This is a genomic window from Burkholderia sp. BE12 (assembly GCF_002959955.1).
Lineage (GTDB): Bacteria > Pseudomonadota > Gammaproteobacteria > Burkholderiales > Burkholderiaceae > Burkholderia.
In genome coordinates this window covers 56,934-114,604 of record NZ_PREY01000022.1, presented here as the reverse complement: position 1 = coordinate 114,604, position 57,671 = coordinate 56,934, and the positions used below count along the sequence as shown (strand labels likewise).

At 66.1% G+C, this 57,671-nt stretch carries 47 protein-coding genes and 2 pseudogenes (2 of these 49 cut by a window edge); 28 read left to right on the top strand and 21 right to left on the bottom strand.

Annotated features, from left to right (window positions below; all coding sequences use genetic code 11):
• Positions 1-659 carry the 5' portion of an acrylyl-CoA reductase (NADPH) gene (gene acuI, locus C4B30_RS23720; protein WP_105133093.1) on the bottom strand. The gene continues 325 nt to the left of window position 1, outside the view, so the window shows 659 of its 984 coding nt (coding positions 1-659); it begins with the start codon at positions 657-659; the stop codon falls past the left edge of the window.
• A gap of 45 nt (positions 660-704) precedes the next feature.
• Positions 705-1,343 (bottom strand): acrylate utilization transcriptional regulator AcuR, encoded by a 639-nt coding sequence (acuR, locus tag C4B30_RS23715; RefSeq protein WP_027781583.1) that lies wholly within the window; start codon positions 1,341-1,343, stop codon positions 705-707.
• Between the two features lie 547 nt (positions 1,344-1,890).
• On the opposite strand from acuR, the gene C4B30_RS23705 reads away from it, so the two are divergent.
• Complete coding sequence (locus C4B30_RS23705) at positions 1,891-3,348, top strand: sugar porter family MFS transporter (protein WP_230469047.1); 1,458 nt, start codon at positions 1,891-1,893, stop codon at positions 3,346-3,348.
• Entirely contained in the window at positions 3,345-4,421 is a 1,077-nt protein-coding gene (locus C4B30_RS23700) for a LacI family DNA-binding transcriptional regulator (RefSeq protein WP_027781581.1), read from the top strand. Before C4B30_RS23705 ends, C4B30_RS23700 begins: the two co-directional genes overlap by 4 nt.
• A gap of 120 nt (positions 4,422-4,541) precedes the next feature.
• Here C4B30_RS23700 and iolB read toward each other — a convergent pair whose 3' ends face one another.
• The 4 genes from iolB to iolD form a co-directional block, all read right to left on the bottom strand.
• Positions 4,542-5,339 carry a 5-deoxy-glucuronate isomerase gene (iolB, locus tag C4B30_RS23695; RefSeq protein ID WP_027781580.1) on the bottom strand — a complete coding sequence of 266 codons (798 nt, stop codon included), beginning with the start codon at positions 5,337-5,339 and terminating at the stop codon, positions 4,542-4,544.
• Positions 5,336-7,276, bottom strand: a complete 1,941-nt coding sequence (locus tag C4B30_RS23690; protein ID WP_034185245.1) for a bifunctional 5-dehydro-2-deoxygluconokinase/5-dehydro-2-deoxyphosphogluconate aldolase — start codon at positions 7,274-7,276, stop codon at positions 5,336-5,338. Before C4B30_RS23690 ends, iolB begins: the two co-directional genes overlap by 4 nt.
• Before the next feature lie 64 nt (positions 7,277-7,340).
• Positions 7,341-8,204 (bottom strand): sugar phosphate isomerase/epimerase family protein, encoded by an 864-nt coding sequence (locus C4B30_RS23685; RefSeq protein WP_027781578.1) that lies wholly within the window; start codon positions 8,202-8,204, stop codon positions 7,341-7,343.
• Between the two features lie 70 nt (positions 8,205-8,274).
• On the bottom strand, positions 8,275-10,224 hold the full coding sequence (gene iolD, locus C4B30_RS23680; RefSeq protein WP_027781577.1) for a 3D-(3,5/4)-trihydroxycyclohexane-1,2-dione acylhydrolase (decyclizing): 1,950 nt from the start codon (positions 10,222-10,224) through the stop codon (positions 8,275-8,277).
• 568 nt (positions 10,225-10,792) lie between these two features.
• On the opposite strand from iolD, the gene C4B30_RS23675 reads away from it, so the two are divergent.
• From C4B30_RS23675 to C4B30_RS23630, 10 genes are all read left to right on the top strand, one after another.
• Positions 10,793-11,812 (top strand): Gfo/Idh/MocA family protein, encoded by a 1,020-nt coding sequence (locus C4B30_RS23675; RefSeq protein ID WP_027781576.1) that lies wholly within the window; start codon positions 10,793-10,795, stop codon positions 11,810-11,812.
• 43 nt (positions 11,813-11,855) lie between these two features.
• Positions 11,856-12,836 (top strand): sugar phosphate isomerase/epimerase family protein, encoded by a 981-nt coding sequence (locus tag C4B30_RS23670; RefSeq protein WP_230469046.1) that lies wholly within the window; start codon positions 11,856-11,858, stop codon positions 12,834-12,836.
• Positions 12,837-13,010: 174 nt separating this feature from the next.
• Entirely contained in the window at positions 13,011-14,537 is a 1,527-nt protein-coding gene (locus C4B30_RS23665) for a sugar ABC transporter ATP-binding protein (RefSeq protein WP_027781574.1), read from the top strand.
• Positions 14,537-15,556, top strand: coding sequence for an ABC transporter permease (locus tag C4B30_RS23660; RefSeq protein ID WP_027781573.1), 1,020 nt, complete (start codon positions 14,537-14,539; stop codon positions 15,554-15,556). Before C4B30_RS23665 ends, C4B30_RS23660 begins: the two co-directional genes overlap by 1 nt.
• 111 nt (positions 15,557-15,667) lie before the next feature.
• Complete coding sequence (locus C4B30_RS23655; protein WP_027781572.1) at positions 15,668-16,588, top strand: sugar ABC transporter substrate-binding protein; 921 nt, start codon at positions 15,668-15,670, stop codon at positions 16,586-16,588.
• Positions 16,589-16,679: 91 nt separating this feature from the next.
• Positions 16,680-17,876, top strand: coding sequence for a porin (locus tag C4B30_RS23650; RefSeq protein WP_230469045.1), 1,197 nt, complete (start codon positions 16,680-16,682; stop codon positions 17,874-17,876).
• Positions 17,877-18,010: 134 nt separating this feature from the next.
• Complete coding sequence (locus C4B30_RS23645; protein WP_027781570.1) at positions 18,011-19,210, top strand: Gfo/Idh/MocA family protein; 1,200 nt, start codon at positions 18,011-18,013, stop codon at positions 19,208-19,210.
• Positions 19,211-19,253: 43 nt separating this feature from the next.
• A complete protein-coding gene (locus C4B30_RS23640; RefSeq protein ID WP_051421305.1) occupies positions 19,254-20,129 on the top strand; it encodes a MurR/RpiR family transcriptional regulator in 876 nt (291 codons plus the stop codon).
• Between the two features lie 169 nt (positions 20,130-20,298).
• A complete protein-coding gene (locus tag C4B30_RS23635) occupies positions 20,299-21,489 on the top strand; it encodes a M20 aminoacylase family protein (RefSeq protein ID WP_027781569.1) in 1,191 nt (396 codons plus the stop codon).
• Between the two features lie 53 nt (positions 21,490-21,542).
• Entirely contained in the window at positions 21,543-22,874 is a 1,332-nt protein-coding gene (locus C4B30_RS23630) for an MFS transporter (RefSeq protein WP_105133090.1), read from the top strand.
• A 45-nt stretch (positions 22,875-22,919) separates the two neighbouring features.
• On the opposite strand, the gene C4B30_RS23625 is transcribed toward C4B30_RS23630, so the two are convergent.
• The gene (locus C4B30_RS23625) at positions 22,920-23,840 is read right to left on the bottom strand and encodes a LysR family transcriptional regulator (RefSeq protein WP_105133089.1); all 921 of its coding nucleotides are present in this window, start codon (positions 23,838-23,840) and stop codon (positions 22,920-22,922) included.
• Between the two features lie 136 nt (positions 23,841-23,976).
• Here C4B30_RS23625 and C4B30_RS23620 point away from each other — a divergent pair, with 136 nt between their 5' ends.
• Positions 23,977-24,750: a transporter substrate-binding domain-containing protein gene (locus tag C4B30_RS23620; protein WP_105133088.1), complete on the top strand. Its 774-nt coding sequence runs from the start codon at positions 23,977-23,979 to the stop codon at positions 24,748-24,750.
• Positions 24,751-24,805: 55 nt separating this feature from the next.
• Positions 24,806-25,921, top strand: a complete 1,116-nt coding sequence (locus tag C4B30_RS23615) for a succinylglutamate desuccinylase/aspartoacylase family protein (RefSeq protein ID WP_027781565.1) — start codon at positions 24,806-24,808, stop codon at positions 25,919-25,921.
• Between the two features lie 242 nt (positions 25,922-26,163).
• On the opposite strand, the gene C4B30_RS23610 is transcribed toward C4B30_RS23615, so the two are convergent.
• Positions 26,164-26,952 carry an IclR family transcriptional regulator gene (locus tag C4B30_RS23610; protein ID WP_027781564.1) on the bottom strand — a complete coding sequence of 263 codons (789 nt, stop codon included), beginning with the start codon at positions 26,950-26,952 and terminating at the stop codon, positions 26,164-26,166.
• 225 nt (positions 26,953-27,177) lie between these two features.
• On the opposite strand from C4B30_RS23610, the gene pcaF reads away from it, so the two are divergent.
• A complete protein-coding gene (gene pcaF / locus C4B30_RS23605; protein WP_027781563.1) occupies positions 27,178-28,380 on the top strand; it encodes a 3-oxoadipyl-CoA thiolase in 1,203 nt (400 codons plus the stop codon).
• A gap of 116 nt (positions 28,381-28,496) precedes the next feature.
• On the opposite strand, the gene C4B30_RS23600 is transcribed toward pcaF, so the two are convergent.
• Positions 28,497-29,057 (bottom strand): GNAT family N-acetyltransferase, encoded by a 561-nt coding sequence (locus C4B30_RS23600; protein WP_034185244.1) that lies wholly within the window; start codon positions 29,055-29,057, stop codon positions 28,497-28,499.
• Positions 29,054-29,272 (bottom strand): hypothetical protein, encoded by a 219-nt coding sequence (locus C4B30_RS36325; protein ID WP_027781561.1) that lies wholly within the window; start codon positions 29,270-29,272, stop codon positions 29,054-29,056. The genes C4B30_RS23600 and C4B30_RS36325 overlap by 4 nt, the downstream gene beginning before the upstream one ends.
• A 312-nt stretch (positions 29,273-29,584) precedes the next feature.
• Between C4B30_RS36325 and C4B30_RS23590 the strand changes: the two genes are divergently transcribed.
• The gene (locus C4B30_RS23590; RefSeq protein ID WP_027781560.1) at positions 29,585-31,129 is read left to right on the top strand and encodes a methyl-accepting chemotaxis protein; all 1,545 of its coding nucleotides are present in this window, start codon (positions 29,585-29,587) and stop codon (positions 31,127-31,129) included.
• A 115-nt stretch (positions 31,130-31,244) separates the two neighbouring features.
• Here C4B30_RS23590 and gabD read toward each other — a convergent pair whose 3' ends face one another.
• Together gabD and C4B30_RS23580 are read right to left on the bottom strand one after the other, a co-directional pair.
• Complete coding sequence (gene gabD, locus C4B30_RS23585; protein ID WP_027781559.1) at positions 31,245-32,714, bottom strand: NADP-dependent succinate-semialdehyde dehydrogenase; 1,470 nt, start codon at positions 32,712-32,714, stop codon at positions 31,245-31,247.
• A gap of 90 nt (positions 32,715-32,804) precedes the next feature.
• The gene (locus tag C4B30_RS23580; protein WP_027781558.1) at positions 32,805-34,088 is read right to left on the bottom strand and encodes a 4-aminobutyrate--2-oxoglutarate transaminase; all 1,284 of its coding nucleotides are present in this window, start codon (positions 34,086-34,088) and stop codon (positions 32,805-32,807) included.
• 126 nt (positions 34,089-34,214) lie between these two features.
• Between C4B30_RS23580 and pdxR the strand changes: the two genes are divergently transcribed.
• The gene (pdxR, locus tag C4B30_RS23575; RefSeq protein ID WP_027781557.1) at positions 34,215-35,723 is read left to right on the top strand and encodes a MocR-like pyridoxine biosynthesis transcription factor PdxR; all 1,509 of its coding nucleotides are present in this window, start codon (positions 34,215-34,217) and stop codon (positions 35,721-35,723) included.
• Between the two features lie 73 nt (positions 35,724-35,796).
• Here the strand turns inward: pdxR and C4B30_RS23570 are convergent.
• The 3 genes and pseudogenes from C4B30_RS23570 to C4B30_RS23560 all read right to left on the bottom strand — a co-directional run bounded on the left by C4B30_RS23570 (position 35,797) and on the right by C4B30_RS23560 (position 38,916).
• Positions 35,797-37,217, bottom strand: a pseudogene (locus C4B30_RS23570) (YfcC family protein).
• Between the two features lie 29 nt (positions 37,218-37,246).
• Positions 37,247-38,020, bottom strand: a complete 774-nt coding sequence (locus tag C4B30_RS23565; RefSeq protein WP_027781555.1) for an IclR family transcriptional regulator — start codon at positions 38,018-38,020, stop codon at positions 37,247-37,249.
• Positions 38,017-38,916, bottom strand: coding sequence for an N-formylglutamate amidohydrolase (locus C4B30_RS23560; RefSeq protein WP_105133087.1), 900 nt, complete (start codon positions 38,914-38,916; stop codon positions 38,017-38,019). Before C4B30_RS23560 ends, C4B30_RS23565 begins: the two co-directional genes overlap by 4 nt.
• Positions 38,917-39,265: 349 nt before the next feature.
• On the opposite strand from C4B30_RS23560, the gene C4B30_RS23555 reads away from it, so the two are divergent.
• The gene (locus C4B30_RS23555) at positions 39,266-40,369 is read left to right on the top strand and encodes a porin (RefSeq protein ID WP_199779083.1); all 1,104 of its coding nucleotides are present in this window, start codon (positions 39,266-39,268) and stop codon (positions 40,367-40,369) included.
• A 36-nt stretch (positions 40,370-40,405) separates the two neighbouring features.
• Here the strand turns inward: C4B30_RS23555 and C4B30_RS23550 are convergent, their stop codons facing one another.
• A complete protein-coding gene (locus C4B30_RS23550; protein ID WP_105133086.1) occupies positions 40,406-41,242 on the bottom strand; it encodes a DMT family transporter in 837 nt (278 codons plus the stop codon).
• A 128-nt stretch (positions 41,243-41,370) separates the two neighbouring features.
• On the opposite strand from C4B30_RS23550, the gene selD reads away from it, so the two are divergent.
• The 3 genes and pseudogenes from selD to C4B30_RS23535 all read left to right on the top strand — a co-directional run bounded on the left by selD (position 41,371) and on the right by C4B30_RS23535 (position 43,907).
• The gene (gene selD, locus C4B30_RS23545) at positions 41,371-42,435 is read left to right on the top strand and encodes a selenide, water dikinase SelD (RefSeq protein WP_105133097.1); all 1,065 of its coding nucleotides are present in this window, start codon (positions 41,371-41,373) and stop codon (positions 42,433-42,435) included.
• A 72-nt stretch (positions 42,436-42,507) separates the two neighbouring features.
• Positions 42,508-42,570, top strand: a pseudogene (locus C4B30_RS23540) (LysE family translocator); the annotation flags it as partial.
• Between the two features lie 257 nt (positions 42,571-42,827).
• A complete protein-coding gene (locus C4B30_RS23535) occupies positions 42,828-43,907 on the top strand; it encodes a purine-nucleoside phosphorylase (RefSeq protein WP_105133085.1) in 1,080 nt (359 codons plus the stop codon).
• A 216-nt stretch (positions 43,908-44,123) separates the two neighbouring features.
• Here the strand turns inward: C4B30_RS23535 and C4B30_RS23530 are convergent, their stop codons facing one another.
• Together C4B30_RS23530 and C4B30_RS23525 are read right to left on the bottom strand one after the other, a co-directional pair.
• Complete coding sequence (locus tag C4B30_RS23530; RefSeq protein WP_027781548.1) at positions 44,124-44,417, bottom strand: DUF4148 domain-containing protein; 294 nt, start codon at positions 44,415-44,417, stop codon at positions 44,124-44,126.
• Between the two features lie 294 nt (positions 44,418-44,711).
• Complete coding sequence (locus C4B30_RS23525; RefSeq protein ID WP_105133084.1) at positions 44,712-45,398, bottom strand: response regulator transcription factor; 687 nt, start codon at positions 45,396-45,398, stop codon at positions 44,712-44,714.
• 347 nt (positions 45,399-45,745) lie between these two features.
• Between C4B30_RS23525 and C4B30_RS23520 the strand changes: the two genes are divergently transcribed.
• Positions 45,746-46,039: an H-NS histone family protein gene (locus C4B30_RS23520; RefSeq protein WP_442778467.1), complete on the top strand. Its 294-nt coding sequence runs from the start codon at positions 45,746-45,748 to the stop codon at positions 46,037-46,039.
• Positions 46,040-46,148: 109 nt separating this feature from the next.
• A complete protein-coding gene (locus tag C4B30_RS23515) occupies positions 46,149-46,973 on the top strand; it encodes a hypothetical protein (RefSeq protein ID WP_158683522.1) in 825 nt (274 codons plus the stop codon).
• A gap of 24 nt (positions 46,974-46,997) precedes the next feature.
• On the opposite strand, the gene ceoR is transcribed toward C4B30_RS23515, so the two are convergent.
• A complete protein-coding gene (ceoR, locus tag C4B30_RS23510; RefSeq protein ID WP_027781545.1) occupies positions 46,998-48,002 on the bottom strand; it encodes a putative multidrug efflux transcriptional regulator CeoR in 1,005 nt (334 codons plus the stop codon).
• 172 nt (positions 48,003-48,174) lie between these two features.
• Here ceoR and C4B30_RS23505 point away from each other — a divergent pair, with 172 nt between their 5' ends.
• Genes C4B30_RS23505 through C4B30_RS35400 form a run of 5 tightly spaced genes read left to right on the top strand, consistent with a single transcriptional unit; the run spans position 48,175 to position 55,679 of the window.
• On the top strand, positions 48,175-49,035 hold the full coding sequence (locus C4B30_RS23505; protein WP_027781544.1) for an alpha/beta hydrolase: 861 nt from the start codon (positions 48,175-48,177) through the stop codon (positions 49,033-49,035).
• A 31-nt stretch (positions 49,036-49,066) separates the two neighbouring features.
• Entirely contained in the window at positions 49,067-50,284 is a 1,218-nt protein-coding gene (gene ceoA, locus C4B30_RS23500) for a multidrug efflux RND transporter periplasmic adaptor subunit CeoA (RefSeq protein ID WP_105133082.1), read from the top strand.
• Between the two features lie 46 nt (positions 50,285-50,330).
• Positions 50,331-53,516, top strand: coding sequence for a multidrug efflux RND transporter permease subunit CeoB (gene ceoB / locus C4B30_RS23495; protein WP_105133081.1), 3,186 nt, complete (start codon positions 50,331-50,333; stop codon positions 53,514-53,516).
• Between the two features lie 10 nt (positions 53,517-53,526).
• Positions 53,527-55,062, top strand: a complete 1,536-nt coding sequence (gene opcM, locus C4B30_RS23490; RefSeq protein WP_105133095.1) for a multidrug efflux transporter outer membrane subunit OpcM — start codon at positions 53,527-53,529, stop codon at positions 55,060-55,062.
• Positions 55,059-55,679, top strand: coding sequence for a hypothetical protein (locus C4B30_RS35400; RefSeq protein ID WP_158683520.1), 621 nt, complete (start codon positions 55,059-55,061; stop codon positions 55,677-55,679). Before opcM ends, C4B30_RS35400 begins: the two co-directional genes overlap by 4 nt.
• Before the next feature lie 245 nt (positions 55,680-55,924).
• Here C4B30_RS35400 and C4B30_RS23480 read toward each other — a convergent pair whose 3' ends face one another.
• Both C4B30_RS23480 and C4B30_RS23475 read right to left on the bottom strand, forming a co-directional pair.
• Entirely contained in the window at positions 55,925-57,418 is a 1,494-nt protein-coding gene (locus C4B30_RS23480) for a M81 family metallopeptidase (protein WP_105133079.1), read from the bottom strand.
• 73 nt (positions 57,419-57,491) lie between these two features.
• Positions 57,492-57,671: the end of an MFS transporter gene (locus tag C4B30_RS23475; protein ID WP_027781539.1), read on the bottom strand. It continues 1,125 nt past the right edge of the window; 180 of the gene's 1,305 nt are visible here — the last part of the coding sequence; the start codon falls outside the window, past its right edge; the stop codon is at positions 57,492-57,494.

Sequence of the window (57,671 nt, the reverse complement as noted above, 5' to 3'; positions counted from 1 at the left end):
ACGTCGACCGCGCCGGCCCATCGTTCCTTGCCGAGCGGCTTGCCGGGTGTGCTGAATGACGCGCGATCCAGAATGTCGGCCGCGCCGAGTTGCCGCAGGTAGTCGGCATCGGCCGGACGGCCCGTCACGGCGACGACCCGGTATCCGAGTTGCGCTAGGATCGCGGTGGCGACGCTGCCGACACCGCCTGCCGCGCCGGTCACGACGATCTCGCCGTCGTCCGGGCGCACGCCGTGCCGTTCCAGCGCCATCACGCACAGCATCGCGGTGTAGCCGGCCGTGCCGATCGCCATCGCCTGTTGCGGCGAAAACGCGGCGGGCAGCGGCACCAGCCAGTCGCCGTCGACCCGCGCCTTCTGCGCGAGGCCGCCCCAATGCGTTTCGCCGACGCCCCAGCCGTTCAGCACGACCTGGTCGCCGGGACGGTAATCCGCGTGCGTGCTCGCTTCGACTTCGCCGACCAGGTCGATGCCCGGCACCATCGGGAACCTGCGCACCACCGGGCTCTTGCCGGTGATCGCGAGCCCGTCCTTGTAGTTCAGCGTCGAATAGCCCACGCGGATCGTCACGTTGCCGGCGGGCAACTGCGCGTCGTCCAGCGTGTGCAGCCGCGCGTGCTGGCCGGTTTCGTCCTTGTCGATCACGATGCCCTGGAACATCCGTCCTCCTTTCTAGACCGATCGTCTAGTTAATGGCAAAAAAATTCAGCGGCGGGGTAATCCATTGAAGAAAAACCGAGCGAACAACGCCAGCGGCACGTCGCTGCGCTCCAGCTTCGCGCGCAGCACGGCGCCTTCCCAGCCGATCCAGAAAAACGCGGCCAGCTCGGCCGGTTCCGCCGAAGCGGCCAGTTCGCCGGCTTGCTGCGCGGCGGCCAGGCAATCGGCGAGGCGACGTTGCCAATCTTCGAACGTCGCGCGCAGCCGTGCGCGGAAGCTTTCGGGCAGCGCGCCCATTTCCTGTCCGAGATTGCCGATCAGGCAGCCGCGGCTGAACGCGTAGCGGGCCATGCCGTCCCGCGCGTCGTCGACGAACGCCTGCACGCGCTGCAGCGGCGCGTGCGCCGTATTGCCGAAATGGCGGTCCAGCTTGCGCGCGAAGAAATCGGCGTAGCGGTCGATCAGTTCGAGGCCGAACGCTTCCTTGCTGTCGAAGTAGTGATAGAAGGAGCCCTTCGGCACGCCGGCGCGCCCGAGGATCTCGTCGAGCCCGGTGGCCGAGAAGCCCTTTTCGGTGAGGATCTCGAGGCCGGTGCGCAACAGCATGTCACGCGTGGCGACGAGGTCCTCGTGCTGTTTCGGTGGCCTGCCGCGGCGGCGGGGCTGATCGGTTCGAACGTCCATGGGCGAATAATAGACCGTTCGTCTCAAAAATCAATGGGCGGAGCGTCATTTATGAAACCGCGTTCGGCGTGCAGCCACTAAAGGCGACGCAGGTGCGTACGGTGCGCCGATTGAAGGGGTGGCGGTGCCCTCCCCATTTCCGACCGGGTGCCATGAGCCATCACCATGCGATGTATTGCCAACGATCTTGCGATCCATACCCAGTCGAGCGGCGATGGCCGAAACACTCTGCTGATGCAGTTCCAGAGTCGTCATCACTTCCTCCAACTCGAATGGCCGCGACCCGAAGCTGGAACGCAGCGGTAGAACTGGGCAGGCAGTTCACGTCACGGCATCATTGACCAAAAATGGTCAACGGTCGCGTTGCACGTCCATGCCGCTTTGTCTACGGTTAAGTCTCCCTTGGCGTCCGGCACGATGACCGCCGTCGGCCCGGCGAATGACCGGTTCGACGTGGAGGCTCACGGGCTTGTGCTGCATTGGCGCTGCCCGAGCCGCGGCACAGGCAGCGATTGCAGCCGGGACGATGCGATGAAACATACAAATCATGGAGACACTGATGCAGGAAGTTTGTGAGACGCTCACGTCCGCCGAACCCGCTTCGTCCTCGGCGGCCCAGCCCGCTCAGGCGCGCCGGTCGATGCGGTTCATCGCGATGATCGCGACGCTCGGTGGCCTGCTGTTCGGTTATGACACCGGGGTCATTAATGGGGCGCTGGCATACATGACCCAGGATCTCGGGCTGACACCGCTCACCGAGGGGCTCGTCACCAGTTCGCTGCTGCTCGGCGCCGTGCTCGGCTCCGTGGCCTCGGGCCTGGTAGCGGACCGCTATGGGCGGCGGATGAGCATCATGCTCCTGGCGGTCCTGTTCCTCGGTGGCGCGTTGTCCAGTACCTTCGCCTCGACCGTCGACTTGCTCATTGCCTCGCGATTCGTGCTGGGCATCGCGGTCGGCGGGGCGTCGATCTGCGTGCCGACCTACCTGGCCGAATTGGCGCCCGCGCATCGCCGAGGACAGATCATCACGCAAAACGAGTTGATGATCGTGTCCGGGCAAATGATCGCGTTCATCGTCAATGCGGTGATCGGTAGCTTGTGGGGCAGCGAGCATGGCGTCTGGCGCTGGATGCTCGCCGTCGCGACGCTGCCGGCGGTCGGATTGTGGTTCGGCATGCTGGTGATGCCGGAAAGCCCGCGTTGGCTGGCGTCGAAGGGCAAGCTGCACGCGGCCTGGAAGGTGTTGCAACAGGTGCGCGACACGCAGGCCGCGCGGCACGAATTCGATTCGATTCGCCACGCGGAGCAGCGCGACACCCATCCGGTCCGTCGTAACGGACCGGGCTTGTCGGCGCCTTGGGTCCGGCATGTCTTTTGGGTTGGGATCGGGATTGCCATCGTCATGCAGGCGACCGGCGTCAATTCGATCATGTTCTACGGTACGCAGATCCTGACGAGTTCGGGCTTCGGACGGGAGACGGCGCTGATCGGCAACGTCGCGAACGGCGTGATTTCGGTCGCGGCGACCCTGGTCGGCATCCAGGTGCTCGGCAGGCTCGGGCGCCGGCCGATGTTCCTCATCGGGCTGAGCGGCACGACGCTGTCCTTGCTGACGATCGGTCTCTTTTCCCTGTTCTTGCCCGTTTCCTTTCTGCGCGCTGGCCTGATTCTGGCCGCCATGGCCTGCTTTCTGGGCTTCATGCAGGCGCTGATCGCGCCGGTGTGCTGGGTGCTGCTGGCCGAACTGTTTCCGCTGCATATCCGCGGCTTCGCGGTGGGTGTCGCCGGTTGCGTGCTGTGGATGGTCAATTTCGTGCTCGGCCTGAGCTTCCCGTCGCTGGTCGCCTACGCCGGCATTTCGAGCACCTTCTTCGTATTCTTTGCCATCGGCTTGATGTCGATTGCGTTCATCTGGCGCAACCTGCCCGAAACGCGGGGGCGCAGCCTCGAGGAGATCGAAGCGCATTTCCGCGGCTTGTACGGCGACACGGAGCAGGCACGATGAGCGAGGACTCGGTTGTGACACCAGCCGGCACGAGGCGCAAGCGCGACGCCCGGTTCGTCGAGATCGCGGCCGAGGCCGGCGTCAGCGAGGCCACGGTCAATCGGGTCCTCAACGAGCGGGGCAGCGTATCGGAATCGGCGCGCGAGCGGGTGATCGCGGCGGCACGCCGGCTAGGCGTGCGCCGCGTGCTACCGGATTGCCGGCACGGGCTGATTCATATCGACGTGCTCCTCTCTCACGGCGACACGCCGTTTTTTCGCCGCCTGAACGCGGCATTGCAGCGTTCGGCCCAGATACTCGATAAACGCATCGTTCTGCATCGGTTGATTCTTCCCGAATCGGATCGGGCGGTGGTCGATGCTATCGGCAATTGCCGCTACCGCAGGGCCGGCATGATCATCACGACGCGCGACACCGCGCCCGTGCGCGCGGCGTTGAGCGATGCGATCGCCGAGGGCGAAAAGGTGGTGACGCTGATGACCGACATCAGCGAGATTGCGCGTACCCACTTCGCGGGGATCGACAACGTTGGCGCCGGCCGCACCGCAGGCTACTTCATCGGGCGGCTCGCCAAGCGGGCCGGGCGCGTGCTCAAGCTTTGCGGAAGCCGCAGTTTCGGCGCGCATCGCGACCGGATCGCCGGTTTTCGCGCGGCGCTCGAGGGGGCCGAAACCGAGCTCGAGTATCAGGGCGTCGAAATCGAGACGCTCGACAATGCCGATGCGTGTTATCGCGCCGTATTGCCGGCGCTGAAGCAGGGGGACCTGGTCGGCATCTACAACAGCGGTTACGGTTCGGCGGGCATCGCCGCAGCGCTCAGGGAATTCGATGTGGCCGGCAAGGTGGTGTGGGTCGGTCACGAGATGCTGGACGAGCATCGTGTCTATATCGACGAAGGCACGATGGATATCGTGATCGACCAGAATCCCGACGCACAGGTGATTTCCGCGTTGCAGCACATGCTGTACGGTTGCGGGGTGCTCGAGGCCACGCCGCCGGGCGGCCCTGTCGAGTTCGGTGTGTTCTGCGCCGCGAATGTGCGGCGCAGCCCTTATCTTTCCCCACACGACTGAGCGGCCGCGACACGTGCGCACAGGGCGGCCCATGGCCGAACCGCATTGCCGACAGTCGTCTGCCGTTGTCCGCCACGCATGCCAGCCGGCCCGCAAGGGCCGGCGTCACATCCCGGGCGACTACTTCGTCAGCATCCATTCATGCGCCGGATCGTTGCGGAAGTGCCAGACCCGCTTCGGTCCCGCCATCACGTTCAGGTAGTAGCTGCGATAGCCATGCGGTGCGACCACCGGGTGATAGCCTTTCGGCACCATCACGACGTCGTGATTCTCGACCGCATAGGCTTCGTCGATATCGCGCGAATCGGTGTAGACACGCTGGAATGCGAACCCCTGCTCCGGGTCGAGCCGATGGTAATAGGTCTCTTCCAGCACGCTTTCGGCCGGGATTGCATCGACGTCATGCTTGTGCGGCGGATAGCTGGACGCGTGGCCGGCTGGCGTCACCACCTCGACCACCAGCAGTCCTTCGGCCGGTTCCGTTTGTGGAAGGATGTCGCAGACGTAGCGAGTATTGGTGCCGCTGCCGCGTACCGAACGCGCGATCGACGCGGGCTCGATCAGGCGGGCGTCGTATCGGCCGGTGGCGGGCGCCGTGCAGAGCGCGATTTCGGCCGCGTCGGCAGCGTCGATCGACACGTTGCGACCCGGCGGCACATAGGCCGCATGGGGCGAGCGGTCCTCGAACACGCTGCGTCGTCCGCCGATGTCGCGCCAGACCCGATCACCGGTCGTGAGCGTCACGGTGCCGGTCAGCACCACGATGCAGAGTTCATCGCCGCCGGTGTCGACCTCGAACCGCTCGCCAGCCGCGAGCCGTTTGGCGGCGAAACCGACGTGGCGCCAACCGGCGCTGGCCGGCGTGACCGTGACGATATCGCGCCCGCTTGCACGCCCCTTGATCAGCAGATTGCTCATGCTGCCTCCTGTTGTGGCCGAGCCTGACGCCAGACGCGAATCAGTGTCTCGAACGACACGCGCACGCGGCGTATCACCTCGCGGTCGTCGATCTCGCCGGCGAACCAGGCGCGACTCGGCTCGTAAAAGATTGAGCGGCCGACCGTGAAACCGCGGCAGGTCCGGCTGGCGGCAGCGTCGATGAAGCCTTGCACGAGCGTTTCGAGCGGTGCGTTCAAGCCGAGAAGCACGACGCCACGGCAATATGGATCGTGCGCTTCGATCAGCGCGTCGATGCGGCGCCAGGTTTCAGCCGGCATCGATTCGAGTTTCCACCAGTCGGGCTCGATGCCGAGATCGTAGAGGCGTTCCAGCGCGCGGACCACGACGTCCTGCGATGCGGGGCGATCCTTGGGCGGGATCACTTCCAGCAGCAGTTCGTGACCGCTGACCGATACCGCCTGCTGGAGCGCCTGCAACTGCGCTTCCTGTTCGAGCCGATGTTCAGGGGCATCGTCGGGGTGGTACTGAACGAGGCACTTCACGATATGCTCGCGCGGCCAGGACAGCAGCGCCGACCCGATCGACCGTCCGTGTTCGAAGCGCAGCGGGTTCGAACCCGGCAGTTCGACAGGGCGACCGATCCACCAGTTGCGGCCGGTGGCGGCATTGAGCGCATCCTGACCGAAGCGGTCGTCGATCAGCACGGCCATCTTGCCCTGGCCGCCGATTTGGGCCTCGGTCTCGGCGACGGCTTCGACAAAGAGCTGCTTGAGCGTGCCGATCTTCCGTTCGTCGGCGCCGGCTTGACGCGCCAGGTCGGCGAGCTGGTCGCGGTGGTCGAACGCAAAGCCGAGCACCTCGTCCCATGGCTTGCGGTTCGGGCTGACGCGATGCAGGCGGTTCAGCGCAGGGTCACGGTCGGGCCGGCCCATGCGGGCCGAATTCGCGAGGAAATAGTCGAGTTCGGCCGTCGTCGGCATGGCCGGTGCACAAGCGTGGCGCGAGACCACCAGCGCGCCGCAAGCATTGGCGTACGCGCAGCAGCGGGTTTCATCGGCGCCGGTCAGCCAGCCCTTGAGGAAGCCGGAGATGAAGGCGTCGCCGGCGCCGAGCACGTTCAGCACCTCGACTTGCACGCCGCCATGCAAGCGGCCGTCGTCGATGCTCGCCGGAATCCCCCCGTCGAGTATCGTGCAGCCGAGCGGGCCGCGCTTGACCACCAGAGTGGCGGGCGTGGCCTCGCGAACGACGCGCAGTGCAGCCATCAGATCGTCATGGCCGCCGGCGATGCGGAATTCCTCTTCGGTGCCGACGATCAGGTCGAACATCGGCAGGATGCCGCCCAGGTGGCGGCTGACGCTGCCATCCGCGATGAAGCGCGTCTCGCCGTCCGCCTTCCCGGTGAGGCCCCACAGCACGGGCCGGTAATCGATGTCGAGCACGGTGCGGACATCGTGACGTCGCGCGTAATCGAGCGCCTTCATGCTGGCGCGATGGACACGCTCGGTCGAGAAATGCGTACCGGTGATCAGCAGGGCGCGGCTCGACGCGATGAACGATTCGTCGATGTCCTGCTCGTCGATTGCCATGTCGGCGCAATTCTCGCGATAGAACACCAGCGGAAACGTGTCGCGATCCTTGAGGCCGAGCAGGACCAGCGCGGTCAGGCGCTCCGGGTCGATGCGGATCTGGCTGACGTCGCAGCCCTCCTGCTTGAGCGCGTCGAGGAGAAACCGGCCCATATGGTCGTTGCCGACCCGCGAGAGCATCGCCGATTTCAGCCCGAGCCGGGCCGTGCCGAAGGCAATGTTGGCGGACGACCCGCCAAGGTAGCGGGCGAAGCTGGTGACGTCCTCGAGGCGGGCGCCGACCTGCTGGCCGTAGAGATCGACGGCGAGCCGTCCCAGGCAGATCAGGTCGAACTGGCGTTCGGACGCGAGCGTCGGTGTATGCACGATGAGTTCCTGTCGTCTTGAGTCTGAGCGAATAAGCGAATGAGCGGATGAGCGGTGCCGGACGTCAGGCGAGGCCGAGGCCGCGCTTGACGGTATCCAGCATCATCCGGCTCGATTCGTCGGCCCGGTCTTCCCAGGCGAACACGGCCACGGTCGCGATGCCGTCGAAGCCGATCTCGCGAATCTTCGAGAAGAACGTGTCCCAGTCGATTTCGCCCTGGCCGATGTCGAGGTGCTGGTGCACGGTGGCTGTCACGCCGGGGGGATTCACGATGTAGCGCAGGTTCGAGGACGCGCGATGGTTGTAGGTGTCGGCGATGATCAGGTGCGTGAGCTTCGGCCTCGCATATTCGAGCATCGCGGCGATGTCGCCGACGCCGTCGTCGTAGAAATAGGTGTGCGGCACCGCGTAGAGATAGTTGAGCCAGGGTTTGTCGAGGCCACGGACGATATCGACGGATTCGTTGTTGCGCTCGCAGAAGTCGTACGGATGCGCCTGGATGTCGAGGCTGATGCCTTCGCGCTCGAACACGGGCATCAGTTCCTCCATCGAGCGCATGAACTGGTTCTCGCTGGCGAGCGCATGGTTCGACTGGCCGCTGAATTCCGTGTTCATCAGAGGGCATTCCATTTCGACTGCCACCTGGATCGCGCGTTTCCAGTTGCGCACAGCCGCCTCGCGCAGCGACTCGTCGGGGCTTGCCCAGTGATACAGCGGCAGCAGCGACGACAACTGCACGCCGGTGTCGCGCAGCGCGGCTTTGAATTCCTGAATGCGCGCCTTGTCGACGCGTGGATATTTGTAGAACGGCAGGAAGTCTTCGCGCGGCGACAGTTCGATATAGCTGTAGCCGAGTTCGGCGACTTTCTCGACCATCTTCGGCAGCGGCAGATGGCGGTACATGTAGGGATCAAGTGCGATACGCATGTCGGTTCCTCGTGAAAAGGGCGGAATGACGCGGCAGGGAGCGCGCCCCGCATCGGGTGGTTCGGTCGAATCAGTAGCGCCGGGCGGTGGCGAGTGCGGTCTTCATCCGTTCGGCGGCGCGCTCGACGCGCTCGCTGGTTGAAACTTCCGGCACGCCCACGTGCCACCACGAGCCGTACTTGTGCACCATCGTCTTGGGGAGGACCTTGATGTCGATGAGGGTGGACACGCGCTGCGTGCGGGCATCGGCGAGCGCGGCCTCCAGTTCGTCGACGTTGCGCACCGTGTAGGTCTTGCAGCCGTAGGCCGCCGCATTGGCGGCGAAATCGACGGGCACGAATGCACCGTCGAGCCGGCCGGTGTCGGCATTGCGGCGCCGGAATTCGGTGCCGAAGCTGCCCATACCGTGTTCCATCTGCAGGTTGTTGATGCAGCCGAAGGTCATGTTGTCGAACAGCAGGACGTTGATCTTGCGGCCTTCCTGGATCGACGTGACGAGTTCCGAGTGCAGCATCATGTATGACCCGTCGCCGACGAACGCGAACACGTCCTTCTCGGGTTGCGCGAGCTTGACGCCGAGTGCGGCGTTGACTTCGTAGCCCATGCAGGAATAGCCGTATTCGACGTGATAGCTGTCCTCACCCTTGGCCCGCCAGATGCGCTGCAGGTCCCCGGGCAGGCTGCCGGCGGCGGCCACCACCACGTCGCGTTCGGTCAGCTTGCGGTCGAGCACGCCGAGCACACGCGACTGGGTCAGCGACGAGCCGGTCATGCGCGCGAATTCGTCGAGCACCGCGCGATCGAGGTGATCGTCGATTTCAGGTACGAAATGCTCGGCGCCGTAAGTCACGGCAAACAGGCGTTCTTCTTCCGCACGCAGGCGGCCGATTGCCTGTGCGATCTCGTCGCGATAGCCGTGCCGGCCGTCGCGCGGGTAGCCGGCGCCGTCCAGCGCGGCGGCGAGCGCGCTCAGGCCGGTCTTTGCGTCGGCCTGGATCGACAAGCCGTCGAGTTTGCCGGCGTCGAAGCCGTTGAGGTTGAGGTTGACGAACCGCACCTCGGGATCCTGGAACAACCATTTCGATGCGGTCGTGAAATCGGTGTAGCGCGTGCCGACGCCGATCACGAGGTTCGCGCGGCGCGCGATCTCGTTGGCTGCCAGCGAGCCCGTTTCGCCGATGCCGCCGAGGTTGAGCGGATGATCCCAGGGCAGCGCGCCCTTGCCGGCCTGCGTATGCGCGACCGGAATGTCGAAGCGCTCGGCGAAGCGGCGCAGCTCGGCGGCGGCGCCGGCGTAGCGCACGCCGCCGCCGCAGATCAGCAGCGGGCGGGTGGCCGGCGCGATCAGGGCAGTGGCACGCGCAATCGATTCCGGCGCGGCGGGGCGACGGTCGATGTAGTGCACGCGCTCGGCGAGGAAGCTTTCCGGATAGTCGTAAGCCTGGGCCTGCACATCCTGCGGCAGCGCAAGGACCACCGCGCCGGTGTCGGCCGGATCGGTCAGCACGCGCATCGCGTTGAGGCAGGCGCTCATCAGTTGCTCGGGACGCACGATGCGATCCCAGTACTTGCTGACCGCACGGAATGCGTCGTTGGTGCTGATCGACAGGTCGTGCGTCTGCTCGATCTGCTGCAGCACCGGGTCCGGCTGCCGCCCGGCATGCACGTCGCCCGGCAGCAGCAGCAACGGAATGCGGTTGGCGCTGGCGGTCGCGGCGGCCGTCACCATGTTGGCCGCGCCTGGGCCGACCGACGAGGTACACGCATAGATCTGCCTGCGGCGCCGTTGCTTGGCGAAGCCGATCGCCGCGTGCGCCATGCCCTGTTCGTTGCGGCCCTGATGCACGACGAGCCGGCCGGGATCCTGCTCGAGCGCTTGGCCGAGGCCCAGTACGTTGCCGTGTCCGAAGATCGTGAAGATGCCCTTGACGAACTTGATGCGCTCGCCGTCGATCTCGACATACTGATTGTCAAGAAAGCGTACGAGTGCCTGCGCCATCGTTAGCCTGATATGACCCATGAATGATCCGTGCAGTGGAAAGGGATGAATGCAGGGAGGCAACGCGAGGCGATATCGGCGCGCCGCGCCGACGCCATCGCTTCGCCTGCGAGCGCAAATGCGCGGCGGGCAGGGACGTGTCTCCAGCATTGTTTTCGCGGCGCAAGCGTAGAACCAACCGGCTCGGCTCGTCGCGTCGGCTACGTCGCGTTCGTCAATAAATTACGAGGTCCGGCGCTTGCTCATCAACAGAAAGATTGACCATTTATGGTCATTGGGCAGGGGCTGTTCGATGCTCATGTCATGACCATTTATGGTCACGAATGTTGTTGCAGCGGCATCGTGCGTCTCTAAACTTCGATACCGAACAATCGAATGAGGTCTCGAGACTCACGGTCCAAAACGGCCGTGAGAGAACCGATCGAGCCGCCGGAGACATGAATCGACCGCATCCGCTTGCTGCGCAAGCGCCGCCGGCCCTGGCCATCGCTCCCGTACTCGTCTCGTTCGTTTGAACCTCTGCCGGTCGGGCATGACATGCACGCATTTCGACAAGCAGGTCAACTGAAAATATTTAGGAATTCGATATATGAGCAAGAAGCTTCGTATCGCGGTAGTCGGGGCCGGTCTGATGGGAGCCGATCATGTCGACCGCATCGCACGTCGCATCGTCGGCGCCGAAGTCTCGGCCGTGGTGGATATCGACGCAGCCCGTGCCCGTGCCGTCGCTGACAAGGCGCCGGGGGCCGTGGCGGTGGCGGGGATCGAGCAGGTTCTGGCGGATCGCCTGGCCGATGCGGTCGTTATTGCCACCCCCGGCTTCCTGCACGAAGCCACGCTGCTGCAGGTGCTGTCCGAGGGGCTGCCGATCCTGTGCGAGAAGCCGTTGACGCCCGACGCGCAATCGTCCTGGCGCGTCGTCGAAGCCGAGGTGAAGCTCGGGCGCAAGCTGATCCAGGTCGGCTTCATGCGCCGCTTCGACGCCGAATACCGGCAACTGCGCGAGCTGATCGCTACGCGACGGCTCGGCGATACGCTGATGCTGCATTTTTCGCATCGCAACGCCGCCACGCCGGCAAGCTTTACGAGCCAGATGCTGGTGAACGATTCCGTGGTGCACGAGTTCGACGGCATCCGCTTCCTGACCGGCGATGAAATCGCGTCGGTGCAGGTCCGGCTGGGCCGCCCGACGCGACATGCGCATCCGGGGCAGCACGATCCGCAGCAGGTCCTGATCGAAACGGTGAGCGGCGTGCTCGCCGATGTCGAGATCTTCGTCAACGCGCGCTTCGGCTATCAGGTGGCCACGCAGGCGGTGTTCGAGGACGGCATCGTCAACATCGGCAACGACGGCGGCCCGTACGTGCGCAGCGCCGGGCAGTGGGGCGGGTCGGTCACCCCGACCTTCGTCGAGCGATTCAGCGCTGCGTTCGATCTCGAGGTGCAGACGTGGGTCGATGCCGCGCGCAACGGCACGATCGACGGGCCTTCCGCCTGGGACGGCTATGCCACGGCGGCGTGCTGCGAAGCGGGCGTAGCGGCCCAACGCAGCGGCGAGAAAGTTGCCGTGACGCTGAACGAGAAACCGGCGCTTTACCGCGACGCCTGACGTCGCACGGATATGTTTCACCGAGGCGCGCCGGTACGTTTCGGTGCGCCGGACCTCACCACCAAGACAGTCGGATAACCCCATGAAACTTTCGTTCTGCACGGACAGCCTCGGCCACCTGCCGTATGAAGCGATGCTCGACACGCTGTGTGAAATGGACGTCTTCGGTGTGGAAATGACCTCGGGCGGATGGTCGTCCGCGCCGCATCTCCGCACCGACGAACTGCTGGCCGACGCGAGCAAGCGTCGCGCGTTGCTTGCCGCGTTGGAGAGCCGCGGCATGGAAATCGCCGCGCTGAACGTGTCGGGCAATCCGCTCGATCCGGGCGCGCTCGGCGTGAAGCACAAGGCCGACATGGAAAAGGCGATCCGCCTTGCTGGCGAACTCGGCGTCCGCAAGATCGTCGCGATGAGCGGCCTGCCGCCGGCCAGCCCCGAGGATCGCGTGCCGAACTGGATCACCTATACGGTGAGCTGGCCGGCGACGCTCAAGGGGTGCCTCGACTATCAGTGGAACGACGTGGCGATTCCGTACTGGAAATCGCTGGTTGCCCAGGCGCGCGAATCGGGCGTTGAGAAGTTTGCGTTGGAAAACTTCAGCGCGATGCTGGTCTGGAATCCGGAAACGCTGTTCCGGCTGCGCGACGCGGTCGGTCCGATGGTCGGCCTTAACCTCGATCCGAGCCACCTGATGTGGATGGGCGCCGATCCGATCGCTGCGGCCCGCGCCCTCGGCGACGCAATCCATCATGTACACGGCAAGGACGCGCGCCTCGAACGCGGCATGGTGGACGTCAACGGCCTGCTCGAAACGAAGCGGGTCGAGGATGTCGGCCGGCGCGCGTGGAATTACGTGGCGGTCGGTTGCGGCAAGGACCTCCAGTGGTGGAAGGAGTTCTTCTCGGTGGTGCGCATGACCGGCTACAACGACTGGGTTTCGCTCGAGATGGAAGACATGACGATGTCGGTTGAGGCCGGTATCGCCACGTCGATCGATGCACTGAAGCAGACCATCAGCCGCTAGCCAGTCTCGGCCCGGCAAGGCCCTGCGCACGCGACAGACCAAGAAACACAACGGAGACAGGCATGCGGGGCGCCACCGGCGCGCCGCGGCGGAACCGTCCATGCGCAGCGTCGCGCGGACGTCTCGCCGTCATGCCATCGGGCCGGCCTCGGCCGGCCCAGGAGGAGCAGCCACATGGCTAGCGAAGAACCGCAATACGTGCTCGAGATGCAGGACGTATCGAAGGCATTCCCAGGCGTGCTCGCGCTCGACCGAGTCAGCCTCAGGGTGCGTGGGGGCACCACGCACGTGCTGGTCGGCGAGAACGGCGCCGGCAAATCGACGCTGATGAAGATCCTGTCCGGCGAGCATCGCGTCGATTCGGGCGAGATCCGCTTCAAAGGCGCGCCGTATCGTCCCGCCGGTACGAAGGCGGCGCTCGAGACCGGCGTGGCGATGATCCACCAGGAACTGAGCCCCGTTCTCGACATGTCGATCGCCGAGAACATCTTTCTCGGTCGCGAGCCGACCTATGGGGCGTTCGGTGCACTGTCGCGCGGGATGATCGATTTCCGGCGCATGGAGCGCGATACGCAAGCGTTGCTCGATCGCCTCGGGCTCGAGTACACGCCACGCCAGAAGATGCGCGAACTCAGCGTGGCAGGCATGCAGCTGATCGAAATCGCGAAGGCGATTTCGCGTCGGGCATCTGTCGTCATCATGGACGAACCGACCTCGGCGATCAGCGACACCGAGGTCGGCATGCTGTTCGAGCAGATTCGAGACCTGAAGTCGCGCGGTGTCGCGATCATCTACATCAGCCACAAGATGGACGAGATCTTCCGGATCGCGGACGACATCACGATCATTCGAGACGGCCGCTACGTGGAGTCGGGCCACGCCAGCGACTACGACGAGAGCCGCCTCATCGCGGCGATGGTCGGCCGGCCGATCTCGAGCATCTTCCCGAAGCTCGACGCGCCGATCGGCGAAACCGTGTTCGAGTTGCGCAACGCGACGCGCCATGGCGTGTTCTCGAACATCGGTTTCAGCGTGCGGCGCGGCGAGATCGTCGGGCTGGCCGGGTTAATTGGTGCGGGGCGGACGGAAGTGGTGCGCGCGATATTCGGGCTTGATGCGCTGGACGACGGCGAGATTGTTCTCGAGGGTATGCCGTTGCGGATCAAAGGCACAGGCAGCGATGTCGCGATCCGCAACGGGATCGCGATGGTATCCGAGGATCGCAAGGGCGAAGGGCTCGTGCTGTGCCGCTCGGTGATGGAAAACATCTCGCTCGCGAACCTGAAGGGTTTCTCTCGGTGCGGCTTTCTCGACGTGCGCCGCGAGCGCGCCGAGGCCACGCGGATGCGTGAGATGCTGAAGATCAAGACCGCGGACCTGCTGACCGTTACCGGCAATCTCAGTGGCGGCAACCAGCAGAAGATCGCTATCGCGAAATGGCTACTGCGCGACCTGAAGGTGCTGATCCTCGATGAACCGACGCGCGGCATCGACGTCGGCGCGAAATCCGAAATTCACCGTCTGATGTCGCAGTTCGCGCAGCAGGGGCTGGCCATCATCATGATCTCGTCCGAACTGCCGGAGATTCTCGGCATGAGCGACCGTGTGATCGTGATGCGCGAGGGCAGGGTGGCCGGCGAGCTGAGCCGGGGTGAGGCCTCGCAGGAACGAATCATGAAACTGGCAACCGGAGGTCAATGATGTTGGACAGCATGCAGGAAAATTCGATGCAGCCGCGCGCCGGCATCATGGCCTGGCTGAAGGGCGCGAGCCCGGCCGAGATTTACCGCAAATACGGCACGATGCTGATCTTCATCGGCATCGTGGTGCTCGCTTCGCTGGTCAGCGATGCGTTCCTGACCGTTCCGAACCTGACCAACGTGTTGCGGCAAGTGGTGGTCGTCAGCCTGCTCGCATGCGGTGTGACCTTCATCATCATTCTCGGGCAGATCGACGTGTCGCTGGGCGCGGTCGTGGCCCTGACAGGCACGATCGCGGCGAGCGTGATGTCGCTTACCGGCAGCATCGCACTGGCGATAGCGGCCGGGCTGGCGATGGGAGTGGTGGTCGGCTTCGTCAACGGCTTCATCGTCACGACGTTCGGCATTCCATCGTTCATTACCACACTCGCGATGACGACAGTGGCGCGCGGCGGCATCCTGCTCTATACCGGCGGCGCGCCCGTCAGCGACCTGGGCGATTTCACCGTTATCGGCCAAGACTCGGTCGGACCGGTGCCGATCTCGGTACTGATCCTGATCGCCGTGCTCGCGGTGTCGTGGGTGCTGCTGAATCGCACGCGCTTTGGCCGTTATGTCTATGCAACCGGCGGCAACACGCGCGCCGCGCTGGCCTCCGGTATCAATACGCGACGCGTCACGACGATGGCTTTCGTCTACAGCGGCGTGCTGACCGCGATCGCCGGCATCGTGCTGATGTCGAGGATCAACTCGGGCCAACCGGCTGGCGGCGTTGGCTACGAGTTCGATGCGATCACGGCTGTGGTGGTGGGCGGCACCAGCCTGATGGGCGGGACCGGCACGATCATGGGTTCGATGATCGGATCGCTGATCATCGGCGTGATCAACAACATCCTCAACCTTCTGAACGTCAGCTCCTACTGGCAGCAGATCGCCAAGGGGCTGATCATCGCGGCCGCCGTGATTCTGGACGTCAAGACCAAGAACGGTCGCGGCAAGCGCGTACGGCGTCCGGCCTGAGATCGGAACCGGACGAGCCGGATCTCCGGCAAGCAGTGAAGCAGCAAGCGAAGCATTTGCAGAAAAGTCGATGTTCAACCTGCAGCAGGTCAGACAACAACGGAGGAGCGTATGAAGGTTTGGAAACAAGTAGCGGTGGCGGTATTCGGGTTGGTGGTGCTGGCGGCATCGGCCAACGCAGCCGACAAGAAATTCGTGATCGGTTACACGAATCTTGCCGACACCGATGTGTTCACGATGAGCCGGAAGACGGCCTTTGCAGATGCGGTCAGGGCGGACCCGAACGTGAGCGTGGTCTACACCGATGCGAACGGCGACGTGAGCCGCCAGCTCGACCAGATCGACAACTTCATCGCGCAGAAGGTCAACGTGATCATGATCGTGCCGGTTGACTATCGCGGCATCGTTCCCGGGGTCGAGCGTGCCAACAAGGCCGGCATCCCGGTGATCGCGCTGGGCATCCAGTCCGCTGGCGGCAAGTACACGTTCGTCGGTTCGAAAAACTACGATGCTGGACGTCTGCAGGCCGAGTACTTTGATTCGGTCCTGCCGAAGAACGCGCAGATCCTCTACCTGCAGGGCACCCCCGGCCTTTACCACTCAAAGGAGCGCCTGGCCGGTTTCGTGCAGACGCTGGCCAAGCGCCCCGACGTCAAGATCCTGTCGAACCTTCCGGCCGACTATGATCGCGCACAGGGCATGAAAGTTACCGAAGACTGGGTGCAGCGGTATCCGAAGTTCGATGCAATCGTCGCCGCCAACGACCAGATGGCGCTTGGCGCGCTGGAAGCGCTGAAGACGGCAGGGCGGCTCAAGGGTGTGGCGATCTCCGGCGTCGACGGCACCACGGACGCGATGCGGGCGATCAAGGCGGGCGAGATGTCCCAGACCATCTTCCAGAACGCGAAGGGCCAGGCACAGGCCGCATACCTGGTTGTCGAAACGCTCAAGAGCGGCAAGCCGGCCCCCGCCGAAGTGATCGTACCGTTCGAATCCGTCACCCGTAACAACGTGGGGAATTACCTCAAGTAGGCAGGTCGGCCGGCGTATGACCAATATGCGTCGGCGTATGAATAAAGACGAGAAAAACATAAATAACTTAGGTATGCAAAGGAGATTGTCGATGGATGCGAAAATGCTCAGATTCATCGCTGGTACGGCGCTGTGCGGCGTCACGGCGTTCGCGCATGCGCAGAGCAGCGTCACGTTGTACGGGATCGTGGATAACGGCCTGCAATATGAAACAGGCCTGCCGGGTGGCAAGCGGCTGTCGGCCGAGTCCGGCGGCTGGGGCGAGTCGCGCTTCGGCATGCTCGGCAACGAGAACCTTGGGGGAGGCCTGCAGGCCACGTTCCGCCTGGAGGCGCGTCTGAACACGCTGAACGGCTCCGTGGCGAACGGTTCGTTCTTCGAGGGGCAGGCGACCGTCGGGTTGCGACACGACGCGTACGGCGCGATCCGCCTCGGCAATTTCGGTGCGAGCGAGTTACTGCAGGATACCGGCACACTCGACCCGCAGCAGACCAAGAAATATTCGTTCGGCACGCTGGTGCGCGGCCGCATGTTCCCGCAGGCGTCGAACGGCATCGAATATACGTCGCCCGATTTCGGCGGCTTCACGGTGAAAGGCCAGTACAACCTCGCCAATTCGACCAAATGGAATGCCGGTTCGCCGGGCACGGCGCCGAGCCAGTTGGGCACGGCCACCGGCCTGGGCAGCTCGCAGGGCCGCTCGGACGGCCTGAAATTGCAGTACAAGGCGTCCAGTCTCGAAGCGCAGCTGATCTACGACGAGATCCGTGACGGCAACGGCAAGTTCAGCAACGTCTATCTGGCATCGCGCTCGATCTTCGCCGGCGCGTCGTACGGAATCGGGCCGGTGACACTGTATGCCGGCTACGTTCACTTGAGCGCACCAGACGCATCGAATGCCGGATATTACGGAACGGGCACCCCGTCGGCGCAGCCCGCCGGCGTTTCCTTGCCGACCGCGGTCGATCAGGAATGGGTCGGCGCGCAATGGGCCGTGACGCCGGCAACCGCCATCATGGGCGCCGTCTATCACGCCAATGCCAATCACGGCAATGGCAATGGGACGCTGTACACGCTGTCCGGCATCTACTCGCTGTCGAAGCAGACGCGGCTTTATACCGAACTCGGGTATTTGCGAAACAGTTCGACGTCGAACCTTGGGCTGAACGGCGGGACCTACGGGGCCAATAACGTGAACGACTCGGTCAACGGCAGCGCATCGAACCTCAATCCCGGTTATGGGCGCAGCCAGTTCGGTGTGTTTGCGGGGATTGCCACGCAGTTCTGACGAACCGTCCGGTGCATGAACCTTCTTGCGTGCGCCGTGCGCGTCGGCCGAAACCGCACGCGGCGCGACGCACGCAAGAGATCCGGGCGATATCCTGCCGCCGCATGCCGGCGACCTTCCTGACGAGGAGCACCATGAAGCCGCTTAAAGTCGGTGTACTAGGCGTGGGCGACATCAGCGACGTCTATCTGCGCAATCTGGCGAAGTACCCGATTGTCGAGCTTGCCGCAGTGGCCGGGCGCGATCTGGAGAAAGCGCGCGCGAAGGCGGCGATGCACGGCGTACCGAAAGCGTATCCGGATGCTGCTTCGCTGGTTGACGATGTCGGGATCGATATCGTGTTGAACCTGACCACGCCCGACGTGCATGCGGAACTGACGCTGGCTGCGTTGCGCGCCGGCAAACACGTCTACAGCGAGAAGCCGCTCGCCATGACGTTTGCCGACGGAAAGGCACTGTATGAGGAAGCGCGACGGCGAGGCCTGGTGCTCGGCTGCGCACCCGATACGGTGTTGGGCGGGCGCCTGCAGACCTGCCGTCAACTGATCGACGAAGGCGTGATCGGAATCGTGCATAGCGCCACGGCGTTTGCGGTGAGCCGAGGCCCGGAGTGGTTCCACCCGAATCCCGCTTTCTTGTATCGACGCGGTGGCGGCCCCGTGCTCGATATCGGACCGTACTATCTGAGCGCGCTGGTGTCCTTGTTGGGGCCGGTACGGCAATGCTCCGCGGTCGCGGGCCGGGCGTCTTCGGAACGCGTCGTCGAAAGTGGGCCGCTTTTCGGCACGCGCATTCCGGTCGACGTACCGACACACGTTGCCGCCAACCTGGTATTCGTATCGGGCGCACTCGTCACCCTGATCGTAAGCTACGACGTATGGGATTCCGAGTTGCCGCGGATGGAACTCTACGGTACGGATGGCACCTTGTGCCTCAACGACATCGATCCGTGTGACGGGCCGAATCTGTTTGGTGGCGATCTGCTACTGCGCACGCGTGATGATTATCGATGGGGCGACCTTCCGCGCGGTGATGCCGCACTGCGTCCGTGGAGAAGAGTCCCGATCGAGCGACCGTTCACAGAGACCAGTCATCGCCAAAACAGCCGCGGCATCGGGCTCGTCGACATGGCCGCTTCGATTGCCGAGGGACGTCAACCTCGTGCCAGCGTCGACATGGCGCTGCATGTTCTCGAGGTCATGCACGGCATGATCGAATCGGCGGCCAACAACGTGATCTATCCGCTCGAGACCAGCATGGCGCGGCCGGAGCCGATGCCGCTGCAGTTCCACGATGGCATGAGCCTTGTACCGACGGAGCCGGCTCGCGCCTGACACGATGAGCGTCGATTACATATCCCGGGCCGGATCAGCGAGTATGCCGGACGAACCTTGCCGCAACGGCGCCGACCAACTGTTGTTGCGCATTCGCGCCGAGTACGACACGCTGAGCCCGCGGCTGAAGTCGATTGCGCACTTCGTCGATACCCACGCCGATCAGGTCGGCATCCTCGATATTCGCAGCATCGCCGACCAGTGTGGCGTGCACCCGTCGGCGGTCGTGCGCTTTGCCCAGCACTTCGGCTTGTCCGGCTATGCGGACCTGCGGCGGCGGTTACGTCAGCAGATCGTGCCACCGCTCCCGCTGCTGCGTGACACAAAGCCCGCGCACGCTGACGCAGTGGCCGATGGGTTGGACGGCCTGACAGAGGCGGTGCTGGCGTCCAGCCTGGCCGCGGTTGCGCGTCTGAGCGAATTGCTGGCATCCGAGGACTGGAGGCGCGCGTTGGTCATGCTGCGCGACGCCGCCACAATCTGGGTGATGGGAGTGCGTCAGGCATTTCCGCTTGCAGTTCATCTGGCGCAGGCCTTGCGCCAGACAGACAAGACGATTTGCCTGTTCACCGCGCTCGGCGGGATGGATCTCTGCCAGGCCGGCTCGGTAAGGCCGGGCGACGTTTTCGTGGCCGTCGAATTGCCGGCTTACGGCGACGAGACGGGCCGTGTCGCCAGACTCGCCAAGCGCAACGGCGCGCAACTCATCGTGATTACCGACAGCCGCGTGTCACCGCTGGCGCGCGACACCGACGCCTTGCTGCGCGTCGAGGACGGTGCCGTATTCGGGGTTCATTCGATTGCCGCTGCTTCGACGGTGGCGCAGCTTTTGATCGCGGTGCTCTGCTACCGCGAGCGGCGTGGCGACCACGACGGCCGCACCAGCCTTTGTCCGGCCGGACATGGCGAAGTTCGATAGGCTGACGGTCCGACGATTCAAGCGTAACCGCTGCCCGTATTAACCCTGATTAAAAAACCTTATCACGGTGAAAAATTCCGCATCTTATTGAGCGGATATCGGCTCGCTATAGTGGCTCGCTTTCCCGCACGCATCCCTGGCGTGCGCAGACAACGGCAGGAGCCCCTTGATGACCACCGCTACCCGATTCACCGAAATCGAGGATCTGATGCCCGCCGCCGGCGGGCTGCGCGAGATCCGTCACCACATCCATCACCATCCCGAACTCGCGTACGAAGAGCACGACACGGCCGCGCTCGTCGCGGACAAGCTCGAGCAATGGGGCTGGCAGGTGACGCGCGGCGTCGGCAAGACGGGCGTCGTCGGCACGCTGCGGGTGAGCGACGGCACCCGCAGCATCGGCATTCGCGCCGACATGGATGCGCTGCCGATCGTCGAGGCGACCGGCCTGCCGTATGCGAGCGGCACGCACGGCAAGATGCACGCGTGCGGCCACGACGGCCACACGACGATGCTGCTCGGCGCCGCGCAGCATCTCGCGAAGACCCGCAACTTCTCGGGCACCGTGCACCTGTATTTCCAGCCGGCGGAAGAGCACGGCGTCGACAGCGGCGCGAAGAAGATGATCGACGACGGCCTGTTCGAGCGCTTCCCGTGCGACGCCGTGTTCGGCATGCACAACCATCCGGGCGCGGCGCCGGGCGTCTTCCTCACGCGGCGCGGCCCGTTCATGTCGGCGGGCGACAAGGCGATCATCACGATCGAAGGCGTCGGCGGCCACGCGGCGCGGCCGCACCTGACGGTCGATCCGGTCGTTGTCGCGGCGAGCATCGTGATGGCGCTGCAGACGATCGTCGCGCGCAACGTCGACCCGTCGCAGCCGGCGGTGGTCACGGTCGGCTCGATGCACGCGGGCACCGCGAACAACGTGATTCCGAACGGCGCGCGCCTCGAACTCAGCGTGCGTTCGTTCAGCCCCGAAGTGCGCGCGCTGCTCAAGCGCCGCATCACCGAGCTGGCCGAAACGCAGGCCGCGAGCTATGGCGCGACCGCCAACGTCGAGTACATCGAAGGCTATCCGGTCGTCGTCAATACGGATACCGAAACGGATTTCGCCGCGCAGGTCGCGCGCGAACTCGTCGGCGATGCGCACGTGGTGGAGCAGACCGACCTGCTGATGGGCAGCGAGGATTTCGCGTTCATGCTGCAGCAGCGGCCCGGTTCGTTCGTGCGGCTCGGCAACGGCGAAGGCGAGGACGGCTGCATGGTGCACAACCCGAAATACGACTTCAACGACCGCAACCTGCCGATCGGCGCGGCGTTCTGGACGCGTCTCGTGGAGCGTTACCTGGGGCAGTGATCGCAGTGGCGCGCGGCCGGCGCTTCCGGCCGCATTGAGAGGAGACTGGAACGATGCAGAAAGACCATCTCGCGCTGCACCCCGCGTCGACGGGGGCCGCCGACACCAGCGCGCCCGGCGCGCCCGCGGTCACGCGGCGCGGCGCGATCGCCGCGGCCGTGATCGGCAACTGGCTGGAATTCTTCGATTTCACCGTATACGGCTTTTTCGCGGTGCTGATCGGCAAGCTGTTCTTCCCGTCGAGCGACCCGACCACGTCGCTGCTGCTGTCGGTCGCGACGTTCGCCGCCGGCTTCTTCACGCGGCCGCTCGGCAGCGTCGTGCTCGGCGTCTACGCGGACCGCAAGGGGCGCAAGGCCGCGCTGAACCTGACGATCATGCTGATGGCGCTCGGCACCGGCCTGATCGCGATCGCGCCGACCTATGCGCAGGTGGGCGTGGCCGCGCCGTTGCTCGTCGTGTTCGCGCGGTTGCTGCAGGGCTTCTCGCAAGGCGGCGAATTCGGCGCGGCGACGTCGACGCTGCTCGAACAGGGCGGCACGTCGCACCGCGCGTTCCGCGCGAGCTGGCAGCTCGCGACGCAGGGCGGCGCCGCGCTGATGGGCTCGGGGTTCGCGGCGCTGCTGTCGAACACGATGACGAAGGACGCGCTGGAAAGCTGGGGCTGGCGGCTGCCGTTTCTCGTCGGCGTGCTGATCGCGCCGGTCGGCATGTATCTGCGCCGGCGGCTCGCGGACGATGCGCCCGGCGACCGTCATCACGGCATCGAGCGCGGCGTGCTGCACGAGCTGTTCTCGAAGCACACGCGCACGGTGCTGCTGCTGATGCTCACGGTGATGGGCGGCACGGTGTCGACCTACATCCTGACCTTCTACATGCCGACCTACGCGATCCACTCGCTCGGCCTGCCGATGAAGCTGTCGATGTTCGTCGGCGTCGCGTCGGGCTGCGTGATGCTGATCACGTGCCCGCTGTTCGGCTGGCTGTCGGACCGGCTCGGCAGCCGGCGCCTGCCGATCTTCGTCGGCCGCGGCGTGCTGGTCGCGCTGCTGTTCCCGGCGTTCTGGCTGATGAACCATCATCCGACGCTGTCGGTGATCCTGCCGCTGACCGCGCTGATGCTGCTGTTCTATTCGCTCGGCTCCGCCTCGGAAATGGCGCTGATGTGCGAGTCGCTGCCGCGCCACGTGCGGGCGACGGGCATCTCGATCGCGTATGCGCTCGCGGTGACGATCTTCGGCGGCACCGCGCAGCTGATCGCGACCTGGCTCGTGAAGACGACCGGCAGCAAGCTCGCGCCGGCCGGCTACGTGGCCGCGTGCGTGGTGCTGTCGCTGATCGCGGTCGCGAAGCTGCGCGAGACGGCGCGGGAATCGCTGGACTGACGCGCAACGCGCAACACGCAACGTGGGCGGCGGCGCGCGTTGCGCTTACCGCCCGCGCACCACCCTCAGATACGACGCGAGCATCGTCGCGAGTTCCTGCGCGGCCGGCGTCAGCGGCACGGCCGCGCGTTGCAGCAGGCAGACGTCCTGCACTTCGGCCCGTTCGCGCACGGGCACCTTCGCGAGCGCGCCGGCGAACGGCCCGTGCCGCGTGATCGCTTCGGTTTCGAGCGCGAGGGAATCGGTCTGCGTGACGATCTGCAGCGTCTCGAACATCCCTTCGACGGTCGCGAGGATCTTCGGGGGCGGCTGGCCATGCGCGTGGAAGTACGCGAGCAGCCGGTTGACGACCGGGTCGGCGCTCAGGTTCGGCGAGCGCGTGGACACCCAGGCATGGTCGGCCAGCTCGGCGAGCGATCGCGCATGCATCGCCGGGTGTCCGTTGCGGCAGACGACCACCGGCGCCGACGTGCGCAGCGGCGTGACCGCGAGATCGGTCGTGTCGGTCTGCTTCGCGACCAGCGCGATCGCGAAATCGACCGCGCTTTCGCGCAGCCAGCCGATCATCATCCGCGACGTGCCGGTGCGCAGGTGCACGTCGACCTTGTCGAAGCGCGCGCGGAACGCGGTCAGCACGGGCGCGAACGCGTCGATCAGCGGCTCGGTCACGAGGCCGAGCGTGACGGTGCCTTCGCAGGCGCCGCTCAACTGACGGATTTCGCGCTCGACCTGCTCGCATTCGCCGAGGATCGAACCGGAACGCGCGAGCAGCCGCTGGCCGACGGCCGTCGGCACGATCCCGCGATTGGTGCGCGTGAACAGCGTCGCGCCGAGCGCTGCCTCGAGGCCCTGCAGTTGCTGCGTGACGCCGCTTTGCGCGAGATCGAGCGCGCGTGCGGCCGCGCGCAGGCTGCCGTGCTCGACGACAGCCTGGAAGATGCGGAGCTGGGACAGCGTGAACGTCATGGGAAGCTGCGACGCCGGTGATCGGAAATACCGATCATGATAAGTCAGCCGATGGTTCCGGCGGCAGCCCGCGGCCCCTACGATCGCAGGCAGTCCGGCTCATGCCGTTTGTCCCGCGTCCTGCCCATCGTCGATCATGAAACGTTTCCTCGTCCCGCTCGTTTCCCTGTGCATTGGCCTGGCGGCCCCATCCGCGTTCGCGCTCGATGCGCACGTGGTGCGGCTCGGCATCGACCCGACCTATCCGCCGATGGACGCGAAAGCGCCCGACGGCAGCCTGAAGGGCTTCGACGTCGATCTCGGCAACGAGATCTGCCGCCGCGCGCAATTGCGCTGCCAGTGGGTCGAGCTCGAATTCGCCGGGATGATCCCCGCGCTGCAGGCGCGCAAGATCGACGCGATCCTGTCGTCGATGGCGATCACCGCGAACCGCGAGAAGCAGATCCTGTTCTCGTCGAAGCTGTTCCGCTTCAAGTCGCGGCTCGTCGCGCGGCCCGGCAGCGGGCTCGACGGCACGGCGGCGTCGCTGGCCGGCAAGCGCGTCGGCGTGCAGTCGGGCACGCAGTTCGAATCGTGGGCGCTCGCGCACTGGGCGCCCGCCGGGGTCGGCGTGGTGCCGTACAAGAGCCAGGACGACGTGTTCGCCGATCTCGTGAACGGCCGCCTCGACGCGGCGCTGCTCGGCACCGTGGAAGCCGACTACGGGTTCCTGCGCCAGCCGCGCGGCAAGGGCTTCGCATTCGTCGGCGCGCCGCTCGACATGGGCGATCGCGGCGTCGGCATCGGCATGCGGCAGTCGGATACCGCGCTGAAGGCGTCGATCGACGGCGCGATCGCGGCGATGCTGAAGGACGGCACGTACGACCGGATCGCGAAGCAGTACTTCGATTTCAACCCGTACGGCGATTGAGCGCCGTGCCGACCCGTTCTTCCGATTTCCGGTTTTCATCCGTTCGAGACCATCGATGCAGATTCGCACCACGCCGCTCCTGTCGCCGTCGATCGGCACGCAGCGCACGCTGACGAGCTTTCATTTCGGGCCTGCCGACAGCGGCCGCAAGATCTACCTGCAGGCCGCGCTGCACGCGGACGAGACGCCCGCGATGCTCGCGGCGGTCGTGCTGAAGCAGCGCCTCGCGCAGCTCGACGCCGCAGGCCGGCTCGCGGCCGACATCGTGCTCGTGCCGGTGTCGAACCCGGTCGGCCTCAATCATCATCTGCTCGGGCAGTTCATCGGCCGTTTCGATCTCGCAAGCGGCCGCAACTTCAATCGCGGCTTCCTGCCGCTCGCGGAGATCGCCGCGCGTGCGCGCGACCGGCTGGGCGACGACGGTGTGCGCAATCGCGCGATCGTGCGCGAATGCGTCGGCGCGGCGCTCGACGACATCGCGCCGCGCACCGAATTCGATTCACTGCAGCTCGCGCTGCTGAAGCTGTCGCACGACGCCGATGTCGTGATCGACCTGCATTGTTCTCTCGAAGCGGTGATGCACGTGTACACGAGCGATACCGCATGGCCGGAGGTCGAGCCGCTCGCGCGCTATCTCGGTGCGGAGGTGTCGCTGCTCGCCGAGGATTCGGGCGGCCATGCGTTCGACGATGCACATCACCTGCTGTGGTCGCGGTTGCGCGCGCTTTTGCCGGACGGCACGCCGATGGCGGCCGGCACCGTGGCCGTGACGGTCGAGTGCCGCGGCCAGCGCGACGTGACGTACGACTATGCGCAACGCGATGCCGACGCGCTCGTCGACTATCTCGTGTGGTGCGGCGCGGTGCGCGGCGAACGTGCGCCGCTGCCGCCGCTGGCCGCGCCGGCCACGCCGCTTGCGGGCAGCGAGCAGTTTTACGCGCCGGTGAGCGGGATCCTCGTGCACCGTGCGGCGATCGGCGCGACGATCCGTGCGGGCGATCCGCTGTTCGACATCGTCGATCCGCTGACGGATGCGGTCACGACGATCTCGAGCGCGACCGATGGCGTGTTCTATATGCGGCGCGCGATCCGTTTCGTGACGGCCGGCGCGCCGCTCGGCCGCGTGACGGGCACGGTGCCGGTGCGAAAGGGGATGCTGCTGGGCGCGTGAGCGGCGCCGGGCGCGCATGGTGTACGAGATGCGCCGTGCAATTTCGTTCTCGTCAAATTGACCGGGCGTTGCCGCACCTCTAAATTGGGTAATGCGGAGCGCGCTCCGTGTTCCGTGAGAAGGACGTTGCAAATAGAGTCAGAGAGTTGAGCGGGCGGCGCATGCCGCCCGTCTTTTTATCCGTGCACTCCACGCGCTCCGCCCATCCCCCGTCTTGCCGGTCCGCCCGGCGAACCGATTGCTCAGCCGCGCCGCGCCACCAGTTCCGATACCGTCTGCGCGGCCTGCTGCAGCGGCCCGAGAAACTCCTTTACCATCTGCTTCGCGGTATGCCGCTGCGCGTTGCCGCTGATATTCATCGCGGCGATGATCTGCCCGCGCCGGTTGCGGATCGGCGCGGACAGCGACATCAGCCCCACTTCGAGTTCCTGGTCGACCACGGCCCAGCCCTGCTGGCGCGCCTGCGCGATCGCCGCCTTCAGCTCGCCGAGGTCGGTGATCGTGCGCGGCGTATGCGCCCGGATGCCGCTCTGCGCGAGCGTCTCGTCGAGCGCCGCGTCGTCGAGCGCGGACAGCAGCACGCGGCCCATCGACGTGCAGTACGCGGGCAGCCGGCTGCCGATCGACAGGTTGATCGTCATGATCTTGCGGGTCGGCACGCGCAGCACATAGACGATCTCGGTGCGGTCGAGCACCGCGGCCGAGCAGCTTTCGTGGATCTGCGCGGACAGTTGCTCCATCACCGGATCGGCGAGATTCCAGAACGGCATCGACGTCAGGTATGCGAAGCCGAGCTCGAGGATCTTCGGCGTGAGCCGGAACAGCCGGCCGTCGGCCTCGACGTAGCCGAGCGTCTGCAGCGTGAGCAGGATCCGGCGCGCGCCCGCGCGCGTGAGGCCGGTGGCCGACGCGACCTCGGTGAGCGTCTGCTCCGGGCGCGCCGCGTCGAATGCGCGGATCACCGCGAGGCCGCGCGCGAACGACTGCACATAGGAGTCGCCGGGTTTCGTCTGAATATCGTCGGTTGTCATGAGTGCCTGAAATATCGTGCAGCCGAGAAGATAGCGCATGGGACCCGACCCGCCAACCGCCGGGCGGACCGCGCTTGACAGGTCGTCCCTGCACTCCCTATGATGCGTTGAACGTTCGATACACGATCTTATGTTCGTATATAGAACATATAAGCGCATCCCGACGGGCAATGCAAGGGGCGCGCGCTGTTCACTTCCCAGCCTTTCACGGGAGCGGAGACACTGATGACCGAAGCTTTTCTGTGTGATGCGATCCGTACGCCGATCGGGCGTTACGGCGGTGCACTGTCCGGCGTGCGCGCCGATGATCTGGGCGCGGTGCCGCTCAAGGCGCTCGTCGAGCGCAACCGCGACGTCGACTGGACGGCGATCGACGACGTGATCTACGGCTGTGCGAACCAGGCCGGCGAGGACAACCGTAACGTCGCGCGCATGTCGCTGCTGCTCGCGGGCCTGCCGCAGGGCGTGCCGGGTTCGACGATCAACCGCCTGTGCGGCTCCGGAATGGATGCGGTCGGCGTGGCCGCGCGCGCGATCAAGTCGGGCGAAGCCGCGCTGATGGTGGCGGGCGGCGTCGAGAGCATGACGCGTGCGCCGTTCGTGATGGGCAAGGCCGCGAGCGCGTTCGCGCGCCAGGCCGACATCTACGATACGACGATCGGCTGGCGCTTCGTCAATCCGTTGATGAAGCAACTGCACGGTGTCGATTCGATGCCGGAGACGGCCGAGAACGTCGCGGTCGATTACAACGTCAGCCGAGCGGATCAGGACCTGTTCGCGCTGCGCAGCCAGCAGAAGGCCGCGCGGGCGCAGCAGGACGGCACGCTCGCCGAAGAAATCGTGTCGGTCACGATTGCGCAGAAGAAGGGCGATCCGGTGGTCGTGTCGCGCGACGAGCATCCGCGCGAGACGTCGCTCGAAGCGCTCGCGAAGCTGAAGGGCGTCGTGCGCCCGGACGGCTCGGTCACGGCCGGCAACGCGTCGGGCGTGAACGACGGCGCGGCCGCGCTGCTGTTGGCGAACGAGGAAACCGCGAAGCGCTTCGGCCTGACGCCGCGCGCCCGCGTGCTGGGGATCGCGACGGCCGGCGTCGCGCCGCGCGTGATGGGTATCGGCCCCGCGCCGGCCACGCAGAAGCTGCTCGCGCGGCTCGGGATGACGATCGACCAGTTCGACGTGATCGAGCTGAACGAAGCGTTCGCGTCGCAGGGCCTTGCGGTGCTGCGCATGCTCGGCGTCGCCGACGACGATCCGCGCGTGAACCCGAACGGCGGCGCGATCGCGCTCGGCCACCCGCTCGGCGCATCGGGTGCACGCCTCGTGACGACCGCGATGTACCAGTTGCATCGCACGAACGGCCGCTTCGCGCTGTGCACGATGTGCATCGGCGTCGGCCAGGGCATCGCGATCGCGATCGAACGCGTCTGAGCGCGCGATGCGGTGAAGCGGCCGGATACGTGCCGCTTTACCGCTGCGCTGATTCCGCCACGCAGGGCGGCACGAGGTATCTCGTGCCGCCCTGTGTCGTTAACCGGCCCGGGCCGTCAGCGCGTGGGCCCTTCGAGGTGAATGTCCTCGGGCTCGAGCGCATGAAGCTCGGGATCGGGCGCCGTGCTGACCGTGAAGCCGAGCCGCAGGTAGAAGTCGATCGTGCGCCGCGACGGCGTGGCCGACACGTACAGGCGCTCGGCGCCCATCGCGCGCGCCTGTGCGCGGGCCGCGCGATAGAGTTGTTCGCCGAGCCCGCAGCCGCGCCAGTCGTGGCTCACGTGCAGGAACTTCAGTTGCAGCATGTCGCGTTGCGGGCCGAGCGGCCGGCTATCGACGATCGCAGCCGCGACGAGCCGCGCGCCGTCGAACTTGCCGAGAAACCAGCCGCCGCGATCGTGGCAGTCGAGCAGGATCGGCGTGTAATGCTCGGCTTCGCCGTCGGGCCAGTCGGCCACGTCGTAGAACTCGGGCACGAGATGCAGCGCGCCGTCGCGCAGCACGTACAGGTGTTCGATGATTTCGCGCCGGTCGATGGTCCATACGAGGGGTACGTCGTCGCGGGCAAGCAGGCGGGCCGACAGCGCGTCGCGTTCGGCGGGGGTGCGGCGCGTCATGCGGCCACCCGGTGCGCGGCGATTGCCACCATCGGCGGCACGCGCGGCATGCCGTCGGGCAGCGCCATCGGGTGGCCGTCCAGTTCATGCTTTTCCGGGAACCGCGTGGCGCCGCCATTGGGGAAAAACGCGTGCTGATCGCCTTGATTGCGATCATGCGCGACCGTCGCCGTATTCCGGGACAGCCGATTCAGTTCATGCAATGCCTTTTTCATCGAATTCGAATTCCGGTGGAATGGAGCAGGATAGGCCAATCGTTTCGCCGCACGCAACGGATACGGACATCGTCGATGCCGCACGGCGTTTCATGACATGCGGATAAACGCGCGCGACGATTATCGCCGGATTATTTGATCGAAATCATGGTAATGGCCGGATTATCCGTTTTTATTCGCAATTGAATTAAGGTTTTCCGGTGAATTGCCGACAGCAAGGACGAGAATGTCGTAAAGCGATCCACCGTTTTTCGGCTACTGAGCGCGATTTCAGCGCGGCGCGGACGACAGATCCGCTTTTCGGAGCCTTGCATGCGCAACAACCAGCCCGTTACCCAACAGGAATTCGATTTTCCCGACGACGTCACGCTGATGTCGACGACCGATGCCGACAGCATCGTCACCTACGCGAACACGACGTTCGCACAGGTGAGCGGCTTCTCGAACGAGGAGCTCGTCAGCCAGCCGCACAACGTGGTGCGGCATCCGGACATGCCGAAGGAGGCGTTCGCCGACATGTGGGCGACCCTCAAGGGCGGCGAGCCGTGGGCCGCGCTCGTGAAGAACCGCCGCAAGAACGGCGACCACTACTGGGTGCGCGCGAACGCGATTCCGGTGATGCGCAACGGGCAGCCGAAGGGCTACATGTCGGTGCGCACGAAGGCGACGCGCGACGAGATCGCGGCCGCCGACGCGCTGTATCGCGATTTCCGTGAAGGCAAGGCCGGCAGCCGCGGGTTCCACAAGGGATTGATCGTCCGCACGGGCGCGATGCGCGTCGCGTCGCTGTTCCAGACGATGTCGGTGCGGGCCCGGGTGGCGTCGACGCTGTGCGTGCTGGCGCCGGCGGTCGTCGGCGCCGGCTGGGCGTGCGGGTTGACCGGCGGGGCGCTCGCGGCGTTTGCCGGGGCGGCGGTCGCCGTGACGGCCGGCGCCGGGCTGTGGCTCGACGCGCAGATCGTGCGGCCGCTCCGGCAGTTGCGCGACGAGGCGTTGCGCGTCGCGACCGGCGAAAGCCGGCGCGGCGTGCGGATGAACCGTGTCGACGAGATCGGCATGACGCTGCGCACGATCAACCAGCTCGGGCTGATGTTCCGCTGGCTCGTCGACGACGTCAGCGAACAGGTGCTGAACGTGCAGCGCGCGAGCAACGAGATCGCGCAGGGCAACAGCGACCTGAGCGCGCGCACCGAACAGGCCGCCTCGAGCGTGCAGCAAACGGCCGCATCGATGGCCGAGATGACGGCGACCGTATCGAGCAACGCGGAGACGGCGCTGCAGGCGAACCAGTTGTCCGTTTCCGCGAGCGAGGCGGCCGGGCGCGGCGGGCAGGCGGTGAACGAAGTCGTCGCGACGATGAACGACATCACCGACAGTTCGCGCAAGATCGCGGACATCATCGGCGTGATCGACGGCATTGCGTTCCAGACCAACATCCTCGCGCTGAATGCCGCGGTCGAGGCCGCGCGCGCAGGCGAGCAGGGGCGCGGCTTCGCGGTGGTGGCCGGCGAAGTGCGCGCGCTCGCGCAGCGCAGCGCGAACGCGGCGAAGGAAATCAAGACGCTGATCGGCGCGAGCGTCGAGCGTGTCGAATCGGGCGCGCGGATCGTCGACGGCGCGGGGAAGACGATGGAGGACATCGTCACGCAGGTGAAGCGCGTGTCGGATCTGATCGCCGAGATCAGCTCGTCGACGGCCGAGCAGAGCACGGGCGTGGAGCAGGTCGACCAGGCGGTCGTGCATCTGGACAACATCACGCAGCAGAACGCGGCGCTCGTCGAGCAGAGCACGGCGGCGTCGGAAAGTCTGAAGCAGCAGGCGACGCGGCTGGTGGATGCGGTGAACGTGTTTCGCTGATCGCGGGAAGAGAAGGTGACGCGGGCGCGACGGAGAGGGGGGCCGGCCCGCGTCGGGCCGCCCGGTTCCGGCCGGGCGGCCAAGGCCCGTCGCCGAAGCGGCAGGCCCTGAACCGTCAGACGGCGAGGCAGAGGTACTTGATCACGACGTAGTCGTCGATGCCGTAGTGCGAGCCCTCGCGGCCGAGGCCCGACTGCTTGACGCCGCCGAACGGCGCGACTTCGTTCGAGATCAGGCCCGTGTTCACGCCGACCATCCCGTATTCGAGCGCTTCGGCGACCTTCCACACGCGGCCGATGTCGCGGCTGTAGAAGTACGCGGCGAGGCCGAACTCGGTGTCGTTCGCGAGGCGGATCACCTCGTCGTCGCTGCCGAACTTGAACAGCGGTGCGAGCGGCCCGAACGTCTCTTCCTTCGCGACCTTCATCGCCGGCGTGACGCCGGTCAGCACGGTCGGCTCGAAGAAGCCGTGGCCGAGCGCGTGGCGCTTGCCGCCCGTCACGACGGTCGCGCCCTTCGCGAGCGCGTCCTCGATATGCGCCTCGACCTTCAGCACGGCCGCTTCGTTGATCAGCGGGCCTTGCGTCACGCCCGGCTCCGTGCCGCGGCCGACCTTCAACTGCCCGACGGCCGCCGCGAGCTTCTGCGCGAACTGGTCGTACACGGCTTCATGCACGTAGAAGCGGTTCGTGCACACGCACGTCTGGCCGCTGTTGCGGTACTTCGACGCGATCGCGCCCTGCACGGCCGCATCGAGATCGGCGTCGTCGAACACGATGAACGGCGCGTTGCCGCCGAGCTCCAGCGAGACTTTCTTGACCGTCGCCGCGCATTGCGCCATCAGCAGGCGGCCGACCGGCGTCGAGCCGGTGAACGACAGCTTGCGCACGATCGGGTTCGACGTCAGCTCGCCGCCGATCGCCTTCGGGTCGCCCGTGACGACGCTGAACACGCCGGCCGGCACGCCCGCGCGCTCGGCCAGCACGGCCATCGCGAGGGCGGAGAACGGCGTCGCCTCGGCCGGCTTCACGACGATCGGGCAGCCTGCCGCGAGCGCCGGGCCGACCTTGCGGGTGATCATCGCCGCCGGGAAGTTCCACGGCGTGATCGCCGCGCACACGCCGATCGCTTCCTTCGTCACGACGATGCGCTTGTCGCTCGCCGGCGTCGGGATCGTGTCGCCGTACACGCGCTTGCCTTCCTCCGCGAACCACTCGAGGAACGACGCCGCGTAGCCGATCTCGCCCTTCGCTTCGGCCAGCGACTTGCCCTGCTCGGTGGTGAGGATCAGCGCGAGGTCGTCGGCGTTTTCCATCATCAGGTCGTGCCACTTGCGCAGGACGACCGCGCGTTCCTTCGCGGTCTTCTTGCGCCACGCCGGCCATGCGGCATTCGCGGCGTCGATCGCGTGACGCGTTTCCGCCGCGCCCATCGCCGGCACGGTGCCGAGCAGGCCGCCCGTCGCCGGGTTGCGGACGTCGAACGTCTCGCCGTTCGTTGCGTGTTGCCATTCGCCGTTGACGTACGCCTGCTGGCGGAACAGCGACGGATCTTTCAGTGCCAGGGTTTCCTGAACCGTGCTCATATGAATCACCTGCTTCGAAAAGGACGGATGCAAACGGCCGCCGCCGTCTTCACGACGGCGGCGGCGCATTCAGTTGAGTTGGACGGGCACTCAGGCCGGCACGCCGACCGTTTCCTTCAGCACTTCCTCGAGGATCACGAGCGCTTCGTCGAACACGGCTTGCGGGATCGTCAGCGGGAACAGGAAGCGCACGACGTTCGAGTACACGCCGCACACGAGCAGCAGCAGGCCGCGTTCGAGCGCGCGCGTCTGCACACGCTTCGTGAATTCGGCATCCGGCTCGCCCGACCCCGGGTTCAGGAATTCGACCGCGATCATCGCGCCCGGGCCGCGCACGTCGGCGATCTGCGGCACGTCGGCCTGCAGCGCGTTCAGCTTCGCCTTCAGCACGTCGCCGAGCTGCGTCGCGCGCTCGCACAGTTTCTCTTCGTCGATGATCTCGAGCACCGCGTGCGCCGACGCGACGGCCAGCGGGTTGCCTGCGTAGGTGCCGCCGAGGCCGCCGGGTGCGGCCGCGTCCATCACGTCCGCACGGCCGACGACGCCCGACAGCGGCATGCCGCCCGCGAGGCTCTTCGCCATCGTGATCAGGTCGGCCAGCACGTCGTAGTGCTGCATCGCGAACAGCTTGCCGGTACGCGCGAAGCCCGTCTGCACTTCGTCGGCGATCAGCAGGATGCCGTGCTCGTTACAGATCTTGCGCAGCGCGCGCACGAATTCGGCCGGCGCCGGGTTGAAGCCGCCTTCGCCCTGGACCGGTTCGAAGATGATCGCGGCGACGCGCTTCGGATCGATGTCGGCCTTGAACAGCATTTCGATCGCCTTGATCGAGTCGGCGGTCGTCACGCCGTGCAGCGCGTTCGGGTACGGTGCGTGGAACACGTCGCCCGGGAACGGGCCGAAGTTCAGCTTGTACGGGGCGACCTTGCCGGTCAGCGCCATGCCCATCATCGTGCGGCCGTGGAAGCCGCCCGAGAACGCGATGACGCCCGGACGGCCGGTCGCCGCACGCGCGATCTTGATCGCGTTCTCGACGGCTTCCGCGCCGGTCGTGAAGAACGCGGTCTTCTTCGGGAAGTCGCCCGGCGCGCGTTCATTGATCTTTTCCGCCAGCTCGACGTACGACGCGTACGGGACGATCTGGTAAGCGGTGTGCGTGAAGCTGTTCAGTTGATCCGCGATCGCCTTGACGATCTTCGGGTGGCGGTGGCCCGTGTTCAGCACCGCGATGCCGGCGGCGAAATCGATGAAGCGGCGGCCTTCGACATCCCACAGCTCCGCGTTCTCGGCGCGGGCTGCGTAGAAATCGCACATCACGCCGACGCCGCGCGGGGTGGCGGCGTTCTTGCGGGCCTGCAGGTCGGCATTCTTCACGGTCATCTCCTTGATATTCGGTCCGGTCAGTAGAAAATCGGGCGCCTTGGCGGCCCATGGAGGCGACTATAATCACATTTGGCTCTGGCAATCAGAGCCATTTCAATAAATATTCAGGAGCCAATCATGCGCGCGAGCATGTTGTCGGACTGGCTGGCGCAGCGCCTCGTGCGCGGCGGCGAACAGCCGATCTACCGGCAGCTTCACCGGCTGCTGCAACAGGCGATCCTGTCGCGCGAACTGCCGGCCGGCACGCGCGTGCCGTCGTCGCGGCTGCTGGCCGCCGAGCTCGGGATCGCGCGCAACACGGTCACGCAGGTATACGAACAGCTTGCGCTCGAAGGCTATGTGCACTCGGCGACGGGCCGCGGCACGTTCGTCGCCGACAGTGCGCCGGACGAGATCGTCGGCGCGCCGCCCGACGCGGCGGCCGGGCCGGCCGTCGTGATGCCGTCCGTGCGGCGCCTGTCCGCGCGCGGCACGCGGCTCGTCGAGGGCGCCGGCGTGTCGAAGCGCCAGGGCGGCGCATTCATGCCGGGCGTGCCCGATGTGTCGCGATTTCCGGCGCGCGTGTGGACGCGGCTGCACAACAAGTACTGGCGGCGCCTGCGTCCGGATCTGCTGACCTATGCGCCGGGCGGCGGGCTCGCGCTGCTGCGCGAGGCGCTGGCCGACTATCTGCGCACGGCGCGCTCGGTGCGCTGCACGCCCGAGCAGATCGTGATCACGACCGGCATCCACCAGTCGATCGACCTCGCGGTGCGGTTGCTGACCGACCCGGGCGACGCGATCTGGACCGAGGATCCGTGCTACTGGGGCGTGCGCAGCGTGTTGAACGTGTCGGGGCTGACCACGCGGCCGATTCCGGTCGACGACGAAGGCATCGCGCCGTCGGCCGCCGATCTCGCCGAGCCGCCGAAACTGATGCTCGTCACGCCGTCGCATCAGTATCCGCTCGGGATGGTGATGAGCCTCGCGCGCCGCCGGATGTTGCTCGAATACGCGCGCCAGCACGGCTGCTGGATCATCGAGGACGACTACGACAGCGAATTCCGCTACGGCAGCCGGCCGCTTGCGTCGCTGCAGGGCCTCGACACGGCCGGGCAGGTGATCTACGTCGGGAGTTTCGGCAAGACGCTGTTCCCCGGGCTGCGGGTCGGCTATCTGGTCGCGCCGGAGCCGCTCGCGGAGAGTTTCGCGACCGCGAGCGCCGAGTTGTATCGCGAAGGCCAGCTGCTGCAGCAGGCCGTGCTCGCCGAATTCATCGCGGAAGGGCACTTCGTGTCGCATATCCGCAAGATGCGCACGCTGTACGGGCAACGCCGCGAGGTGCTGCTCGAGGCGGTCGCGCGCCGCTACGGCGATACGCTGCACGCGCTCGGCAGCGACGCGGGGCTGCATCTCGTCACGCAGTTGCCGGAGGGCGTCGACGATCGCGCGGTCGCGCAGGCCGCACTCGAACGCAACATCGTCGTGCGGCCGTTGTCCGGGTATTACGCCGACCGCTCGCGGGCTGCATCGGGGTTGCTGCTCGGCTATGCGTGCGTGCCGGAAGACGAGATCGCGACCGCGTTCGCGACGCTCGCGGAGGCGATCGACGAGCGGGCGTTCGGCGGGGCCGTGGCGCTGGCTTGAACGTCGCATCCGGCGACGGCAGCGCGTTGCGATGCGCGCCGTCGAGTTCGTGCGTCTCGCTGTACCGTGAATCTCAATACCCGATCCACACCGCGAACGTCAGTACGACACACGACAGCGCGAGCAGGATCGCGAACAGCGGCAGCACGAAGCGGATCCACGCGCCGAAATCGACGCGCGCGGTCGCGAGATACGCGAGCAGCATCCCGGACGTCGGCGTGACGAGGTTCGTCAGCCCGCCGCCAAGCACGAACGCGAGCACCGAGGTCTGGCCGCTCACGCCGGAGAGCTGCGCGATCGGCCCGATGATCGGCATGCTGACCGCGGCCTTGCCCGATACCGACGGAATGAACACGTCGAGCACCATCTGCACGCCCATCAGCCCGTTCGCGACCCATACCGGCGACTGCCCGTCCGCGAGCCGCGTGAAGAAATGGATCAGCGTGTCGAGCACGAGGCTGTTCTGCAGCAGCAGTTCGACGGAAGCTGCGAGCCCCATCAGCAGCGCGGCCAGCATCATGTTCTTCATCCCGTCGACGAATGCATCGGCCGCGCTGCGCGAATCGAGCCGGCCGCGGCGAATACGGCCAGCGTGGCCTTGTGCCGCAGCGACAGTTTCGCGGCCGTGCGCGCGGTGTCGCCGGACGCGGTTTGGCCGGCCCGGTAACCGGTGTTCCGCACGTAGCGCAGCAGGTACAGGATGCCGATTGTCAGGAATACGACGAAGACGGCCGCGCGCAGCGCGACGCCGCTGAACAGCGGCACGCCGACGAGCGGCTGCGCGACGGCCAGCGCGAGCGGGTTCGTGACCGACGCGATATAGCCGATCTTCGCGGCGATCGCGACGAGCGCGACCGCGAACAGGTCCGACAGGCCGAGGCGCCGCGCGATCACGACGACCATCGGAATGATCACGAGGTATTCGGAGATGAAGCCGAGCAGCGTGCTGCCGAGCCCGATCAGGATCATCAGCATCGGCGTCAGCAGGTACGCGTTGTTGCCGGTGAGCTGCAGCAGACGGTCGATGCCGGCGTCGACCACGCCCGTGCGGCGCATCACGCCGAACATTCCGCCGACGAACATCACCATCACGATCAGCGGCGCATTCTTCAGCAGGCCTTCCGGCACCGCGACGAACGCGGACACGAGGCTCGCCGGCAGCGCATGCGCGGCGGTGCTGTGGCTGACGGCCGGCGCGACGAGCGTCGCGAGCGCGGTCGTCTTCGGCACCACCTGATAGGTGCCCGGCACCACGAGCCGGCCGTTGCGCGCGAAGTGGCCGGAGTCGACGACCCACGTGAGCGCGATCGCGGCGGCCAGCACCCACAGCATCATCACGACGGGATGCAGCATCTTGCCGTGCGGATGCGGCGCATGAGCGGCGGACGCGACCGGAGCGCCGGCCGCCGGATCACCGGCCGCCGGAGCGCCGGCCGCGAGTGCGTGGGTGTCGGCGCCGTGCGCGCCGGCCGGGTTGGGGGAAGAGGCGGACATCGGATTCTCGTCGGTGAGGGAGCGGGCCGTCAGGCCGGTTGCAGCGCGGCGCGCGCCGGGACGTAGCCGAGTTCGGCGGAAATGGCGTGGCTGCACGCCTGCAGACGTTCGAGATAGTCGGGAATGTCGGCATGGCTGATGCGCACTTCCGGCCCCGTCACGCTGACCGATGCGACCGTCGCGCCCGTCAGGTCGCGCACCGGCACCGCGATCCCGACCGCGCCGGGCGTCACCTCGCCGCTGCTCACCGCGTAGCCCTTGCGCGCGACCGCGTCGAGTTCGCCCGCGAGTTTCGGCGGCGCGTCGGCCTGCCCGCTTCTGCGCAGCTGCGCGAGATATTCGTCGCGCACCGCGTCGGGCGCGAACGCGAGCAGCACCTTGCCCGATGCGCCGAAATTGATCGGCCGGCGGTTGCCGACCGCGCCGACGGTGCGCACCGCATGCGTCGTTTCGCAACGCGCGACGCACACCGATTCGAGCCCTTCGCGCACGCGCAGCACGACGGTTTCGTTGATCGCCTGATTGAGCGCCAGCATGTGCCGATGCGCGGCGCGCACCAGTGCGTTCTGCTGCGACGCGGCCACGCCGATCACGAACGCCTGCGGGCCGAGCGCGTAGGTGGACATGCGCGGGTCCTGCACGACGAAGCGGTGCAGCTCGAGCGTGCACAGCATCCGGTACGTGCGCGACTTGTTGATGCCGAGTTGCGATGCCAGCTCGGTCACGCCGAGGTTCGGATGCTCGGCCACGTAGGTCAGCAGCTTCAGCGCGCTGTCGACGGCGTCGACGATGTAGGTCGTCATGCGGGGTCTCCCGGCGAGGCAAGGTGCGCGCGAACGTAGCCGGCGAGCGCGTCGAGGTACGCGTCGACCGAGCGTTTCAGCGCGGCGAAGCCCGCGTGTTTCGCGAACGCTGCTTCGTCCATGTACAGCGCGCGGTTGAATTCGATCTGGATGCTGTGGCGCTGCCGCGCCGGATCGGCGAGCGCGGTCAGCAGGTCGCCGCCCTGGTATGGGTCGTTCACCTGCACGCGATAGCCGGCCTCGGCGAACCACCGTGCCGTCCACGCGGTGAAGGCCGGGTCGGCTGTCGTGCCGCGCCGGTCGCTGATCACGACGTCCGGCCGCAATGCGCCCGCGTCGACATTCATCGCGTTGCCGCGCGATTTCATCGAGTGGCAATCGATGTGCCACAGCGCGCGATGCGCGGCGTGCAGCGGCTCGCCGATGCACGCGAGCGCGCGGCGGTACGGCCGGTAGTACGCATCGATCCGGTGCCGCACTTCCGCGAGCGACAGCTTGCGGTCATACAGCGGTACGCCGGGCAGCGCGTCGCGCCGGATCAGCCCCATCCCGCGCTGCGTGTACGGCTGCGGCGCAAGCGGCTCGGGCCATGGTTCGGCGAGCAGTGCCGCGTCGATGTCGGCTTCAGCGCGGTTCGGATCGATGTATGTACGCGGAAACGTCGCGCCGAGCAGCGTCGCGCCGCACGCGGGGGCGCCGCCCCACAGTTCGTCGACGTACGCGTCCCACGTCGTGCGGATCGCGTCGTCCGGCGCGACCGTGGAGAAGTCGGGCGGATACGCGATGCCGCTGTGCGGCGAATCGACGACGATCGGCAGCGCCGGCGCCGTTGGCAGCGCGACGCGATACGCGGGCGATTCGCCGGCAGCAGCGGTGTTGCAATTAAACGTCAGCATGGGGATCGGGTTCTTTACCTAGTTTCTCGCGGCATTCGGGCAGCGTGTTTTATTTATTAAAACAGCGTATCAATATTTCACAACGGCAGAAAATTGCGGTCAAGGGCTTTTTTCGGCGCGGGAGTTACGGCTCCTGACTCGCCCGAAAAGCCCGTCCACATTGACGTTGTTTCATTGCTTGAAACGCAGGGCACACACGATCGTATCGACGCCTGTCGGCGTTTTTTGGTGCGGCTTGACGCTTCAAATCCCCAAATCCCACAATTAATAAGACGATGTTTTATTCAATAAAACACGTTGCGAGAGAAATAAATCACGCTCGATATTCAATGGACAAAAGGGGTCGGAGATGAAGCGGAAAGAGATGACGATGGCGCTGGCAGGCGTTGCAATGGCAGCGGGCGTCCCGCTCGTGCATGCGCAGTCGAGCGTGACGCTGTATGGCGTCGTCGATGCGGGGATCACGTACACGAACAACCAGAACGGGCATGCCGCGTGGCAGGCGACCGGCGGCAACGAACAGGGCACGCGCTGGGGGCTGCTCGGCAAGGAGGATCTCGGCGGCGGCACGCGCGCGGTGTTCCGGCTGGAGAACGGCTTCAATCTCGAGACCGGTGCCGCGAGCCAGGGCGGGCGGCTGTTCGGGCGTCGCGCATACGTGGGGCTGGAAAACGACCGCTGGGGCACGCTGACGATGGGGCGCCAGTACAACGCGGCGCAGGAAATCCTGGAGCCGCTGCAGATCGGCGCGACCACCGCGCTCACTCAGTACGCACTGCATCCGTTCGACACCGACGACCTGAACAACACGTTCCGCACCAACAACGCGGTGCAGTATCAGACGCCCACCTGGTACGGTCTGCGCGCGGTGGGCCTGTACGGTTTCTCGAATTCGACGTCGTTCGCGGAAAATCGCGTGTGGAGCATTGGCGCGAGCTACGAGAACGGGCCGCTGCAACTCGGCGCGGCATATGTGCGCGTCGATCATCCGGCGCTCGACACGAGCGGTGCGGCGGCATCCGACAACTACTACACGTTCATCAAGGGCGTGGCGCGCCAGCAAATCTGGGGCGCGGGCGGCGCGTACGCGTGGGGCGCCGCGACGTTCGGGCTGCTGTACACGAGCTCGCTGTTCAACCTGCAGACGGGCGGAGCGATGCGCTTCAACAACTACGAGGGCAGCGTGCGCTACCTGATGACGCCCGCGCTGCAGTTCGCGTTGGGCGAAACCTACACGCAGGTGCTCGCGTCGCAGGGGCCGAAGCCGAACTCGCACTATCTGCAGACGAGTATCGGTGTGCAGTACTTCCTGTCGAAGCGCACCGACGTTTATGTGAATGCGTTCTACCAGCGCGCGTCGTCGAACGCGGTGGCCGCGATCGAAGGGATCTCGAATCCGTCGAGCACGCGCACGCAGATCGTTGCCGTGACGGGCATTCGCCACAAGTTCTGACGCCGGCGCGCGACGCCGCGGGCGCGCCGGTTCTGCTCAAAGGCGAATCAGTGCCGCGCCCGCCACCACCAGCGCGCACGCGGCGAGCCGCTGCGGGCCCGGCCGCTCGCGCATCACGACCCAGCCGATCGCGACCGCGAAGATCGAGCTGGTCTCGCGCAGCGCCGACACGGTCGCGACCGGCAGATGCCGGTACGCGAGGATCACGATCCCGTACGCGGCGAGCGAGATCGTGCCGGCGATCGCGCCCTGCGTGAGCGCGGTGCGCGAGCCGAGCACCGCGCGCGGGCCGCCGCGCCACGCACAGACCAGCACGAGCTGCGGCACGCTCCACAGCAGGTACACCCACGCGATGTAGCCGAGCGCGCTGCCGGACACGCGCGAGCCGATCCCGTCGCAGATCGAATACGCGGCGATGAACACGCCCGTGAGCAGCGCATACGGCACGCCTTCGCCGGAGAACCGCAAGCCGCGCCGCAGCGCGAGCGACATGATGCCGAACGACACGAGCGCGATGCCCGCGAAGCCGAACGGCGTCGGTCGCTCGTGCAGCATCGCGAACGCGAGTACCGAAACGAGCAGTGGCGAGATTCCGCGCGCGATCGGATAGATCTGCCCGAATTCGCCGCTGCGGTACGCGCGCGCCAGCGTGAAGCAGTACGCGACCTCGAGTACGGCCGACGCGGCGACGTACGGCCATGCGGCGGGCGCCGGCGCGGGCAGCAGCACGGCGCCGGCGATGCCGAACGCGAGATACGGCAGCGCCATCGTGCCGAGTTGCACCAGCCGGTCCTCGCTGACGTGGAGGAACGCGTTCCAGATCGCGTGCAGGAGAGCGGAGCACAGCACGAGGGCGATGAAGAGGTGATCCATCGATCAATGAAGGTGCGAGCGAGAGCGGGAGCGGGCAAGGGCCGTCAATTATGTGGGTATCGGGCGCGTTCGCGCGGAATTGTCGATAATGGAGCGTTGTTATTCACCGTATTCACCGGATGCCGACGATGACCGAAGCCACCCTCACCCCGCCTGCCGTTCCGCGCCTCACGAGCCTCTCGCACGGGGGCGGCTGCGGCTGCAAGATCGCGCCGGGCGTGCTGTCCGAGCTGCTCAAGCGCGCGACGCCGCCCGCGCTGTTCCCGGACCTGCTGGTCGGCACCGAGACGTCCGACGACGCGGCCGTCTACCGGCTCAACGACGAGCAGGCGATCGTCGCGACCACCGATTTCTTCATGCCGATCGTCGACGATCCGTTCGACTTCGGCCGCATCGCGGCGACCAATGCGCTGTCCGACGTCTACGCGATGGGCGGCAAGCCGATCCTCGCGCTTGCGCTGGTTGGCATGCCGATCAACGTGCTGCCGCACGAGACGATCGCTGCCGTGCTGCGCGGCGGCGAATCGGTGTGCGCGGATGCCGGCATTCCGGTCGCGGGCGGCCATTCGATCGATTCGGTCGAGCCGATCTACGGGCTCGCGGCGATCGGCGTCGTGCATCCGTCGCGCGTGAAGCGCAACGCGGCCGCGCGCGCGGGCGACGTGCTCGTGCTCGGCAAGCCGCTCGGCGTCGGCGTGCTGTCGGCCGCGCTGAAGAAGAAGCAGCTCGACGCCGACGGTTACGCGCAAATGGTCGCGACGACCACCAAGCTGAACCGGCCGGGCGCCGAGCTCGCCGCGCTGCCGGGCGTGCATGCGCTGACCGACGTCACGGGTTTCGGGCTGCTCGGCCATACGCTCGAACTGGCGCGCGGCGCGCAGCTCACCGCGCGCGTGCACTATGCGTCGCTGCCGTGGCTCGCGGGCGTCGAGACGTTCGTTGCCGACGGCGTGTTCACCGGTGCGTCGGGCCGAAACTGGGCCGCGTACGGCACCGACGTGCGGCTCGCCGACGGGCTGCCGCCCGTCGCGCAGGCGCTGCTGACCGATCCGCAGACGTCGGGCGGGCTGCTGGTGGCGTGCGCGCCGGAAGCGGTCGACGACGTGCTCGCCTGCTTCCGTGCCGACGGTTTCGACCGCGCGGCCGTGATCGGCGAGATGGTGGGCGGGCCTTCACGCGTCGACGTCGCTTGACGCGGGTTTTCTCGTGCTGGAGTGCCGTCGGTCGATAGAATCGATGCCTTCCGTTGAAGGCATCGACGACCGATGAACGACTTCCTGTTCGGGCTGATGATCGCGCTGTCGGTCGGGCCCATTGCGCTGATGATCGGCGTTGCGGCGTTGATGCGCGTGTAGCGCGGCGAGAAGCAGCCGACGTCGCACGTGGCGGCGAACCCGATAGCATTCCTGATGTTCGCAACACGGCGACGAATGCGTGATTTTCCGTCACGCAACACGCATCCGTTCGCACGAAACACCGCCAGTCGTTTCGTAGTCGGGTTCCGCACCGCGCACGCCCGTTCTATACTCGTCGCGCAGTCTCCGACAGCCGTTCTCATCCAACATCACCGAAACAAGGAACGCCGATGCTGACTCGCTCCATTCTTTCCGTCGCCGCATTCTCGCTGGCCGCCTGTGCGACCGCGCCGTCGATCGCGCAGGACAACCCGGGCAACGATGCAGGCAACGCGGCATTCGCCGAGACCGGCTCGCATGGCCGCCCGGTCAAGGTCATGATCATCACGATGTTCGGGCCGGAGGGCCAGGCGTGGCTCGACCGGCTCGGCCCGTGGCGCGACATCACCGTGCCGGGCCTGTCGCCCGACTATCCGGCCGTCCACTGCAACAAGCAGGACGTGTGCGTGGTCACGACCGGCATGGGCTATGCGAACGCGTCGGCGACGATCATGGCGCTCACGTTCTCGCAACGCTTCGATCTGCGCCGCACGTATTTCCTGGTCTCGGGCATCGCGGGCGTCGACCCCGCGCAAGGCACGGTCGGATCGGCCGCGTGGTCGAAATACCTCGTCGATTTCAGCCTGCAGTGGGAGCTCGATGCGCGCGAGATTCCGGCAGGCTGGAACACCGGCTATCTCGGCATCAATACGAAGAGTCCGAACGACAAGCCGCCGCTCGACTATCGTACCGAAGTGTTCCAGCTCAACCCGCAACTGACCGACGCCGCCTACGCGCTGTCGCGCAACGTCGTGCTGGCGGACAGCGCACAGGCGCAGGCGGCGCGTGCGAAGTTCACGTATGCGCCGGCAAACCGGCCGCCGACGGTGATCCAGTGCGACACGTCATCGGGCAATACGTGGTTCTCGGGCACGCTGATCGGCGAGCGCGCACGCCAGTGGACCAAGATCCTGACGGACGGCAAGGGCACCTACTGCATGACCGCGCAGGAAGACAACGCGACGTACGAAGCGCTCAAGCGCGCGGCGAGCGTGAAACGGGTCGACCTGTCGCGCGTTGCCGTGCTGCGCACGGGGTCCGATTTCGACCGGCCGTACGCGGGGCAGACGAGCGCCGACAACCTGCTGAACTACGCGGATCAGGGCGGCTTCGCGCCGGCGACCGAAAACCTGTACCGCGCGGGCAATCCGCTGGTGCAGGACATCGTCACGCACTGGGGCGAATGGCGCGACGGGGTGCCGCGCCGTTGATCGCCGGACGATGATTCAGCCGGCGGTCAATGGTCAATGCACGTGCGAGGCCGAACGGAACGGCGTCCACACCGGCGTGGTGTCGTCCCAGTGATCGAGCGGCGAAGGAAGTGGGTCGTTCATCATGTGCTCCTGCAACTAACTGACTCAGCAAGTCGTCGATGAGGTGATTCGAGACGCCGCGCACGGGGCAATCCGTTGCGCGGCGTCGTGCGTTTACCGGCCCCCGCCGGCGAGCTGATTGCCTTCCGGCATCGGGCGATACGGGCCTTGCGCGAGTTCGAGCCCTTGCGGATACGAAGTCGCCTTGCGCAGGTACGCGAGCGTGCCGTCCTTGCGTGCCTGCTCGACTTCCGCGCTCACTTCGGCGCGCGTACGCGGGCCGTTGTGCTGCGAGTACCACGATGTGTTGCCGTAGTCGCCGGCGTGCGGGGTGCCCGAATCGGCGAAGGCCGGTGCGGACACGGCAAGGGTAAGAGCAAGGGCCGAGAGAAGATGGCGGCGGTTCATGATGGGACTCCTGTGTATTCAATGCGCATGCTGCTGCGCGACAGGATCTACTCTAGGAGCCGAGGCGAAGCCGATAAATGGTGCTGCGGTGAATTGAATTGTCGCTCCAATGGAACAATCGGAAACCGCACCTTCTGTAGGGTTTAGCGGAGTGCCTTGCTGAGCATGGGCGGGCGAAACGAGGCGCATGTCGTTTCGTACGCGCCGCGCGTGCCGCGCAATTTGATTGGGACTATCGATGCAATAGTGTTCTGCGAATCATGGCGGGACGGCGCATGCTGCGATGCGGCGTCGTCAGGCTGCTTCGAGCCGGTAGCCGAGCATGTAGACCGTGCTGAGTCGCACGCCGTTCGCGGGATGGAGTGCGAGCTTGAGCCGCAGCCGGTAGATGTGCGTGTCGAGGCTGCGCGACACGCCGGCCATGTCGCGTCCCCAGAGCGAGCGTATCAGCGCGTCGCGCGGCATGATGCGTCCGAGGTTGCGAAACAGCAGCACGGCGAGATCGAATTCTCGCGGCGTCAGCCTGATCGGCGCGTCATGCAGCAGCACGGTCCGCGCCTTGATGTTGATCCGGTAGCTGCCGACGTCGAACACGTTCTGCTGGACGCCACCGTCGTGATACGCGCGGCGCAGCAGCGCATTGACCCGCACCAGCAACTCGAACTCGTTGACCGGCTTGAGCATGTAGTCGTCGGCGCCCGCGTCGATCGCGGAAAACATCACGTCCTCCCGCACGCGATTCGTCAGGAAGAGGATCGGCAGGCGCCCGCCGATGCGTTCGCGGGTCCATTTGAGTACGTCGAATCCGGACAGCCCAGGCACGAGCCAATCGAGGATCAGCAGGTCGACGACCGCGCTTTCCATATGACGGATCGCATGGTGGCCGTTGCCGACCGCATGCACGTGGTATCCCGATTTTTCCAGTACGGCGGTGATCAATTCGACATAGGTTTCGTCGTCCTCGAGATATAGAACATTCATATTTAGTACTCCTTTGGTAGCGAGCGAATCGATCGAACCGCATCGGGCGTATGAGGGGAGAGGCTCACGATTCGTTCGAAACCGGCCGGAAGCAGGCAATAAGCCGCGATATTCGCATCGTCTCGTCTAAAAATTGTCAACAATTTTGAACGCAAAAAATACTGGAAAGTAAGCATGAAAAGGACTTTCATCTATTTTTTTGAATCTATATAGATGCCCATCTGTTGACAAAAGTTGTCAATTGAAACGGCCCGCACGATTACGCTTGGCCGTGATGGCATGGCGTCGATATGACGACGGCCGATATACGTTTCTCGGGGGCAGTCGTGTTGATATACAGATCGTTCATGGAAAAGAAAGCGCTGCTCGAAGAGCAACTCGAACGCGAACGTCTCGCCATAGCGGCTACCGTGCTGCTCGAAGTGCGGCGTTGCATCGAAGAGTTCGGTTTCAGTCACGATGTGGTTTTTCCGGGTATTGGCGTTCGGGGAAGAAAGCGGCGCGTGAAGTACTTCAATCCGGAGACTGGGCAGACATGGTCCGGCGTCGGTCGCGAGCCGGCGTGGCTGCGGGGGCAGGATCGGAGTCGGTTCGAAATCGATGCACATTCGGCCGAGTCGACGGAGGATGAGGAATCCTGATCATTTGGTAAGGTCAATATCGTCGGGGCCGCATCGGTGCGGCGTCGGATGATGCGATGCATGGACGGAGGTTCGCGGGACGACGACGGCACATGCGCTGCCATGGTGGATGGAACCAGTCCCATTTCAACTATCTTACATTTTGTTTGTGACAGTTGTTGATGTCAACATCGATGCCTGGCCGGCAGGCATGGGCGGACGGGACGGCGCGGAGGCGCGAAATCGCATGAGCAATTGGGCTGCCCGACAGCGCGGTGAGACGCTGGAGTTCGAACAGGTGTGCGTCGGTATCAGTGTCGCGACCGAGATCGTCGAAATCTCCGTGTCGTCGCTGAGCACGATCCTCGGCTATCGGAACGAGACGTTCGGCATCGAATCGATGACCGATGCGATTGCTGAATGGTCGCCGGCGCTCGTCGTACTGGAAGCGGCCGGTGGGCTCGAAGCCGAGGTGGCGTGCGCGCTGCAGGCCGTGCGGTTGCCGGTCATGGTGGTCAATCCGCATCATGCGCGCGATTTCGTCGCGGGGGCGGCCGAGTGGCCGCTCGAAGGGAAAGGCGCGCGCGCACGTGTGCTGGCGGAGCTTGCGTGCGCGCTCGCCCGGCATCCGGCTTGCAGCCGGATCATCGCGCCGCTACCCGATCCGCAACTGCATCACGTGCAGGCGCTGGTGCAGCGGCGCCGGCAGCTTATGCGCACACTGATCGCGGAGTATCAGATGCTGGCCTGGTGCCACGCGAGCGTGCGCGGCGGCATCGAGCAGACGATCGCGTTCCTGAAGAACCAGATTGGTTGGGTCGACCGCCATTGCGCGCGGCACGTGAGCGCCCAGCGCGCCGACGTTGCGCGAGCGCTGGCGCGGGCGAAGCGAACGGGGCCCGGCGCGCCCGCCGGCCGGGCCGGCGATTTCATGCGCGCGTGGCGGGCGAAGTGACGCGACGGCCGGCGGGCGCCGGCGTTACGCGACCCACTCGTTAATGACCGGCGTATCGAGCACCGGCGCGCGCTCGGCTTCCTCGAACGTGCGCTTGCTGCACGTCGCGTCGAGGCTGCCCTTGCCGCTCAGCAGCGGGCAGCGGTCGAACACCTCGGCAATCCAGTCGACGAACACGCGCACCTTCGGCGACAGATGACGGCTGTGCGGATACACGACCGAGATCGGCATCGGTAGCGGCTTGAGGCCGGGCAGTACTTCCTTGAGCCGGCCTTCGCGCAGGTGCGGCAGCACCATGAACAGCGGCGGCTGGATCAGGCCGAAGCCCTCGACCCCGCACGTCACGTACGCATCCGCGTCGTTCACCGACACGATGCCTTCCATCTTCATCTCGACTTCCTTGCCTTCGATCAGGAACGTCCAGTCGATCGTGCGGCCGGTGCGGCTCGAGAAGTAGTTGACGGCCTTGTGCTGGCTCAGGTCGTCGATCGTCTGCGGCTCGCCGTGGTGCTCGAGATAGTCGGGCGACGCGACCGTCACGCATTCGAACAGGCCGACGCGGCGTGCGACGAGCGACGAATCCTGCAGCGCCCCGACGCGGATCACGCAGTCGACGCCTTCCTGCAGCAGGTCGACCGGCCGATCGGACAGGCCGAGTTGCAGGTCGATGTCCGGATAGCGCGTATGAAACTCGCACAGCGACGGAATCACGAGCAGCCGCCCGATCGAGCCCGGCATGTCGATACGCAACTTTCCGTGCGGCTTCCGGTTGTTGGCCTGGAAGCTTGCTTCGGTTTCCTCGACGTCCGCGAGGATCCGCACGCATCGTTCGTAGTAGGCGGCGCCGTCCGGCGTGAGCGAGAGCCGGCGCGTGGTCCGGTGCATCAGCCGCACGCCGAGGAATGCTTCGAGATTCTGGATGATCGTCGTGACGGACGCTCGCGGCAAGCTGAGCGTTTCTGCTGCCTTGGTGAAGCTGCTTGTATCGACGACGCGAGTAAACACCTGCATGGCCTGAAGCCGGTCCATCACAACCTCCGCACTAATTTGCCGCCGGAACGACAAGGCTGCGCTACCTCATGGGTGAACGCAGCCTCGGATTGTTCGGGGGCGTTGAATTGTGTTGCCGGATTATAGGCATTTATCCCAATGTCTGCCGGACCCAGAATTCGTTCCATCTCGAAATGGATCCTGCATCGTCATGGACGCATCTGAATTCAGCAAATTCCTGAAAGCCGCGTTGCCCGCGCAAGCCTTGGCGGGCGCGGCGCTGACGGTTGCCGAAGTGGAAATTCCCGGCTACGCACAGGACATCGTGCTGCGCCTCTACCGCCGTCCGGACAAGACCGGGTTGCCAGTAGTGCTTTATTTCCACGGTGGCGGCTTCGTCCGCGGTTCGCTCGAAGACGCGGATTTCGCCGCGCGTTTTTTAGCAGAACGCTTACCAGCTCTCGTAGTGTCGGTCGATTATTCGCTCGCGCCGGCCTTTCCTTTTCCGGCCGCGCCGGAGGATGCGTATCGCGCCGCCGTGTGGGCCGCGACGCGCGCCCGCGCGTTCGGCGGCAACCCGAAGAAGATCGGGGTCGCCGGGCACGACGCGGGCGGCCAGCTCGCGAACTGCCTGGCCTTCATCGCACGTGACCGCGGTGAAGTGTCGATCGCCGCGCAGGCGCTGTTCGGGCCGATGCTCGACCCGAGCATGACGCGCATCGGCGACGCCGAGCGCCTCGCATCCGACATCACCGCGCGCGAATGCGCGGCCTGCTATCGCGCGTATCTGCCGCAGGCGGCGCAGCGCATGCATCCGTACGCGGCGCCGATCGAATCGGTGCGCCTCGCGGGGCTGCCGCCGACGCTCGTCGTCACCGCGCAGAACGACGTGCTGCACGTCGAGGCGGAGAAATATGCGGGCTGCCTGATTTCGTCGGGCGTGCTCACGCAGGTGATCCGCTATCCGGACATCACGCACGCCGCGCTCGCCACGCACGAAGCCGCGTTCGAGGAAGCCGTGCGCTTCTTCCAGTGCCGCTTCCAGGCGCGCCAGCCGAACCGTTCCGAATAACCAGACCAATCCACGTTTACCGGAGATCCACATGGCCATCCTACGCACCTCCCGTTCCCGAATCGCGACCGCGGCGATCGTCACGCTCGCCGTCGTCGGCCTCGGCACGTTCGGCGCGATGCGCGTGAACGCGAACGCGCCCGAAAAAGCGGCAGCGCCCTTGCCCGAAGTCGACGTCGCGACCATCGTGCCGCAGACCGTGACCGACTGGCAAAGCTACTCGGGCCGCCTCGAAGCGGTCGAGAAAGTCGACGTGCGCCCGCAGGTGTCGGGCACGATCGTCGCGGTGAACTTCAAGGACGGCGCGCTCGTGAAGAAGGGCGACGTGCTGTTCGTGATCGATCCGCGCCCGTACCAGGCGGAAGTCGACCGCGCTGCCGCGCAGCTCGCGGGCGCGCAGGCACGCAACGGCTACGCGCAGAGCGACTGGCAGCGCGCGCAGCGGCTGATCGGCGACAACGCGATCGCGAAGCGCGACTACGACGAAAAGCAGAACGCGGCACGCGAAGCGAACGCGAACCTGAAGGCCGCCGAAGCCGCGCTGGAAACGGCACGCATCAACCTCGGCTATACGCGCATCACCGCGCCGGTATCGGGCCGCGTGTCGCGCGCGGAGATCACGCTCGGCAACGTCGTATCGGCCGGCGCGTCGGCCGCGCCGCTGACGACGCTGGTGTCGGTGTCGCCGATCTACGCATCGTTCGACGCGGACGAACAGACCTACCTGCAATACATCAACGGCGCGCGCAGCGGCCGCAAGGTGCCGGTCGAGCTCGGCCTCGCCAACGAAGCCGGCTACTCGCGCAGCGGCGAGATCGATTCGGTCGACAACCGGCTCGACACGTCGTCCGGCACGATCCGCGTGCGCGCACGCTTCGACAATGCGGACGGCACGCTCGTCCCGGGCCTCTATGCGCGCGTGAAGGTGGGCGGCAGCGCGCCGCACGAGGCACTGCTCGTCGACGACGCGGCGATCAACACCGACCAGGACAAGAAGTTCGTGTTCGTCGTCGACCAGCAGGGCCGCGTGTCGTATCGCGAAGTGCAGCCGGGGATGCAGCACGGCAACCGGCGCGTGATCGTCAGCGGCCTCGCCGCCGGCGACCGCGTGATCGTGAACGGCACGCAGCGCGTGCGCCCCGGCGAGCAGGTGAAGCCGCACATGGTCCCGATGACGGGCGGCGACGAGCCGTCCGCGCCGCTCGCGAGCACCGCGAAGCCGGCCGCACCGGCGAAGGCGGATTCGTAAGCGGCGCGCCCGCTTCGCATCCGCGTTCAACCAGACAGAGCCACACATGAACATTTCAAAATTCTTTATCGACCGGCCGATCTTTGCAGGAGTCCTATCGGTGATCATCCTGCTCGGCGGGGTGATCGCGATGTTTCTGCTGCCGATTTCGGAATATCCGGAAGTCGTGCCGCCTTCCGTGATCGTGAAGGCGCAGTACCCGGGCGCGAACCCGAAAGTGATCGCCGAGACGGTCGCGTCGCCGCTGGAAGAGCAGATCAACGGCGTCGAGGACATGCTCTACATGCAGTCGCAGGCGAACAGCGACGGCAACATGACGATCACCGTCACGTTCAAGCTCGGCACCGATCCGGACAAGGCCACGCAGCTCGTGCAGAACCGCGTGAACCAGGCGCTGCCGCGCTTGCCGGAAGACGTGCAGCGGCTCGGCATCACCACGGTGAAGAGCTCGCCGACGCTGACGATGGTGGTCCACCTGATCTCGCCGGACAACCGCTACGACATGACCTATCTGCGCAACTACGCGCTGATCAACGTGAAGGATCGCCTGTCGCGGATCCAGGGCGTCGGCCAGGTGCAGCTGTGGGGTTCGGGCGACTACGCGATGCGCGTGTGGCTCGATCCGCAGAAGGTCGCGCAGCGCGGGCTGTCGGCCGAGGACGTCGTGCAGGCGATCCGCGAGCAGAACGTGCAGGTCGCGGCCGGCGTGATCGGCGCATCGCCGTCGCTGCCCGGCACGCCGCTGCAGCTGTCGGTGAACGCGCGCGGCCGTCTGCAGACGGAAGACGAATTCGGCGACATCGTCGTGAAGACGACGCCGGACGGCGGCGTCACGCACCTGCGCGACATCGCGCGGATCCAGCTCGACGCATCCGAATACGGGCTGCGCTCGCTGCTCGACAACAAGCCGGCCGTCGCGATGGCGATCAACCAGTCGCCGGGCGCGAACTCGCTGCAGATCTCCGACGAAGTGCGCAAGACGATGGCGGAGCTGAAGCAGGACATGCCGGCGGGCATCGACTACAAGATCGTCTATGACCCGACGCAGTTCGTGCGCTCGTCGATCAAGGCCGTCGTGCACACGCTGCTCGAGGCGATCGCGCTGGTCGTGATCGTCGTGATCGTGTTCCTGCAGACCTGGCGCGCGTCGCTGATTCCGCTGATCGCGGTGCCGGTGTCGATCATCGGCACGTTCTCCCTGCTGCTGGCGTTCGGGTATTCGATCAACGCGTTGTCGTTGTTCGGGATGGTGCTCGCGATCGGGATCGTGGTGGACGATGCGATCGTCGTCGTCGAGAACGTCGAGCGCAACATCGAGGGCGGGATGAACGCGCGGCAGGCGACCTACAAGGCGATGCAGGAAGTGAGCGGGCCGATCATCGCGATCGCGCTGACGCTCGTCGCCGTGTTCGTGCCGCTCGCGTTCATGTCGGGCCTGACCGGCCAGTTCTACAAGCAGTTCGCGATGACCATCGCGATCTCGACGGTGATCTCGGCGTTCAACTCGCTGACGCTGTCGCCGGCGCTGTCCGCGATCCTGCTGAAGGGGCATGGCGAGAAGGAAGACTGGCTCACGCGCGTGATGAACCGCGTGCTCGGCGGCTTCTTCCGCGGCTTCAACAAGGTGTTCCATCGCGGTGCGGAGAACTACGGCCGCGGCGTGCGTCGCGTGCTGTCGCGCAAGACGGCGATGCTCGGCGTGTATCTCGTGCTGGTGGGCGCGACGGTGCTCGTGTCGAAGGTCGTGCCGGGCGGCTTCGTGCCCGCGCAGGACAAGGAATACCTGATCGCGTTCGCGCAGCTGCCGAACGGTGCATCGCTCGACCGCACCGAGAAGGTGATCCGCGACATGGGTTCGATCGCGCTGAAGCAGCCGGGCGTCGAGAGCGCGGTCGCGTTTCCGGGGCTGTCGGTCAACGGCTTCACCAACAGCTCGAGCGCGGGCATCGTGTTCGTCACGCTGAAGCCGTTCGCGGAACGGCACGGCAAGGCGCTGTCGGCCGGCGCGATCGCCGGTGCGCTGAACCAGAAATACGGCGCGATGAAGGATTCGTTCGTCGCGGTGTTTCCGCCGCCGCCGGTGCTGGGCCTCGGTACGCTCGGCGGGTTCAAGATGCAGATCGAGGATCGCGGCGCGGTCGGTTACGCGAAGCTGTCGGATGCGACCAACGACTTCATCAAGCGCGCGCAGCAGGCGCCGGAACTCGGCCCGTTGTTCACGAGCTACCAGATCAACGTGCCGCAGCTCAACGTCGATCTCGACCGCGTGAAGGCGAAGCAGCTCGGCGTGCCGGTGACCGACGTGTTCAACACGATGCAGGTGTATCTCGGTTCGCTGTACGTGAACGACTTCAACCGCTTCGGGCGCGTGTACCAGGTGCGCGTGCAGGCCGATGCGCCGTTCCGTCAGCGCGCGGACGACATCCTGCAACTGAAGACGCGTAACGACAAGGGCGAGATGGTGCCGCTGTCGTCGCTCGTCACCGTGACGCCGACGTTCGGCCCGGAAATGGTCGTGCGCTACAACGGCTACACGGCGGCCGACATCAACGGCGGCCCGGCGCCCGGCTTCTCGTCGGGGCAGGCACAGGCCGCGGTCGAGCGCATCGCGCACGAAACGCTGCCGCGCGGCGTGCGCTTCGAGTGGACCGACCTCACGTACCAGCAGATCCTCGCGGGCGATTCGGCGATGTACGTGTTCCCGATCAGCGTGCTGCTCGTGTTCCTCGTGCTCGCCGCGCTGTATGAAAGCCTGACGCTGCCGCTCGCGGTGATCCTGATCGTGCCGATGAGCATTCTGTCGGCGCTGACGGGCGTGTGGCTCACGCAAGGCGACAACAACATCTTCACGCAGATCGGCCTGATGGTGCTGGTGGGACTGTCGGCGAAGAACGCGATCCTGATCGTCGAATTCGCGCGCGAGCTCGAACACGACGGCAGGACACCGCTCGAGGCCGCGATCGAGGCGAGCCGTCTGCGGCTGCGCCCGATCCTGATGACGTCGATCGCCTTCATCATGGGCGTGGTGCCGCTCGTCACGTCGACGGGCGCCGGTTCGGAAATGCGCCATGCGATGGGTGTCGCGGTGTTCTTCGGGATGCTCGGCGTGACACTGTTCGGGCTGATGCTGACGCCGGTGTTCTACGTCGTGCTGCGTACGCTCGCGGGCGGGAAGATCCACGTCGCCGGCAAGGATTCGGCGGGGTACGGTGTGCCGGCGCCCGATGCTTGAGGACCAGAAAATGAATAACTTGCACAACACGAACGGCCTGATGCGCTTCGCGAAGGTGGCGGCCGCGAGCACCCTGCTCGCGACGCTGCTCGCCGCGTGCGCGGTCGGCCCCGATTACAAGCGTCCGGATGCGGCGGCCCCCGCCGCGTTCAAGGAAGCGCCGACCCTCGCCGCCGGCGAGCAGGCCGGCACGTGGAAGACGGCCGAGCCGTCGGACGGCGAACATCGCGGCGAATGGTGGAAGGTGTTCGGCGACCCGGTGCTCGATTCGCTCGAGACGCAGGCGCTCGCCGCGAACCAGAACCTCAAGGCCGCGGCCGCTCGGGTCGAGGAAGCGCGTGCGGCGACCCGTTCGGCGCGCTCGCAATGGTTCCCGCAGGTCGGCGTCGGGTTCGGGCCGACGCGCGAGGGGCTGTCGTCGGCGTCTCAGCTCCAGCCGCAGGGCACGGGCCCGACCAACGCGACGCTGTGGCGCGCCCAGGGCACGGTGTCGTACGAAGCCGACCTGTTCGGTCGAGTCGGCCGCAACGTCGAGGCGTCGCGTGCCGATCAGGCGCAGAGCGAAGCGCTGTTCCGCTCGGTGCAGCTCGCGCTGCAGGCCGACGTCGCGCAGAACTACTTCGAACTGCGGCAGCTCGACTCGGACCAGGATCTGTATCGCCGCACCGTCGAACTGCGCGACCAGGCATTGAAGCTCGTGCAGCGCCGCTTCAACGAAGGCGATATCAGCGAGCTCGACGTGTCGCGCGCGAAGAACGAGCTGGCCAGCGCGCAGGCCGATGCGGTCGGCGTCGCGCGCCGGCGCGCGGCGTCCGAGCATGCGCTCGCGATCCTGCTTGGCAAGGCGCCCGCGGATTTCGCGTTCAAGGAAACGCCGATCGTGCCGGTCGCGGTGAAGATTCCGCCGGGCCTGCCGTCCGCGCTGCTGGAGCGCCGCCCGGACGTGTCGGCGGCCGAGCGCGCGATGGCGGCCGCCAACGCGCGGATCGGGCTCGCGAAGTCGGCGTACTTCCCGAAGCTCGATATCACCGGGTCGTTCGGCTATGAGGCGTCGACGCTCGGCAACCTGTTCCTGTGGTCGAGCCGCACGTTCCTGCTCGGGCCGTTCGCCGGCACCGCGCTGACGCTGCCGCTGTTCGACGGCGGGCGTCGTGCGGCCGGCGTGCAGCAGGCGCGCGCGCAGTACGACGAACAGGTCGCGAACTACCGGCAGCAGGTGCTCGTCGCGTTCCGGGAGGTCGAGGACAATCTCGCCGACCTGCGCCTGCTCGACGACCAGATCCGCGCGCAGGATGCGGCCGTCAACGCGTCGCGCCGTGCGGCGACGCTGTCGCGGACGCAGTACCAGGAAGGCGAGGTCGCGTATCTCGACGTGATCGACAGCGAGCGGTCGGTGTTGCAGTCGCAATTGCAGTCGAATCAGTTGACGGGTGCGCAGGCGGTGTCGACCGTGAACCTGATTCGCGCGCTGGGCGGCGGGTGGGGTGCGGCGCCGACGGCGGTCGGCGATGCGGCGACCGGCAAGGCGGAGGTGGCTGTGCGGTGAGCGAGAACGGCGAGCGGGTGCCGCTCGCCAGCCATGAAGCGAAGAACCCCGGCATGCAGGCTCAGGTCTGTATGCCGGGGTTTTTTATGGCCATCGCAAATTTTAGGGAGCAATGGCGGCGATCGGCCACATTGAGACGTTCGACAGCACGGCGTGCATCGCTGACAATCGACGCATTGACGCCGCAAGTCGCGATGCCAGGACGCAATATGCCGAACGATCTGAACCGGGCTACTTGTTGGGTTAGGTTTATGCTTGAGCACTGTCCGTTTCCAAATCGAGACGCGCTTGCGGCGCAGTTTGAGAATGCGGAGATAGTCAGACTCTGTAAATGTGGATGCAACAGTTTTGGCCTGTCACTGGCCGTGCCTGATAAAGTTCCCCCCATTGCCATCGCTTCCAGCGGACAGCCTTGTCGAATGGTGTTTGAGACGGACTTCCGGGATCGGAACGGGGCAGAAGGTCGGGGGTCGATTGAGATTCTGCTCTTTGCCGACGAGTCAGGTCATCTGGCCGATGTCGAAATCGACTATTGCGGAAACGGCATACCCGTTCCCGAAAGTCTGGATCTGGAAAGCACACCTTATAACGTCTTCGTCAGCGAATCGCTCATTTAGAACTGAGCGGAAATTGCGCCTGCTCGTCCGGACAGTGAACGACCGCTATTGATCAGATCGGCAATCCACGAAACCCTTTTATTGCATTGTGTGTCGCAACTAACGGTCAGCTCCGCGCGACAACTTCCGACGGTGCGGCGGCGCTCCGCCGCACCGCTTATGGGTGACGACAATCAGCATACAGGCAGGGCGGCAACGCCCGACGTTGCGGCCGCATCCGCAGGAACCAGTCACGCGCCACCGCATCACGCGCCGCCAAACGCGTCCCCCATCGGCCTCATCCGCATTCCGCGCGCGAGCCGGGTCCACGGCAGGTCGGCCGGATCGGCCTGCATCGGTCCCGGCGCCTTGGCGACCAGCACCGCATGCGCGATGTCCTGGAAATCGGCGCGGAAGTGCACCGAGCTCTTGTTGACGAGAATCTTCATCGCTTCCGGCTCGACGCCACCCACCCGATACAGATTGCGGTCGAGCATCTGCGCCTTGCCGGTGCTCACGACGATCCGCACGCCGTCGATCCGCAGGCAGGCGACCGGCCCGACATCGGCCTGCATGCCGTTCATCATCGGGCCGTCGTAGCGGCAGATTCCGTCGGACAGCGCGACGACCTCGAAGCGCGCGCGAAGCGGCTCGTCGCCGGGCACGCCCGAGCCGCCGAGCGACAGGTCGACGCTCGCGCCGACCCCTGCGCGCCACGCCGCGGCCACCGCCGCCGGGTCCCACAGCAGGCCGAGCGCTGCGTCCTGCGCGCCATGACGCAGCAGCGCGCGAAGCAGGCCCGTCGTATTCGAATCGCCGCCCGCGCCCGGGTTGTCCTGAGTGTCGGCGATCACGACTGGTTTGCTTGCGTCCGCTGCGAGCAGCATTGCCTCGCGCACGGCGTCGTCCGGCGACAGGAACGGTACCTGCCACTGCGCCTCGTCGGCCAGCATCGTGTCGTACAGCGTCTGTACGGCGGCCTCTACCGCGTCGGCGTCGCCATAGCCCCAGATGACCGGCCCGCATTCCGGGAAATCCGCGGCCGGGAAACCCGGTGCGAACGACAGCGACACCACGCCGCCGGCTTCGAGCGCCGCGAGGCGCGCGTACATCGCGCGAGCGGGATCGAGCAGCGTGCACATGCCGTTGATCGGGATCAGGAACGGCAGCCGCCGCGCCGCGCGATGCAGCGGGCCGCGGCCAGCGAGCAGGCGTTCGAGCAGTGCGGCCGCGCGTTCACCGCTTTCCGCCATGTCGACGTGCGGATACGTGCGAAAGGCCAGCAGCGCGTCGGCGCGGCTCAGCATCAGGTCGGTCACGTTCGCGTGCAGATCGAGCGACGCGACCACCGGCACGTTCGGACCGACCGCGGCGCGGACGCGCTCGAGCAAGGTGCCTTCGCCGTCGTCCGTATGCTCGGCGACCATCGCGCCGTGCAGGTCGAGATACACCGCGTCGCAGCCGCCGCGTCGCGCCGCCTCGACGATCTCGCCGGCGATGCGTTCGAAGGCGTCCTCGGTGACGTGCGCCGACGGGCTCGCGCCGGCCCAGATCACCGGCAGCAAGCGCCAGCCGCGCCGCTCGGCCGCGTTGATGAAGCCGCCGGCCGGAATGTTGACGTCGCGCAGGGCGAGCACGTCGGCGCCGCGCACCAGCGCGGGAAACCCTTCGCCGCGTTCGAAGTTGGCATAGGTGGCCTTGGTGGGGGCGAAGGTGTTGGTTTCATGCTGGAAACCGGCAACGAGAATGCGTCGGGTCATGAGACTGAGTCCATTAAAGCAGGCAGCTGTGCGTGGTCCATGGGGCGATACGGTGCCGTCGCGGCGCGACCGGTCACCGTGCCGCGGCGGGCAGGCGGTTCATGATCAGCGCCACGGCGCCCGCGACCATCAGCACGACGATCACGAGCAACCCCGCCTGCATGCTGCCGGTTGCGGTGCGGATTTCGCCGATCAGCGTCGGGCTGAGGAAGCCGCCAAGCAGGCCGATCGTGTTGATGAGCGCGATGCCGCC

What these genes read in the sequence shown, in the direction of transcription:
- acuR (WP_027781583.1), bottom strand. Translation starts at nt 1,343, where the DNA reads ATGGACGTTCGAACCGATCAGCCCCGCCGCCGCGGCAGGCCACCGAAA.
- C4B30_RS23705 (WP_230469047.1), top strand. Translation starts at nt 1,891, where the DNA reads ATGGAGACACTGATGCAGGAAGTTTGTGAGACGCTCACGTCCGCCGAA.
- C4B30_RS23700 (WP_027781581.1), top strand. Translation starts at nt 3,345, where the DNA reads ATGAGCGAGGACTCGGTTGTGACACCAGCCGGCACGAGGCGCAAGCGC.
- iolB (WP_027781580.1), bottom strand. Translation starts at nt 5,339, where the DNA reads ATGAGCAATCTGCTGATCAAGGGGCGTGCAAGCGGGCGCGATATCGTC.
- C4B30_RS23685 (WP_027781578.1), bottom strand. Translation starts at nt 8,204, where the DNA reads ATGCGTATCGCACTTGATCCCTACATGTACCGCCATCTGCCGCTGCCG.
- iolD (WP_027781577.1), bottom strand. Translation starts at nt 10,224, where the DNA reads ATGGGTCATATCAGGCTAACGATGGCGCAGGCACTCGTACGCTTTCTT.
- C4B30_RS23675 (WP_027781576.1), top strand. Translation starts at nt 10,793, where the DNA reads ATGAGCAAGAAGCTTCGTATCGCGGTAGTCGGGGCCGGTCTGATGGGA.
- C4B30_RS23665 (WP_027781574.1), top strand. Translation starts at nt 13,011, where the DNA reads ATGGCTAGCGAAGAACCGCAATACGTGCTCGAGATGCAGGACGTATCG.
- C4B30_RS23660 (WP_027781573.1), top strand. Translation starts at nt 14,537, where the DNA reads ATGTTGGACAGCATGCAGGAAAATTCGATGCAGCCGCGCGCCGGCATC.
- C4B30_RS23655 (WP_027781572.1), top strand. Translation starts at nt 15,668, where the DNA reads ATGAAGGTTTGGAAACAAGTAGCGGTGGCGGTATTCGGGTTGGTGGTG.
- C4B30_RS23650 (WP_230469045.1), top strand. Translation starts at nt 16,680, where the DNA reads ATGGATGCGAAAATGCTCAGATTCATCGCTGGTACGGCGCTGTGCGGC.
- C4B30_RS23645 (WP_027781570.1), top strand. Translation starts at nt 18,011, where the DNA reads ATGAAGCCGCTTAAAGTCGGTGTACTAGGCGTGGGCGACATCAGCGAC.
- C4B30_RS23640 (WP_051421305.1), top strand. Translation starts at nt 19,254, where the DNA reads ATGCCGGACGAACCTTGCCGCAACGGCGCCGACCAACTGTTGTTGCGC.
- C4B30_RS23635 (WP_027781569.1), top strand. Translation starts at nt 20,299, where the DNA reads ATGACCACCGCTACCCGATTCACCGAAATCGAGGATCTGATGCCCGCC.
- C4B30_RS23630 (WP_105133090.1), top strand. Translation starts at nt 21,543, where the DNA reads ATGCAGAAAGACCATCTCGCGCTGCACCCCGCGTCGACGGGGGCCGCC.
- C4B30_RS23625 (WP_105133089.1), bottom strand. Translation starts at nt 23,840, where the DNA reads ATGACGTTCACGCTGTCCCAGCTCCGCATCTTCCAGGCTGTCGTCGAG.
- C4B30_RS23620 (WP_105133088.1), top strand. Translation starts at nt 23,977, where the DNA reads ATGAAACGTTTCCTCGTCCCGCTCGTTTCCCTGTGCATTGGCCTGGCG.
- C4B30_RS23615 (WP_027781565.1), top strand. Translation starts at nt 24,806, where the DNA reads ATGCAGATTCGCACCACGCCGCTCCTGTCGCCGTCGATCGGCACGCAG.
- C4B30_RS23610 (WP_027781564.1), bottom strand. Translation starts at nt 26,952, where the DNA reads ATGACAACCGACGATATTCAGACGAAACCCGGCGACTCCTATGTGCAG.
- pcaF (WP_027781563.1), top strand. Translation starts at nt 27,178, where the DNA reads ATGACCGAAGCTTTTCTGTGTGATGCGATCCGTACGCCGATCGGGCGT.
- C4B30_RS23600 (WP_034185244.1), bottom strand. Translation starts at nt 29,057, where the DNA reads ATGACGCGCCGCACCCCCGCCGAACGCGACGCGCTGTCGGCCCGCCTG.
- C4B30_RS36325 (WP_027781561.1), bottom strand. Translation starts at nt 29,272, where the DNA reads ATGAAAAAGGCATTGCATGAACTGAATCGGCTGTCCCGGAATACGGCG.
- C4B30_RS23590 (WP_027781560.1), top strand. Translation starts at nt 29,585, where the DNA reads ATGCGCAACAACCAGCCCGTTACCCAACAGGAATTCGATTTTCCCGAC.
- gabD (WP_027781559.1), bottom strand. Translation starts at nt 32,714, where the DNA reads ATGAGCACGGTTCAGGAAACCCTGGCACTGAAAGATCCGTCGCTGTTC.
- pdxR (WP_027781557.1), top strand. Translation starts at nt 34,215, where the DNA reads ATGCGCGCGAGCATGTTGTCGGACTGGCTGGCGCAGCGCCTCGTGCGC.
- C4B30_RS23565 (WP_027781555.1), bottom strand. Translation starts at nt 38,020, where the DNA reads ATGACGACCTACATCGTCGACGCCGTCGACAGCGCGCTGAAGCTGCTG.
- C4B30_RS23560 (WP_105133087.1), bottom strand. Translation starts at nt 38,916, where the DNA reads ATGCTGACGTTTAATTGCAACACCGCTGCTGCCGGCGAATCGCCCGCG.
- C4B30_RS23555 (WP_199779083.1), top strand. Translation starts at nt 39,266, where the DNA reads ATGAAGCGGAAAGAGATGACGATGGCGCTGGCAGGCGTTGCAATGGCA.
- C4B30_RS23550 (WP_105133086.1), bottom strand. Translation starts at nt 41,242, where the DNA reads ATGGATCACCTCTTCATCGCCCTCGTGCTGTGCTCCGCTCTCCTGCAC.
- selD (WP_105133097.1), top strand. Translation starts at nt 41,371, where the DNA reads ATGACCGAAGCCACCCTCACCCCGCCTGCCGTTCCGCGCCTCACGAGC.
- C4B30_RS23535 (WP_105133085.1), top strand. Translation starts at nt 42,828, where the DNA reads ATGCTGACTCGCTCCATTCTTTCCGTCGCCGCATTCTCGCTGGCCGCC.
- C4B30_RS23530 (WP_027781548.1), bottom strand. Translation starts at nt 44,417, where the DNA reads ATGAACCGCCGCCATCTTCTCTCGGCCCTTGCTCTTACCCTTGCCGTG.
- C4B30_RS23525 (WP_105133084.1), bottom strand. Translation starts at nt 45,398, where the DNA reads ATGAATGTTCTATATCTCGAGGACGACGAAACCTATGTCGAATTGATC.
- C4B30_RS23520 (WP_442778467.1), top strand. Translation starts at nt 45,746, where the DNA reads ATGGAAAAGAAAGCGCTGCTCGAAGAGCAACTCGAACGCGAACGTCTC.
- C4B30_RS23515 (WP_158683522.1), top strand. Translation starts at nt 46,149, where the DNA reads ATGGAACCAGTCCCATTTCAACTATCTTACATTTTGTTTGTGACAGTT.
- ceoR (WP_027781545.1), bottom strand. Translation starts at nt 48,002, where the DNA reads ATGGACCGGCTTCAGGCCATGCAGGTGTTTACTCGCGTCGTCGATACA.
- C4B30_RS23505 (WP_027781544.1), top strand. Translation starts at nt 48,175, where the DNA reads ATGGACGCATCTGAATTCAGCAAATTCCTGAAAGCCGCGTTGCCCGCG.
- ceoA (WP_105133082.1), top strand. Translation starts at nt 49,067, where the DNA reads ATGGCCATCCTACGCACCTCCCGTTCCCGAATCGCGACCGCGGCGATC.
- ceoB (WP_105133081.1), top strand. Translation starts at nt 50,331, where the DNA reads ATGAACATTTCAAAATTCTTTATCGACCGGCCGATCTTTGCAGGAGTC.
- opcM (WP_105133095.1), top strand. Translation starts at nt 53,527, where the DNA reads ATGAATAACTTGCACAACACGAACGGCCTGATGCGCTTCGCGAAGGTG.
- C4B30_RS23480 (WP_105133079.1), bottom strand. Translation starts at nt 57,418, where the DNA reads ATGACCCGACGCATTCTCGTTGCCGGTTTCCAGCATGAAACCAACACC.